Consider the following 52,057-nt stretch of genomic DNA (forward strand, 5'->3'; position numbering starts at 1 on the left):
GCCGGTTCGTCGACGATCAGCACGCGCGGGCGGCTCGCGAGCGCGCGCACCAGCGCGAGCACCTGCTGTTCGCCGCCGGACAGCCGCCCGGCCTTCACGTCCGCGCGCGCGGCCAGCAGCGGAAAGCGGGCGAACAACCGATTGAGCGCGGTGCGTTCGGCCTCGCCGCGTGCCCCGCGCAGCCCGAGCCGCAGGTTGTCGCGCACGCTCAGCAGCGGAAACACGTCGCGGCTTTCGGCGACGTAGGCCACGCCGCGCCGCGCGATCTCGAACGTGCGGGCGCCCGCGCATTCGATTCCGGCGATGCGCACCGAGCCCGCGGTACGCACGAGCCCCATCACGGCCTTCGCGAGCGTCGAGCGGCCCGAGCCATTGCGGCCGAGCAGCGCGAGCGTCTCGCCCGGCGCGAGTATGAGCTCGACGCCGTCGAGCACGGGCTGCATCCCGTACCACGCGCGCAGTCCGCGAATGTCGAGCAGCACGCTCATGCGCCCTCGCCCAGATAGGCGGCGCGCACGGCAGGATCGGCGCGGATCGCGTCGGGCGTACCGGTCGCGACCACCGTGCCGCGCACGAGCACCGTGATGCGCTCGGCGAAGCCGAACACCGCATCCATGTCGTGCTCGATCATCAGCACCGTGCGGCCCTGCGTCGTCGCGCGCATCAGCGCGATCATCCGCGCCGCCTGGTCGCGGTTCATGCCGGCCGTCGGTTCGTCGAGCAACAGCGTGCGGGCGCCGCTCGCGAGCGCGATGCCGAGATCGAGCGCGCGCTGTTCCGCATAGCCGAGCTCGCCGGCCGGCGCATCGCGCCGCGGGTCGAGGCCGATGTCGTGCAGCACGCGGGCGGCCACGCGATCGACCGACGCCGACTCGCGCAGCCGGTTCCACCAGCGGCGCCGCTCGTCCGGCGCGTGCAACGCCGCGCAGCGCAGGTTGTCGAATACGCTCAGCCGCGCGAACGCGCTGGTCTGCTGGAAACTGCGGCCGATACCGAGCCGGCTCGCGACGACCGGCCCGCGCCCGCGCAACTCGACGCCGTGCAGCACGACGCGTCCGCGCGTCGGCCGCGTCGCGCCGGCAATCACGCCGAACAGCGTCGACTTGCCCGCGCCGTTCGGTCCGATCAGCGCATGGCGCTCGCCGGCCGATACGCTCAGGTCGATACCGTCGAGCACCGTTTGCGCACCGAAGCGCTGCACGATCCCGTGGAGCGCGATCGCGTTGCCGTTCATCGCCCGTCCTCCCGCTTGCCGTGCCCGTGGTTCATCAACCGCGCGCGCCAGCCCCACAGCAGCGTGCCGATGCCGGCCGCCGAGCACGCGACGGCCCAGCCGGCCGGCGCATCGGCGTCGATGCCCCACGCGCCGAACGCGATCCCCGCGCCATCGTCCTGCGCGAAACGCCACGCATAGCCGAGCTCGGCCGCGCAGACGATCGCGACGCCCCAGAACACGCACGCGCCGACGCCGCACAGCATGCGCCAGCGCTCGGCGGCCGGCGCGTCGCGGCGCAACGCGTGCGCGAGCGCCGGTACGATGCCCGCGATCCCGCGCGGCGCGGCGACCACGACCGCCACGAACAGCACGCCGAGATACAGCGCCCAGGCACGCGACACGCCCGCGACGATCACGCTCAGCGCGGTCAGCACCACCGCACCGGCCGCCGGCCCGAAGAACGTGCCGGTGCCGCCGATCACCGCGGCGATCAGCACGGTCGCCGAACGCGCCATCGACACGCTGTCGGGCGTCGCGATCTCGACGTCGATCAGCGTCAGCGTGCCGGCGATGCCCGCGAAGAACGACGCGCAGGTGACCATTGCGAGCCGCACGCGGCGCGGCTCGGTGCCCAGCGCGGCAACGCGCGCGGGGTTGTCGCGCACCGCGTTCGCGAGCCGCGCGAGCGGCGTGCGCGTCAGCGCGTGCATCGCGAGCGCCGACACGATGCACCATGCGGCGATCACCGTGTAAGCCTGGGTCTGCGCACCGAACTGCCAGGCGCCCCATGGCGTGCCGCTCGCGCGGTCGATCGGCACGCCGCCGAGACCGCCGAACCATGCGGGCACGCTCCACGCGGCCGCCGCGACGCACTCGCCGAGACCCAGCGTGATCATCGCGAACACGGTGCCCGCACGACGGGTCGCGAGCAGGCCGGCGACGCACCCGAAGCCCGCGCCGGCCGCGCCGCCGACGAGCGGCAACAGCGGCAACGGACCGCCGACGCGATTGAACCAGTGCGCGGCGGCGAACGCGCCGAGGCCCGCGAACGCGGCATGGCCGAACGACAGCAGCCCGGTCGTGCCGAGCTGGAGGTTGTACGACAGCGCGAGCACGACGAGCGCGGCCGTCTGCGCGAGATAGCCGAGCACCGCGCCATGCGGCCACAGCCACGCGGGCAACGCCAGGCACGCGGCGAACAGCCCCCAGCGCAGCGCGCCGGTCAGCCAGCCGGCCGGTGCGCGGTTATCCATCGACACGCTCGCCGAACAGCCCGCGCGGACGAACGACCAGCACCGCGACGAGCAGCAGGTACGGAACCAGCGGGGCGAGCTGCGCGATCGACACGGCCGCAACGCTGTCGGGCAGCGCGATGCCGGCCCATTGCACGATGTCGTGCAGCGACGTGTCGCTGGCGGCCGCGAAGGTCTGTGCGAAGCCGACCGCGAGCGACGCGACGAACGCGCCGCCGAGCGAACCGAGCCCGCCGATCACGACGACCGCGAACACCACCGACCCGACCGTCTCGGCCAGCGCCGGCTCGATCACCGCGAGCGGCGCGCCGATCACGCCGGCCAGCGCCGCGAGCGCGGTGCCCGCGCCGAACAGGCCCGTCATCATGCGCGGCACGTCGTAGCCGAGCGCCTCGACGGCCGCGCGATGCGTGAGCGCGGCACGCACGACGAGCCCGATGCGCGACACCCGCAGCAGCGCGCCGAGCGCGACCAGCATCGCCGTGGACATCGCCATCATGAACAGGCGATAGCGCGGCAGCGCGAGGCCGAACACGGTCACGGGCGCGCCGTCGAACAGCGGCGGCATCGGTGCCGGCAGCGGCGCGAGGCCCCACAGGAGTTTCGCGCCCTCGCCGATCAGGTACGCAAGGCCGAAGGTCAACAGCAGTTCGCTCGTGTGGCCGCCGCGCGCCTGCACGCGGCGCAGCAGCCAGCGCTCGCAGCCGGCACCGAGCAGCCCGACCGCGAGCGGCGCGAGCACGAGCGCGGCCCAGAACCCGGCGCGGGCTGCAATGCTGTAGCCGACGTACGCGCCGAGCATGTAGAAACTCGCATGCGCGAAGTTGAGCACGCCCTGCACGCTGAAGATCAGCGTGAGGCCGGCCGACAGCATGAACAGCAGCAACCCGTAGCTGAGGCCGTTGAACGCCTGGAGCGCGAACGCGTGCACCGCCGCGCGCCCGTCAGCCGGCGAGCGGTTCGAGCGCCGCGCGCAGCGCGTCCGGCAGCGCGACCGGGCGGCGCGTGCCGCGATCGACGTACACGTGCACGAAGTGCCCCTGCGCGGCCGGCGCGGCTTCCCCGGCCGCGAACAGGCCGATCTCGTAGCGCACGCTCGACGTGCCGAGCGTCGCGACGCGCAGCCCGGCATCGACCGACTGCGGAAACACGAGCGGCGCGAAGTAGTTGCACTGCGTCTCGACCACGAGCCCGATCGTCTGCCCGTGCTCGACGTCGAGCACGCCCGCGCGGATCAGGTACGCGTTCACGACGGTGTCGAAGTAGCTGTAGTAGACGACGTTGTTCACGTGCCCGTAGACGTCGTTGTCCATCCAGCGGGTCGTGATCGGCAGGAAGTGGCGATAGGCGTCGCGCGGACGCGGCTGCGGCTTGTCGGACATGGCGATGGTGCTCAGGACGGTCGGAACGATGGGGACGGCGCGGGGCCGCCGTGCGGGACGGCAGGCCGGCACACGGTGGCCGGTCGCGTCGCGCTCGGGCGCGGCGCAGCGGACGACATGGCGGAAGCGGCGCGGCCCGTCACTGCCCCGCTCGATCGACGAATTCGAAATCGAGGCCGCGCGCGCGCATCCAGTCGGCCAGCGCGTAGCCGGTGCCGGCGCGCCACGGGCGCAGCAGCGGCGGATCGACGAGCCGGTATTCGAGCAGCTCCGGCGACAGCACGACGGTGCCCGATGCGCGCACGTGGTACGCGATGATCAGCTCGTTCTTGCGCATGAATTCATAGACGCCGACGAGCGTGACCTGCTCGGCCTTCAGCGCGGTTTCCTCGAACACCTCGCGCGCGATGCCGTCCTCGGGCGTCTCGCCGTTCTCGAGGAAGCCGGTGATCAGCGCGAACATCCCCTCCGGCCAGGCCGCGTTGCGCGCGAGCAGGATCTTGCCGTCGAGCTCGACGATCGCGGCGACCACCGGCAGCGGGTTGTTCCAGTGCACGTAGCCGCACACGTCGTCCGGGCAGGCCTGGCGCACGCGGCCGCCCTCGTGTTCGGGATCGGCGCGCTCGGTCAGCGGACGCGCGCAGCGCGGGCAAAAACGATAGTCGGCGGTGGTCATCGATGGGGATCTGGCGAGCGCCCGGCACGCAGCCGGCCGCCGCGTCGCGCGCCCGCTCGGCGCGGGAAAGGCTTCATTCTAGCGAGTTTGCCCGCGCCGCAGACGATCCGGCCCCGATGATGTCAGGGTTGCGCGCGGGGTGGCGTGCGCCCGCGTGCCGCGGTCGCCGCGAAGCCGGCGGCACCGGCGAGCAACGCGCCCGCCGCGACCCACAGCGCCGGCGAGAACGACCCGAAGCGCGCGGTCAGCGGCGCCGCGACGAGCGGGCCGAGAATCTGCCCGACCCCGTACGACGCGGTCGCATAGCCCATCAGCCCGGCCGCGCGATCGCCGTGCAGGCGCCGCGCCTCGCGCATCGCAAACAGCGTGATCGCGGTGAACGGCAGGCCGAGCAGCGCGCTGCCGGCCGAGAAGCCGGCCGCGTTCGGCCACACGATCCCCGCCGCGATGCCGAGCGCCTGCGTCGCGCAGCCGGCGGCGAGCAGCCGCCGGTTGTCCCAGTGGCCGGGCAGCCGCGAGGCCGCGATCGCGCCGACGATCAGCGCCGCGCCGAACATCGGCCAGAACAGGTCCGGCCACGGCGAGCCGGCCGGCAGCGCGGCACGCGCGATCACTGGCAGGAACGTCGCGGTGATGATGTAGCCGAAACCCGGCATCCCGTACAGCACGACGAGCCACGCAGCGTCGGCCCGACGGCGCCGCGCGTCGGGCGGCGCGGCGGACGACGCCGCATGCCGGGCGGGCGCGGCCGGCGACGCGACTGCCGGCGCCGGCACGGAACCGAACGTGCGCCAGATCGCGACCGACAGCACCGCCGACAACGCCGCAAACCCGAGCCAGCCGGGCGCCGCGCGATGGCCGGCCAGCGCGCTGCCGATCAGCCCCGTCAGCACGATGCCGACACCCGGCCCCGCGTAAATCACCCCGCTCCACTCGGGCGCGTGCAGTTCGGTGAGCCGCCGCAGCCCCCATTGCGACACGAACACGAAGGTCCAGGCACTGACGACGCCCGCGACGAACCGCACCACGAGCCACACGGACAGCAGATGGCCGACGCCCATCGCAGCGGTCAGCAACACGGTGGCGGCCAGCCCGAAGCGCACCATCCGCGCGGGCGCGACCCGCAGCGCCGCACAGCTGACCGCGCCGACGAAATAGCCCGCGTAGTTCGCCGACGCGAGCCAGCTGCCGGCCTTCAGGCCGATCGAGCCGTCGCCGAGCATCAGCGGCAGCAGCGGCGTAAACGCGAAGCGGCCGACGCCGAGCGCGACCGCGAGCCCGATCATGCAGGCGAGCGCGGCCGCGCGGGCACGGCGGTCGCCGTCATCGGCGGACAGGTGCGCATCGGCGGCGGCGCTGGGGGCATCGGAACGGGACATGGCGGCATGGGCCGCGCGCGGTGCGCGCCGGCCGGAACGGAAATCGGAATGTCGGTATCGTAGCTTGACCAAACATTCTCGAAAAATGAATAATTGAGAATCCATCCATCGCATGGAGAGAATCATGGATCTGGCGGCGCTGGCGATTTTCCGGGCGGTCGTGCGCGAGAACGGCGTGACGCGCGCGGCGGCGAAGCTCAATCGCGTGCAGTCGAACGTGACGACGCGCATCAAGCAGCTCGAGGAGGAACTCGGCGCGGCGCTGTTCGTGCGTGACGGGCGCCGGCTCGTGCTCACGCCGGCCGGGCATACGCTGCTGCCGTACGCGGAGCGGCTGCTCGCGCTCGCCGACGAGGCGCGCGACGCGGTGCGCGAGGACACCCCGCGCGGGCGGCTGCGGCTCGGCACGATGGAGAGCACGGCCGCGAGCCGGCTGCCGACCGTGCTCGCGCGCTATCACCATGCGTGGCCCGACGTGTCGCTGGAACTCGTGACCGGCACGACCGGCTGGCTGATCGACAAGGTGCGCGACTTCGAGATCGACGCGGCGCTGTTCGCGCGCCCGCCCGCGCCGGACACGCTGCCCGACACGTTCGAAACGGTGCCGGTCTTCCGCGAGGAACTGGTGCTGCTGACGCCGCGCGGCCATCCGCCGGTGCGCACGCCGCGCGACGTGATCCTGCCGACGCTGATCGCGTTCGAGCGCGGCTGCACGTACCGGAAGTACGTCGAGCAATGGTATGCGGCGCACGGGATGAAACCCGCGCGCGTGCTGGAACTCGGCTCGTATCACGCGATCGTCGCGTGCGTCGCGGCCGGCGCGGGCATCGCGGTCGCGCCGCGTTCGGTGCTCGAGCTGCAGCCCGAGACCGGCAACGTCACGGCCCACACGATCGCAGAGCTCGACGGGATCGACACGCTGCTCGCGTGGCGGCACGGTTACGCGTCGGCGGCGCTCGCCGCGTTGCGCGATGCGCTCGGCGAGGCCGCGCGGGAACCGGGCGATGCGGCGAAGGCCGCGGCGGTGCCGGTGTCGGCCTGAATCCGGATCGGCGGCTCGGGCGGCCGCCGGCAGCCGTTCCTCCTTCGCACCGGCGAAAACAAAACGACCCGACCGGCACACCTGCCGATCGGGTCGTTGTTGGATGCGAGGCGATACGGTCGGTGCAACCGCATCGCGTCAACCGTGACGATCAAAGACGCGCTTCGACCCAGCCCTTGACGCCTGCCAGCGCGCCCGGCAGGTTCGCCGGCTCCGTGCCGCCTGCCTGCGCCATGTCCGGACGGCCGCCGCCCTTGCCGCCGACTTGCTGCGCGACGAAGTTCACGAGCTCGCCGGCCTTGACCTTCTTGCTCGCGTCCGGCGTGACGCCCGCGATCAGGCTGACCTTGCCGCCTTCGACGGCCGCCAGCACGATCGCCGCGCTCTTCAGCTTGTCCTTCAGCTTGTCGACCGTTTCGCGCAGCGTCTTCGCGTCCGCGCCGTCGAGCGTCGCGGCCAGCACGTACACGCCGGCGATCTCGACGGCCTGCTGCGCGAGCTCGTCGCCCTGGCTCGACGCCAGCTTCGACTTCAGCGCGCCCAGTTCCTTCTCGAGCGACTTCACCTGGTCCTGCACCTGCGCGATACGCTGCGTGAGCTCCGACGGCTGCGCCTTCAGCGCGGCTGCCGCTTCGTTCACGCGCGCGTCGAGCGCTTGCACGTAGCGCACCGCGTTGTCGCCGGTGATCGCCTCGACCCGGCGGATGCCGGCCGCGACGCCGCCTTCGACGACGATCTTGAACAAGCCGATGTCACCGGTGCGGTGCACGTGCGTGCCGCCGCACAGTTCGCGCGAGAAGCCGAGATCGAGCACGCGGACTTCATCGCCATACTTCTCGCCGAACAGCGCCATCGCGCCGCCCTTCACCGCTTCGTCGTACGGCAGCACGCGCACGATGCCCGGCGCGTTGGCCAGAATCTCGTTGTTGACGATCTGCTCGACGCGACGGATTTCGTCGTCGGTCATCGGCGCGTTGTGCGCGAAGTCGAAGCGGGTCTTCTCCGCGTCGACGAGCGAACCCTTCTGCTGCACGTGTGCGCCGAGCACTTCACGCAGCGCCTTGTGCATCAGGTGGGTGGCCGAGTGGTTGCGCTGCGTGCGGGCGCGGCGGTGCGCGTCGATTTCCGCGCGCAGCACGTCGCCGACCTTCAGCGTGCCTTGTTCAAGCGTGCCGTGATGGCCGATCACGTCGGCCTGCACCTTCAGCGTGTCGGCCACCGCGAAGCGCGTCGCGGCGTTCGCGAGCACGCCCTGGTCACCGACCTGGCCGCCCGATTCCGCGTAGAACGGCGTGTGGTCGAGCACGACGACCGCATCCTGGCCGTGCTTCACTTCGTTGACCGATGCGCCGTCGACGTACAGCGCGACGACCTTCGCATCGTCGAACGCGATTTCTTCATAGCCGTGGAACGTGGTCTTCGCGCCCGAGTATTCGAGGCCCTGCGCGGCCTTGAACTTGCCGGCCGCGCGCGCCTGCTCGCGCTGGCGCGCCATCGCATCGTCGAATGCCGGTTCGTCGACCGTCATCCCGCGCTCGCGGCACACGTCGGCCGTCAGATCCAGCGGGAAGCCGTAGGTGTCGTGCAGCTTGAACGCGAGTTCGCCGTCGAGCACCTTGCCGCCCTTCGCGTCGACGTCGGCGAGTGCCGCTTCGAGGATCGACATCCCGTGCTCGATCGTCTCGAAGAAGCGCTCTTCTTCCTGACGCAGCACATCGGTCACGCGCTGCTCGGCTTCCTTCAGCTCCGGATAGGCTGCGCCCATCTCGGCGACGAGGTCGGCCACCAGCTTGTGGAAGAACGCGCCCTTGCGGCCGAGCTTGTAGCCGTGGCGGATCGCGCGGCGCACGATGCGGCGCAGCACGTAGCCGCGGCCTTCGTTGCCGGGGATCACGCCGTCGACGATCAGGAACGCGCATGCGCGGATGTGATCGGCGATCACCTTCAGCGAGTTGTTCGTGAGGTCGCTGATCTCGGTCACGCGCGCGGCGGCCTTGATCAGGTTCTGGAACAGGTCGATCTCGTAGTTGCTGTGCACGTGCTGCAGCACCGCGGCGAGACGCTCGAGACCCATCCCGGTATCGACCGACTGCTTCGGCAGGCGCGTCATGTTGCCCTGCGCGTCGCGGTTGAACTGCATGAACACGAGGTTCCAGATCTCGATGTAGCGATCGCCGTCTTCTTCAGGCGACCCCGGCGGGCCACCCCACACGTCCGGGCCGTGGTCGTAGAAGATTTCGGTACACGGGCCGCACGGGCCGGTGTCGCCCATCGTCCAGAAGTTGTCCGACGCGTAGCGCGCGCCCTTGTTGTCGCCGATCCGGATGATCCGCTCGGTCGGCACGCCGACTTCCTTCGCCCAGATGTCGTACGCTTCGTCGTCTTCCTGGTAGACGGTGACCCACAGCTTGTCCTTCGGCAGCTGGTAGACCGTGGTCAGCAGCTCCCACGCGAAGCGGATCGCGTCGTGCTTGAAGTAGTCGCCGAACGAGAAGTTGCCGAGCATCTCGAAGAACGTGTGGTGACGCGCCGTGTAGCCGACGTTCTCGAGGTCGTTGTGCTTGCCGCCCGCGCGCACGCTGCGCTGCGCCGTCGTGGCGCGCGTGTACGGACGCGGGTCCGTGCCGAGGAACACGTCCTTGAACTGGACCATGCCCGAGTTCGTGAACATCAGCGTGGGGTCGTTACCGGGCACGAGGCTCGACGAGCGGACGATCGTGTGGCCCTTCGATTCGAAGAATTTGAGGAATTTCTCGCGGATTTCGGCAGCTTTCATGGCGTGCGGGGAATGTCTGGCTGAGACGGCTTCAAACGCCGGCCGTCCTCGCGGACGCACGGCGGGCAAATATCGTAAACGGTCGATTATACGATACAGATCGTCGGCCCAGACCGCAGCGGCCCGCCGCGCCGGACGACCGGCCTGGGCCACTCGCGCGGCCGATTCGCCTTAAGATGCTCGGCATGCCAATTCGCCTTGCCCCGGCGCGGCGAGCCATGAAAGGAGACGATTCGACGATGGGTGCCCTGAGCCATATCCGCGTGCTGGACCTGACCCGCGTGCTCGCGGGCCCGTGGTGCGCGCAGACGCTTGCCGACTTCGGCGCGGACGTGATCAAGGTCGAGCGCCCCGGCGCCGGCGACGACACGCGCCACTGGGGGCCGCCGTACCTGAAGGACGCGGCCGGCGCCGATACGGCCGAGGCCGCGTACTACCTCGCGGCGAACCGCAACAAGCGCTCGGTGACGATCGATATCGCGACGCCCGAAGGCCAGCAGATCGTGCGCGAGCTGGCCGCGCAGAGCGACGTCGTGCTCGAGAACTACAAGGTCGGGCAGTTGAAGAAATACGGGCTCGATTACGACTCGCTGCGCGCGGTGAAGCCCGATCTCGTCTACTGCTCGGTCACGGGCTTCGGCCAGACCGGCCCGTATGCGCACCGCGCGGGCTACGACTTCATCGTCCAGGGGATCGGCGGCTTCATGAGCATCACCGGCGAGCGCGACAGCGAGCCGGGCGGCGGCCCGCAGAAGGCCGGCGTCGCGATCGCCGATCTCGCGACGGGCCTCTATTCGACGATCGCGGTGCTCGCCGCGCTCGCGCACCGCGACCGCACGGGCGAAGGCCAGTACATCGACATGGCGCTGCTCGACGTGCAGGTCGCGCTGCTCGCGAACATGAACACCAACTTCCTCGCGAGCGGCAAGCCGCCGGTGCGCTGGGGCAACGCGCACCCGAACATCGTGCCGTACCAGACGTTCCAGACGCGCGACGGCTGGATCATCGTCGCGGTCGGCAACGACGGGCAGTTCCGCAAGTTCGTCGAGGCCGGCGGCCGGCCCGAGCTGGCTGACGACGAACGGTTCGCGACCAACCCGGCGCGCGTGCGCCAGCGCGACACGCTGGTGCCGATCCTGGCCGAGATGGTGAAGGCACGCGACAAGGCCGACTGGATCGGCGCGCTGGAAGCGGCCGGCGTCCCGTGCGGGCCGATCAACGAACTCGACGAGGTGTTCGACAACGAGCAGGTGGTCGCGCGCGGGATGCAGGTGTCGCTGCCGCATCCGTGCGGCGCGGACGTAAAGCTCGTGCGCAATCCGATCCGGATGAGCGCGACGCCGCCCGATGCGCGCACCGCCCCGCCGCAGCTCGGCGCGCAGACGGAAGACGTGCTGCGCGACATGCTCGGCTACGACGCTGCGCGCATCGCGGCGCTGAAGGAGAAGCAGGCGATCTGAGCGGGTCGGGACGGGCGCGCGGCGGCCGGTACGGGACGCGGGCGTCGCGGTCGCATGCGCCGGCGTGCGCGCCCGCCGGCGCCAGGAACGCGCGGATCCGCGCGGGTCTCGTGGCGAGCGGCTAACGGCTAACGCGCCAGCGCATCGAGCCAGCCGCGCGCCTGCGGCCAGTCGCCGAGCCCGCTGTCCGCATTGATGTGGCCGCGCGGGCCGATGTCATGGAATGCACTGCCCCACGCGTTTGCGCAACCGCGCGCGAATGCGATCGAGCCATAGGGATCGTCGGTGCTTGCGACCACGCCGGTCGGAAACGGCAGCCGTTCGCGCGGCACCGGCCCGAAGCCATGCGCGTCGGCCGGAAACGCCGGCCCGACCGGATCGGGCAACGCGACCAGCAGCGCGCCGCGCACCTTCGCCAGCGCGGCCGGCCGCGCGTAGCGGGTCGCCCACCACGCGGTGGTCAGGGTGCCGAGACTGTGCGCGGCGATCGTCACGGGGCCGGGCGCGGCTTCGACCGCGCGGTCGAGCGCGAGACACCAGCCGTTGCGGAACGCACGGTCCCAGTCGGGCATCGCAATGCGCACGAAACGCGCGTCGGCGCGCTCCCAGCGGCTTTGCCAGTGGAACGGACCGGAGTTGCCGTAGCCCGGCAGCACGAAAACGGGAGAGTCGCTCATGGAAGATTCGTCGACGCATGATGTCGTTATGTGACGCCGACGAAGTGTCGCACACCCGCTCCTCCCTGAGGCTGCCTGTCGAATGAATCGCGGAATGGATGTGCGGAGGATGAGCGGGTCGTGACGTGCACACATGCCGTCACGACCGCCGGCCGGCGCTCAGGCGCGCCGGCTTCGATCAGCGCACGCCGGCGCCGACCAGGCCGCCTGCCGCCGCGCCGGCCACCGTGCCGACCGGGCCGCCCGTGATCAGGTAGCCGAGCGCGCCGCCCGCGGCCGCGCCGATCCCGGCATTACGCTGCGTATGCGTCATCGCGCATGCGCCGAGTTGCGACAGGGCCGCGACGATTACCGCGGTACGAACGAGAAAAGTCGTCTTCTTCATCATGATTGTTGGCTTCCTCCCGCCAGGCAAAAAGTGCACGTGGCGGCATTGAATCGGTAAAGCCATCATAGGAAAACCCGAACGCGCCGGGCAATCCGATTTACGTCGTGTTACAGCCGACACACACTCGAGATATTGCGGTACGCATCGCGAACCGGCCGGCGCCGCGCCGCAACCCGCGCGGGACGGACCCCGGTCAGGTAGAATTACAGGATTAAACCGGCGCGACGCGCCGACGACACAACCTGACGCCAACCGCATGAGCACCGAACGCAACGACGCCCCCGCGGCTTCCAACTTCATCCGCAACATCATCGACGACGACAACCGCACCGGCAAATGGAGCGGCCGCGTCGAGACGCGCTTCCCGCCCGAGCCGAACGGTTATCTGCACATCGGCCATGCGAAGAGCATCTGCCTGAACTTCAGCGTCGCGCGCGACTACGGCGGCGTGTGCCACCTGCGCTTCGACGACACGAACCCGGAAAAGGAAAGCGTCGAGTACGTCGACTCGATCGTCGACGCGGTGCGCTGGCTCGGCTTCGACTGGCGCAAGGACGCGGTCGATCACCAGTATTTCGCGAGCGACTACTACGACAAGCTGTACGAATTCGCCGAGCTGCTGATCCAGCGCGGCAAGGCCTACGTCGACAGCCAGAGCGCCGATGAAATGCGCGCGAACCGCGGCTCGCTGACCGAAGGCGGCAAGGCGTCGCCGTTCCGCGCGCGTTCGCCCGAGGAAAACCTCGACCTGTTCCGCCGGATGAAGGCCGGCGAGTTCAAGGAAGGCGAGCACGTGCTGCGCGCGAAGATCGACATGGCGTCGCCGAACATGAACATGCGCGACCCGGTGATCTACCGGATCCGCTATGCGCATCACTACCGCACCGGCGACACCTGGTGCGTGTATCCGATGTACGACTACACGCACTGCATCTCGGATGCGCTTGAAGGCATCACGCACTCGCTGTGCACGCTCGAGTTCGAGGATCACCGCCCGCTGTACGACTGGGTGCTGAACGAACTCGCGGAAGCCGGCATGTTCACGCGCCCGCTGCCGCAACAGATCGAATTCTCGCGCCTGAACCTCACGTACGCGATCACCAGCAAGCGCAAGCTGCTGCAGCTCGTGACCGAAGGCCACGTCGAGGGCTGGGACGATCCGCGGATGCCGACGATCGTCGGCATCCGCCGCCGCGGCTTCACGCCGGAGAGCATTCACCTGTTCTGCGAGCGCATCGGCGTGACCAAGGTCGATTCGTGGATCGACATGAGCGTGTTCGAAGGCGCGCTGCGCGACGACCTCGACGACAAGGCGCCGCGCTCGGTCGCCGTGCTCGATCCGCTGAAGCTCGTGATCGACAACTATCCGGAAGACCTCGAGGAAGCATGCACGGCCCCCGTGCATCCGCATCATCCGGAGCGCGGCGTGCGCACGTTCCCGATCTCGCGCGAGTTGTGGATCGAGCGCGAGGACTTCGTCGAGAACCCGCCGAAGGGTTATTTCCGCCTGTTCCCGGGCAACAAGGTGCGCCTGCGCTACGGCTACGTGATCGAATGCACGGGCTTCGACAAGGATGCCGACGGCAACGTGACGGCCGTGCACTGCAATTACTTCCCGGACAGCAAGTCGGGCACCGAAGGCGCGAACACCTACAAGGTCAAGGGCAACATCCACTGGGTCAGCGCGAAGCATGCGCAGGCGGCCGAAGTGCGGATCTACGACCGGCTGTTCAAGGAGCCGCACCCGGACGCGGGCGGCGCGAACTTCCTCGAGGCGCTGAACCCGGACTCGAAGAAGATCACGCAGGCCTATGTCGAACCGGGCGCCGGCGACGTCGCGCCGGAAACGCGCCTGCAGTTCGAGCGTCACGGCTACTTCGTCGCAGACCGTGTCGATTCGAAGCCGGGCAAGCCGGTGTTCAACCGGATCGTCGGGCTGCGCGACAGCTGGGGCAAGCCGGCCTGACGGCCTGCTCCGCGTGCGACGCGGCCGCCGCGAGGCTGCCGCCGCGCGATGAAAAAAAACCGACCCGGCGGGTCGGTTTTTTATTGCACGGGCGGAATCGAGGCGGGCCGCGCAGGCCGACCGCGCTCACTCACCCGTCAACCGCCGATGCAGATCCGCGAGCGACAGCGTCGTGCGAAACAGCCGCGCGAGACTGCGGCTCGCATACGCGTCGACGTCGCCGGGCGCGGTCCAGCGGTACGCGTCCATTTCGGGAATCAGCGAGCCGTCGCGACGGCTCGGGAACAGCGACGTGCACGTGCAGTGCGCGGGATCGATCTCGTCGTCCGCGACCCGCACCGCGAACAGGTGCAGGTCCTTGTCGTGACGGTACGCGAAGCGGCCGAGATCGACGAGCCGCGCGGGTGCGAACGCGATGCCGGTTTCCTCGCGCAACTCCCGCAGCGCCGCGTCGGCCGGCGTCTCGCCGGGCTCGCCCTGCCCCTTCGGGATGTCCCAGTGCGTGGTGTCGGTCGCGTGCGCGAGGAACACGCGGCCGGCGCCGTCGAGAATCACGACGCCGCACGATACCGTGCGCGGCACCCCGCTGCGCTTCATTGCACGCGCGCTCAGCGCTTCTGCAGCTGCCATTTGCCCGCGGCGGTCTTGCAGAAGACCGGCTTGAGCGTCAGCGTCTGGCCCTTCGCGGCGATCTCGGTGGCGATCTCGCGGCAGGTCTTGCCGTCGCTCTCGGACGTCGACGGCGTGAGCTTCGCATCGATCTGCGTACCGCGGCCGCTGCTCTGCCACGTCGTGGTCTCGCCGTCCTTGCCTTCGTCGCGCACTTGCGCGACGGCCTTGGTCAGCGACGCGCGGTCGGTCTTGCTGAAGTAGCTCAGCGGCGTGTCGTTCAGGAAGCCCAGGTTGCTCTGGGCATGGGCGGGCAGCATCGCGGCTGCGCACGCGGCACCGGCCAGCACGCGCGTGACGAGGGAAAGGGATGCACGCATCGACATGTGTTGTTCTCCTTGGATGTTCGATCGAACGGCGTGGCGGCGGAGCCGGCGAACCGGAGGCCGGCCATCCGGCACGCGCCACGCCCGTCAGCGAGCGAGCATAGCATGCGTGCCGCAGGCCACGCCTGCTAGCGGGCCGCCGACGCGCTCGCCGGTTGATATCCGTCGGTCAGCGTGTTCAGGAACGCGATCACGTCCTTGATCTCGGCCGCGTTCAGCGCGGGGGCATCGCCGCGCTTGCGGTCGAACGGCGGCTCGCGGTTGATGTTCGGCCAGTAGCGCTTCGGCAAATCGTCGTAGGCCTGCACCTTGCCGTGCACGACCGGATAGAACTTCTCCGGATGGATGTCGCGCTCGACGTAGAAGCGCATCACGTCCTCGAGCGAGTGATACACGCCATTGTGGAAGAACGTCTTGCGCAGCGCGACGTTGCGCAGCGACGGCGTGCGGAACAGCCCGCAGAACGCATCGCGGCCCTTCAGGTCGGTGCGCTCGGGGCCGCACGCGCCGAGATCGTAAAAGCGCGGATCGCGATTGACCGGCAGCGCGCGGTTGCGCGGCACCGCGATCGCGATCAGGCCGAAATCGCTGAACTGCGGCGGCGTGCCGTCGCGCGCGCGCTGGCTGATGTGGCAACTCGCGCAATTGCCCTTCTTCTCGTCGTTGAACAGCTGCAGCCCGTGCAATTCGGCCGGCGTGAGCGGGGTCTTGCCGGCGAGGTACGCGTCGTACTTGCTCGAATACGGCGAGAACAGCGCCGGGCTCTGCTCGAACGTCTCGAGCGCGCGCAACACGGCCTTGAACGCGGCCGCGTCGTCGTCGAGCACCTGCACGCCGAACACCGCGCGGAATTCGTTCGCATACGGCGCGGCCTTCACCGCCTGTGCGACCTTCGCCGGCGAGCTGTTCATCTCGAACGGCGACGTGAGCGGAATGCGCGCCTGCTCGGCGCCCGTGTCGACACGGCCGTCCCACGTGAGGCCGCCGGTCGGGCCCGCGTCCACGCTTTCATCGCCTTCGTCGTCGGAATCGTGGAAATGCTCGGTGAATGGCGGCACGCCCTGCAGATACTTGAGCGACGGCACCGCGCGGAAACCCGGGCGCTTCATGTCGTCGCCGCCGAACTGCACGGCCAGCGCATTCGGCGGGCCGAACGCGTGCTCGGGGCTGTGGCACGACGCGCACGCCAGCTTGCCGGAACCTGACAGCGTAGGGTCGAAGAAAAGTTGCTTGCCGAGCGCCGTCATCCGGCGCACGCCTTCGTAAACTTGCGCACGGGTCTGCGGCTGGTTCGCGGCGACCACCGGGCCGCTCGCGGCATTCGTTGCGGACACAACTGGTTGCATGGCGCCCGACGCAGACGACGTGCCCGCGGCCTGCGCGGCCGGCGTGCCGGCACCGGGCTGTCCGTCACAGCCGGCAAGGGTTGCAAGCGCTGCGGCCAGCGCGAGCGCGCCGGTCAGATGCAGCCACGAGCGCGCGAACGCGCCGGCTGCCGGTTGGCGAGGCTTCATCGATTCGTCGGAAAGTAGGTTCATGAGCGGCCGGAGTTTATGTCAGCCGCATGACCATTCCATGACGCCAAGCCGACAGCCAATCGAAAGGACGCCTACACCTTGCTGTCAAATCGCGCCCTCAAAATGCTGACACCCGGACACGCGACGGTCACCTTCGAGAACCGGCCGCAGACGGATGCTCCGGTCCCCCACGCGACAAGAGAGAGATGAGAGTAGAACGCATGAAGACCCACGCCTGGATTCGCTTTACACCGATCGCCGTTGCCGCGGCGGCCGCCCTCACCGCCTGCGGCGGCGACGACGTGCAGCAGCAAGGCCTGTCGACGGTGAAGAACGTCGTCGTGATCTACGCGGAAAACCGCAGCTTCGACAACCTGTACGGCAACTTCCCGGGCGCGAACGGCCTGCAGAACGTGACGGCAGCGAGCGCGCAGCAGAAGGACCGCAACGGCCAGCCGCTCGCGACGCTGCCGAAGGCCTGGGGCGGCCTGACCGCGAAGGGCGTGACGCCGGCCGTCACCGAAGCGATGACGGCCGACCTGCCGAACGCGCCGTTCGCGATCGACGACCCGAACGGTTTCAACACGTCGATGAGCGTGACGACGCGCGACCTGTATCACCGCTTCTACGAGAACCAGATGCAGATCAACGGCGGCAAGAACGACATGTTCGCCGCGTGGGCCGACTCCGGCGGCCTCGTGATGGGCCACTACACGCCCGACGCGACGAAGCTGCCGCTGTGGAAGATCGCGCAGCAGTTCACGCTCGCCGACAACTTCTTCATGGGCGCGTTCGGCGGCTCGTTCCTGAACCACCAGTACCTGATCTGCGCGTGCGCACCGTTCTACGCGAATGCGGACAAGAGCCCGGCGGCCGGTTCGATCTCGGCGGTCGCGGCCGACGGCAAGTCGCTGCAGCTCGCGGGCAACTCGCCGGCCTCCGCGCTCGACGGCGCGCCGAAGTTCGTGAACTCGGGCAACCTGACGCCGGACTTCTTCGCGATCAACACGATGCAGCCGCCGTACCAGCCGAGCGGCAACAAGGCCGCGGCGGGCGGCGACCCGAACCTCGCGGATCCGTCGGCCGCGACGACGCTGCCGGCCCAGACGCAGCAGAACATCGGCGACCTGATGACCCAGGCCGGCGTGTCGTGGGCGTGGTACGGCGGCGCCTGGAACCAGGCGCTGCAGGCCGCGCAGAGCGGCACCGCGAACGTGATCTACGGCCCGAACATGACGGCGCCGAACTTCCAGCCGCACCACCAGCCGTTCAACTACTACGCGAACCAGGCACCGGGCAGCACGAGCCGCGCGCAGCACCTGCTCGACGGCGGCACCGACGGCAGCGAGTTCATCAAGGCGATCGATGCCGGCACGCTGCCGCAAGTCGCGTTCTACAAGCCGCAGGGCAACCTGAACGAACACCCCGGCTACACGGACGTCGCGAGCGGCGACCAGCACATCGCGAACGTGCTCGCGCACCTGCAGGCCAGCCCGCAGTGGAAGAACATGGTCGTGGTCGTCACGTACGACGAAAACGGCGGCTTCTGGGATCACGTGTCGCCGCCGAAGGGCGATCGCTGGGGCCCGGGCACGCGGATTCCGGCGCTGATCGTGTCGCCGTTCGCGAAGAAGGGTTTCGTCGACCACACGCAGTACGACACCGCGTCGATCCTGCGCTTCATCACGCGCCGCTTCTCGCTGCCGCGCCTCGCGGGCCTGCAGCAACGCGACGACGCGCTGAAGGCGAACGGCGCGCAGCCGATGGGCGACCTGACGAACGCGCTCGCGCTGTCGCCGAACCTGTAACGGCATCGCGATCACCGCGAACGGGCCGGCCACGCCGCCAGCCCTGACGAACGAAGGGCGGCTCCGCGGAGCCGCCCTTTTTCATGCCGCGCGCGCGTTGCCGCGCGGCGCCATCACCAGCCGTACTTCATCTCGACGCCGACGTAGTCCGCGTTGCGGCCGCCCGCCTGCCGGATCGAGTCGCCGACCTGGAAGTGCACGGCCTCGACCGAGCCGATCAGGTTCGCGGCGATCGTCCAGTCGGCGCGCAGCTGCACGTACATGCCCGTCCACAGGCTGCCTTTGCCCGCCGTGCCCGGAACCGGTATGTTCGGCTGCTGATAGACGGCGTCGCGGGTCGTCTCGCGCCACTGGAAGCCCAGCGCGCCGAGCAGCGTCAGGTTCGTCGACGGCTTCAGCGTCACGGACGGCTTCACGTGAATCAGGTTCGCGTAACTCGTATAGCCTGCCAGCGTGAAGTAATAGCCGTTCGGAAACAGCGGGTTGAAGGTGCCGACGCGGCCGTCGCCCGGGTTCCGGTCACCCGATGCCGCATCGACCTGCAACCCGATGTGCGGCGACCACGGCGCATCGAGCTTGTAGCCCACGATCGAGCCGACGGCCCACGCGCGGATCGTGTCGTTGCCCACCGTCCCCGTCTGCAGCATCGTCTCGAGATCCCAGTCGAAGCGGCCCTGCGTGCCCGAGTAGCGCACATCCCACACGTCGCGCCGCTCGCGGCCGCTCGCACCGAGATAGCGTGCGTTGCTGCGGTTGTAGCGCGACCAGTAGCCGGACAGGTCGCCCGGCCCGACCGACTGCCGCTCGAAGCGCACGCCGCTGAACGTGAGATCGCGATTCGACACGTCGTCGAAATCGGACGCGTTGCGGTTCTGCACCGGCTGGGTCGCATAGCCGATGAAGCGCCACTTCTGGTATTCGTAATCGGCCCAGACCGCATCGAACGCCTGCCGCACGTTCGGGCCGTCGCGCGCGGCGATGAAGCGCTGCAAGTCGAACGCCATCTCCTGCCGGCCGACGCGGAACTTGAACGTGCCGCCGCCGAGCGCGCCAGTGTAGGTCGCGAACGCCTGCTCGAGATCGAGCGGATTCCTGTCGACCGGCGACACCGCGTTCTTGCCGAACGCGCGGGCGTCCTCCAGTTGCGCGAAGAACTGCCAGTGCTGGCCGAGATGCGCATCGGCATGCACTTCGATGCGCTGGATCACGTAGGTATCCGATTTCCCGGAGCCGATCCCGAACAGCGGCGCGTCGTTGGTCTCCAGCCGCTCGCGCAGGTTCACGCCGAGCGACAAATAGGAGGCCGGATCGTTGCCGAGCGGAATGTATTTCAGCCCGTCGAGCGGCGCGCGCGGCACGCACGGGTTCGCGAGCACCGACCAGTCTTCCTGCCAGCGGTTGAACAGCACCGCCGGCCGCTTGGCGGTGCACGTCGATGCGGTGGTGGCCGCGGGTGTCGGCGTCGATGTCGTTGTCGATGTCGACGATGCGGCCGAAGCCGGCGACGCAGCCGAAGCCGGTACCGTTTCCGCAAACGCCGCGTCGGCACCCGCGAACAGCAGCCCCGCGGCGATCGTCACGCGCGCGGCCCGCTCGAATGGGTGGCTGTGGTGTCTCCTCCGTCCCCGCTCGGTCATGCGCGCTCCTGTGTGGTTGTACCGGCCGTTTGCGCCGCACACAGGGCCAGCGTCGCGAGCGCGCCAACCGGCGCGAGCAGCGCGAGGAACCCGACGTAGCGGAACCCGAGCGCACCGCACGCCGCGCCAAGCGCGAACGCGATGATCGCCGGCAGCATCTTGCCGAAGCGCGTCCGTGCGGTCGCGCGAACGCTGTCGGCCGTGCCGGCCGACAGCAGGTCGACGGCGTCCAGCACCGCCTGGGTCACGTTGCCGGTCATCACCGTATTCGGCACGCCGCCGGCGCGCGGGATCACGCGCGGATGCGCGTTCTGCACGCCCATCGCGAACGCGCCGACGAGGCCGGCCACGAGCGCCGGCAGGCTGTCGGGCTGCGTGACGGGCGTGGCCCACACGCCGGCCGCGCAAAAGCCGATCAGCAGCACGGCCTGCACCGCGTGCAGCGCACGCGTGCCCTGCCAGGCGGGCCGCGCGGACATCGACCGCGCGATCAGGCTGCTCGCGACCACGCCGCACACGAACGCGGGAAACACGCTGAGCTTCAGCACCACGCCCTCGCCAAAGCCCGCGATGCCCGCGCCGATCAGCACGAAGTTGCCCGTCACGTGCGCGGTGAACAATCCGAACAGCGAGACGAAGCTCAGCGTGTCGACGAAGCCGGCCACCGCGGCAAGGATGGTGTCCTCGTGCTTCATTGCGCGGTGCTCGCGTGGATCTCGGCGACGTAGCCGCCCGGGAACTGCACGAGCGCCGCCTCGCGGCCGTCCGATGCGAACGGCGGCACGAGCACGGTCACGCCCGCGGCTTCGGCCTTCTTCAGCGTCGCGGCGAGGTCAGGCACTTCGTAGCCCGTCAGCTCGCGCCCGAACGGGTACGGCAGATGGCCATCCGTCACGAGCACGGTCATCTTGCCGAAACCCGATTCGATCCTGATCCGGCGGTACGTGTCGTTCGGCCGGCCGATTTCGACGCCCGGCGCCTTCAGGTTGTCGGACACCACCTTGCCCTTCGAGAACTTGACGAAATCGTGCACGAACTTGCGGACGCTTTGCGACGACACGTAGACGCGATTCTCGGGGATGGTCTGCAACGTGTCGTAGTGCGGCGCCTGGTTATGCCAGTAGAGCTGCATCTTCACGCCGCCCGTCCACGCGACGATCGCGTCGCGGCCGATCGGATCGGGGAACGTGTCGACGATCACGTCGGCCCCGTGCTCGCGCGCCGACTTCACGGCGACGTCCATGTCGGTCACGAGATAGCCGGTACGCTCCGAACAGAACGGATACGGGATCGGCGTCTTGAAGCCGAACACCGAGATCGTCCCGACCGGCGTCAGCACGAGCTGCGACATCGTCTGGCTCGGCGTCGGCGTGACCTGGAACACGCCCTGCTTCGACTTGGTGCCGCCGAAGGTCGCGACGACACTGTCGGTGAAGCGGTCGAAGTCGTCGGGTGCCACGCACACGTGCGTCGTGTCGTACTGCGGACCAACGGCCACCGTCGGCGTCACCGCCGCCGGCACCGGCGGTTTCGCGAACGCCACCGGCGCGGCGGCGAGACCGCCCGCGAACATCGCGGCGAGCAGCACGGAACGAATGGATTTCATCACGGGATTTCCTGGTTGTTGCATTGTCATCGAATGGAGCGGCCATCATCGGCCGGTTGCCGTGCATCGTCGAGCACGGTCGCGAGCACGAGGGCCGCGATCAGCCCAAGATGCTCGAAAAAGCTGTTGAGCGCCATGAAATGTTCGGTGCCCGAACGGTTCCAGAAATCGTTCGCCACGACCATCGCGACCAGCGTCAGCATACCGAGACTGCCGGCGCCGAGCCACGTGAAGCGGCGAAACACCACGCACAGCGAGCCGGCGATCTCGACCGCGATCGCCAGTGCCGCCCACAGCGCGGCCGGATGCAGGCCGAAATGTGCCTGCTCGGCGACCGCGCCGTCGAAGTCGAGCGCCTTCGCGACGCCGCCGAGCAGATAGGCGGACACCAGCGCGAGACGCACGAGCGGCAGGACCCACGGCTGCGACAGCAGCGCGCGGACCCACGCCGGATTGCCGTAGACGGTGCGCGCCATCATGTCAGACCGCCCAGCACGAACAGCCGAACGCGCCCCAGAAGCCCTTCGCGTCCGAGGTCGGCAACGCGCGGCCCCATGCACTCGCATGCGCATGGCCGTGCATGCCGCATGCGGTCGAACACCCGCACGCGGCAGCGGCCGCTGCCGCACGCTGCAGCGGCGCGCCCTCGCGCTGCGTCGCGCCCCAGCCGCCATAGCCGCCGTACGCACGCACCGGCGACCAGTCCGGCATCGCGGGCGGGATCGGCGCGTCGAGCGACGTGAACGGCCCGGCGCCCCACACGATGCGCCCGCCGACCACCGTCAGCAATGCCGTCGTGTCGACGATATCGTCCTCCGCGCAGGTGAAGAAATCGCGATCCGGAACCATCAGGTCGGCGAGCTGCCCGACCGCGATCCGGCCTTTCTTGCCTTCCTCGTTCGAGAACCACGTCACGTACTCGGTCCACATCCGCAGCGCGGTTTCGCGATCGAGCAGATTGCGCTGCGGATACAGGCGCATCCCGCCAACCGTCTTGCCGGTCACCAGCCATGCGAGCGACACCCACGGGTTGTACGACGCGACGCGCGTCGCGTCGGTGCCGGCCGAGACCTTGAGCCCCTTGCCGAGCATCTTCGCGACCGGCGGCGTCGCTTCGGCCGCCTGCGCGCCGTAGCGCTCGACGAAATACTCGCCCTGGTACGCCATCCGGTGCTGCACCGCAACGCCGCCGCCGAGCGCGGCGATCCGGTCCATCGACTGCTCCGAGATGGTTTCCGCGTGATCGAAGAACCAGTTCAGCCCTTCAAGCGGGATGTCCTTGTTCACCTTCTCGAACACGTCGAGCGCGCGGCTGATGGTTTCGTCGTAGGTCGCGTGCATGCGCCACGGCCAGCGGTTCTGCGCGAGCACGCGCACGACGCCTTCGAGATCGTCTTCCATCTGCGCGGGCAAGTCCGGACGCGCGACGCGAAAGTCCTCGAAGTCGGCCGCCGAGAACACCAGCATCTCGCCGGCGCCGTTGTGACGGAAATAATCGGTACCGTCGTGGTACTTGCTACTCTTCGTCCAGTTGACGAAGTCTTCCTTCTCCGCGTTCGGCTTCTGCGTGAACAGGTTGTATGCGATCCGGATCGTCATCTCGCCCGCGTCGTGCAGCTTGCGGATCACTTCGTAATCGTCGGGATAATTCTGCGAGCCGCCGCCCGCGTCGATCACGCCGGTCACGCCGAGCCGGTTCAGCTCGCGCATGAAATGACGCGTCGAGTTGTACTGATAGTCGAACGGCAGCTTCGGCCCCTTCGCGAGCGTCGCGTAAAGGATCGTCGCGTTCGGATTCGCGAGCAGCAGGCCGGTCGGATTGCCCGCGGCGTCGCGCAGGATCGTGCCGCCCGGCGGCTCCGGCGTGTCCTTCGTATAGCCGACGACGCGCAGCGCGGCCGCGTTCAGCAGCGCGCGATCGTACAGGTGCAGGATGAACACCGGCGTATCGGGCGCGACCGCATTGAGCTCGTCGATCGTCGGCAGGCGCTTCTCCGCGAACTGGTGCTCGGTAAAGCCGCCGACCACGCGCACCCACTGCGGCGCCGGCGTGATCGCGACCTGCTGCTTGAGCATCTCCATCGCGACGGCGAGCGAGCGCACGCCGTCCCAGCGCAGCTCGAGGTTGTAGTTCAGGCCACCGCGAATCACGTGCGTGTGGTTGTCCGTCAGGCCCGGCAGCACCGTGCGGCAGTCGAGGTCGACCACCTTGGTCGCACGGCCCGCCAGCGGCATGACTTCCGCGTCGCTGCCGACCGCAACGAAGCGGCCGTCCTTGATCGCGACCGCGGTCGCGACGGGGTTCGCACGATCGAGCGTCGTGATGCGCCCGTTGTGCAGGATCAGATCCGGTTGATTATCGGTTGCGCTCATTAATATGTCCTCGATGCAGTCAGAAGCCGAGCCAGTGCCGGATGGAGCCGATGGCCTGCGAGCCGATCAGCATGCCGGCGAGGCCGATCAACGCGATGAGCGGCGGCGCCGGCGAGCGCACCTTGATCACGCTGTACACGACGCCGATCAGCACGCCGGCCGATAGCGACAATAGATAAGATTCCATAACGATTTTTTCTCCCGGCCGGATTAGAATGAGCCGCTTCGCGCCGGTCGCATGCTGCGCCGCCGCATCCACTTCGCTCTCCTGCCACTCTGTCCGACCATGCAACACCTTCCTGATCTCGAAGCCTGGGCCGTCTTCGCGCGCGTCGCGGAGACGGGTTCGTTCGCCAAAGCCGCGGAACTGCTCGGCGTGTCGCAACCGACCGTATCGAAGGCAATCGCGCGCCTCGAAAAGCGCCTCGGCGCGATGCTGCTGTACCGCACGTCGCGCAAGCTGTCGCTCACGCCGACCGGCGAACTGCTGCGCGACCGCGCGATCCGCCTGCTCGCCGATGCGGAACTGATCGAGAGCGAGGCCTCCGCGCAAGCGCTGGAACCGCACGGCCTCGTGCGCGTGAACGCGCCGATGTCGTTCGGGCTGCGCCACCTGTCGCCGCTGCTGCCCGCGTTCCTCGAACGCTATCCGCACGTCGACATCGACCTCGTGCTCACCGACCACATCGTCGACATCGTGTCCGGCGGCTTCGACGTCGCGATCCGGATCGCCGAGCTCAGCGATTCGTCGCTGCGCTCGCGCCGGCTGTGCGCCGTGCGACGGCCGCTCGTCGCCGCGCCCGCCTACCTCGACCGGCATGGCCGGCCCACGCATCCGCGCGATATCGAACAGCACGTGTGCCTCACCTACACGAACCTGCCGACGCCCGAGTACTGGCGCTTTCGCCACCCGGCATCGGGCGACGAGTTCGGCGTGAACGTGCACGGACGCATCCGCACCAACAACGCCGACGTGATCGTCCCGGCGCTCGTCGAGGGCCACGGCCTCGCGCTTCAGCCCGAGTTCCTGGTGTGGGACGAACTGCAGCGCGGCGTGCTCGAGGAGGTGATGTTCGACTGGAGGATCGCCGACGTCCACGTCAACCTCGTCACGCCGCCCGGCATGCTGCGCGCGGCGCGCGTGACGGTGCTGCTCGATTTCCTCGCCGAACACTTCTCGCACGCGCCGTGGGCGCTGCACGTGGCCTGAGAGCGCGCGGCGGCCGGCGGTTCCCCGCTGGCCGCCGCTTGCGTCGCTCGCGCCCGGTCGCCCGCAGCCGGTCGCCCGCAGCCGGTCGCCCGCGCCGGTCGCCCGTTACTTCGCCGGAACGGCCGGGATCGACTCGTGCGGCGTTGCGGTGCGCTGCGCAGCCTTGTGAACCATGGTGTATGCGTAGTCGACACCCATCCCGTACGCACCCGAGTGCTCGCGCACGACCGCCATCACGGCGTCGTACGTGTCGCGGCGCGCCCAGTCACGCTGCCACTCGAGAATGACCTGCTGCCAGGTCACCGGCACTGCACCGGCCTGCACCATCCGCTGCATCGCGAAGTCGTGCGCGGCCTGCGACGTGCCGCCCGATGCGTCGGCCACCATGTAGATCTCGTAATCGCCTTCGAGCATCGCGCACAGCGCGAACGTCGTGTTGCAGACTTCGGTCCAGAGGCCCGACACGATCACCTTCTTGCGGCCGTTCGCGGCCAGTGCGTCGCGCACCTTCTGGTCGTCCCACGAGTTCATCGACGTGCGTTCGAGCGTCTTCGCGTTCGGGAACACGTCGAGCAGTTCGGGATAGGTGTGACCGGAGAAAGCCTCGGTCTCGACGGTCGTGATCGTGGTCGGGATGTTGAACGCCTTCGCAGCCTTCGCGAGGCCGACGACGTTGTTCTTCAGCGTCTGGCGATCGATCGACTGCACGCCGAACGCCATCTGCGGCTGCTGGTCGATGAAGATCAGCTGGCTGTTCTGCGGAGTAAGTACTTCAAGCTTCGGGTTGCGCATGGCGTGATCATCCTTTGAACGGAAAGGGAGTCTTGCCTCGCCGCGATAGCGGGAGGATTCGATTGGGTACTACGCCGGATCGGCTTCGTCCGTCTCGATTCATTAAAACCGCAATCCTCCGGCACGAACATCCAAAAAATGGAATCACTCGGATTCCAGAATAGGGGGTCGTCCAAGGGCATTCCGCTCTTTTTTTCCTCGTGTAAACCCGATACGCTTCCAGGGCCTCGACGCTGCACGCGTCGCCCCTCATCGTACGATCACGACATCACGAGACGCCCATCATGAAAGCCTATGTCCTGTCGCTGCTCGCCGGCGCCCTCGCCGGCGCCATCTACGGCACGATCGGCGTGAATTCGCCCGCGCCGCCGATCATCGCACTCACCGGCCTGCTCGGCATGCTCGCCGGCGAACAGATCCTGCCGGTCGCACGGCGCATGCTCTCCGGCCATCGGCTGAACACCGCATGGCGCGACGCGAAGTGCAGCCAGCACATGTTCGGCGCGCTGCCGGGCGGCAGCACGAACGACCGCAAGCCATCGTGATGCGGACGCCCCGCCTGCGCCGCGCATGAGCAATGTCGAGCTGTTTCATTACCTGCTGTTGTTGATCTGCGGCGCGGGCGCGCTCACGTGGCTCGCGGAGCGGGTCTCGATTCCGCCCGCCGTCGTGCTGCTGCTCGGCGGCTGCCTGGTGGCCGTCGCGGGGCGGCGCGTGCCCGACATGGACCCGGCACTGCTGCTCGCGGCCGTGCTGCCGCCGCTCCTGATGTCGAGCGGCTTCTATACCGCGTGGAAGGAATTCCGCCAGGAGCTCGGGTCGATCGCATCGCTCGCGCTCGGCGCGGTCGCGTTCACGACCGTCGCGGTCGCGCTTGCCGTGCATGCGGCGAATCCGGCGCTGCCGTGGGCCGCGTGCTTCACGCTCGGCGCGATCGTGTCGCCGCCCGACGCGGTCGCCGCGAAGGCGATCCTGCAGCGCCATCCGCTGCCCGCGCGGCTCGTCGCGGTGCTCGAGGGCGAAAGTCTCGTCAACGATGCGTCCGGCCTGTTGCTGTACCAGATGGCTGTCTCGGCCGCGCTGGCCGTCACGATCACGACCGCGAGCGCCACCGGCCTGTTCTTCTCGCTCACGCTGATCGGCATCGCGGTCGGCCTCGCGTGCGGTCATGCGATGTGCTGGGTGCTGCAGCGCCTGCGCGAGCCGATGCTCGGGATCGTCGTGACCTTCGCGATGGCATGGGGCAGCTACGGGATCGCGGAAGCGGTGCACGGCTCCGGCGTGCTGGCGGTCGTGACCTGCGGCCTCGTGCTCGGGGTGCGCCAGCATCGCGTGTTCGGCGCCGACATGCGGATCAAGGCAAAGGCGACCTGGGAAGCGATCGTGTTCGTGCTCGACGCGCTCGTGTTCATCCTGATCGGCCTCGCGCTGCACGCGATTCTCGTGGGCGTGAACCACGAAGGCGCGGTGCTGATGGCCGGCCTGCGGGTCGCGCTGCCGGCCACCGCCGCCGCGATCGCCGCACGCGTCGCATGGGTGTTCGTCGCGATGTGGCTGCCGGGCCGCCTGCGCGCGCCGCGCGCGGGCCGGGCCCCGTGGTCGTGGCGCGAGGCCGTCGTGCTCGGCTGGTCCGGCATGCGCGGCGTGGTGAGCCTCGCGGCCGCGATCGCGCTGCCGAGCGCGTTTCCGGGACGCGACCTGATCCTGTTCAGCACCTTCCTGCTGATCATCGCGACGCTGGTCGTGCAAGGCGGCACGCTCGCGCCGCTGATCCGCGTGCTGAAGCTGCGTCCGGCCGCCCGGCACACGATGTCCGAGCACGCGGTGCGCGCGCATACGTTCGGTGCGGCGCTCGCCGAGCTCGATGCGCGCGAGCAGCGCGGCTCGAGCCTCGAACGCGCGTCGCTCGACCGGCTGCTGACCGAATACCGGGGCCGCGTCGCGCTCAACGATCGCGCCCACCGCGACGGCGCGGAGCCCGCGGGCATGCGCGCGCGGATGCTGCGCGTCGAACTCGAACTGGTCGGCGTGTCGCGCGACGCGCTGCTCGACCTGCATCGCGACGGCCGGGTCGACGACGCCGTGCTGCACCGCATAGAATCCGAGCTGGATTTCGAGGAGCTGCGGCTGCAGCGGCTGCTCGAACCCTGACGTCCGGCGACGCGTGGCCGGGCGCCGGCCCATCCCCTTTTCCCCACATGGAACTGCCATGAGCGAACTGTCCGTCGAAGCGAGCATCGGCTCGGTCGATTACCTGGTCCATTTCACCGACGGCGTCCATCAGTGGCGCGCCGACGAACCGGCGTCGCTCGGCGGCGGCGACACCGCACCGACGCCCGTCGCGCTGCTGCTGTCGAGCCTCGGCGCCTGCACCGCGATCACGCTGAAGATGTACGCGCAGCGCAAGGGCTGGCCGCTCGCCGAAGTTCACGTGAAGCTCGCGCACGAATCGGGCAGCGCGGGCAGCACGATCATGCGCCGCATCACGCTCGACGGCGACCTGTCGGACGAGCAGCGCGAGCGCCTGCTGCAGATCGCGAACGCATGCCCGGTGCACAAGATCCTGTCGAACCCGATCACGATCGACACGGCGATCGCCTGACGCATCGCCCCTCAACACGAGAGTCTCACCATGTCCGCATCGATCAAGACCCTGCTCACGCCGCGCGAGAGCGACATCGGCAACCTCGTCGTGCGCCGCGTGCTGCCGGCGCGCGCCGCGCGCCTCGTCGGCCCGTTCATCTTCTTCGACGAGATGGGGCCGGCCGTGCTGCCGGCGGGCAGCGGCATCGACGTGCTGCCGCATCCGCACATCGGCCTCGCGACCGTCACCTACCTGTTCGACGGCACGCTGATGCATCACGACAGCCTCGGCTTCCGGCAGAAGATCGTGCCCGGCGACGTGAACTGGATGACGGCCGGGCGCGGCATCGTGCACTCGGAGCGTTCGCCCGACGAGGATCGCCCGCGTGACCAGCCGGTGCACGGGATCCAGACCTGGGTCGCGCTGCCCGTCGAGCACGAGGACACCACGCCCGCGTTCGTGCATCACGCGGCCGACACGCTGCCGTCGTTCACGCGCGACGGCGCGCACGTGCGCGTGATCGCGGGCACCGCGTTCGGCCTCACGTCGCCGGTCGCGGTGTTCTCGCCGACGCTCTACGCGTATGCGGAATTCGCGGCGGGCGGGCAACTCGCGCTCGATGCGGAACACGACGAGCGCGGCGTGTATCTCGTCGACGGCGACCTCACGATCGACGGCACACCGCTCGCAGCCGCGACGATGGCGGTGCTCGAACCCGGTGCGCACGTCGCGCTTGCCAGCGCGAACGGCGCGCGCGTGATGCTGCTCGGCGGCGCGCACCTGCCGGGCGAGCGGTTCATCGAATGGAATTTCGTGTCGAGCGAGCGCGCGAAGATCGAGGCGGCCCGCAACGCGTGGGCCGCGCAGACCTTCGGCAAGGTGCCGGGCGAGGAAAACGAGTGGACGCGCCAGCCGGAGCGCCGCGCGCAGTAAGCCGGCATCGATCGTTCCCGCCACGCACGGCGGCCGGCATTCACGCCGGCCGCCGTGCGTTTACCGCGTCAATCCCATCAGCTTCGCCAGCACCGGCCAGCGCTCGAGCGATTCGACGAACGCGCGCCGCGCCTGCTCGTCGACATAGCGGGCCGGGTCGAGCGCGGGCAGGTGCCGCGCGAGGCCGAGCACGTCGTTCGGTTGCGACAGACGATCGTCGTCGCCTTCGCCGATGTTTACTGTTCGTCGATCCATACGCCGTCCGGAGTCTTGACCGCGTAGCCTGCGGCCGTCTGCATCGTCACCGTGCCCTCGTTCTCGCCGACCATCCGCGTGCGTGGCAGGTCAGCCGCGTATTGCGCGAGCGTCACGCCGGGCTTGAACGGGCTGTTCGACACGAGGTTCGACAGCAACTGCGCGAGCGCGAGGAAGCTGGTCGGCTGGTCGATCACGGTCGCGGCGCCGTGACTGCCGGCGAAGCCGACGAGCCGCACGCCGACCGGCCCGTGAACGATGCGCGGCGTCGGGATCTCGCGCAGCCCCGCGACCTGGTTCTTGTCGCCGCGCAGCGCGGCGCCGTGCTCGGGCACGAACACGATCACCGCGCGCCGCCCCGACTGCGCGATCAGGTCGGCAAGGCGGTCGAAGTCGTTCATCAGCTTCGTCGCGCGCTGCGGATACGAATCGATGCTGGTCAGCGAACTGCCGACCACGCGGTTGCCGTCGTGCAGGCTGATCGTGTTGTAGTACAGCGCGACCGGGCCCGGCACCGACGCGCGCTGCGCGTACCAGTTCGCGAGCGTGCCGTAATCGTCCTTGATCGCCGAGCCGTCGAACGCATGCATCGCGACCGGCGCGGCCGCGTTCGAGATCATCGGCGCGTCGGGCACGCCGATGTTGTCGTGAACGACCTGCAGGAAATTGTCGAAATGGCCGTCGTGGTTCAGCAGCGACTGCACGGTGTAGCCGGCGGACGCGAGTTGCGAGAACAGGTGGCACTGCTGCGGCGCGGGCTTGTACAGGTCCGCATGGGCCTCCTGCCCGCAGCTCGCGCGCAGCACGCGGATCGCGGCCGGGCCGCTGTAGCTCGCGGCCGTGCTGAAATGGGTGAACAGGTAGTCGAAGTGGCTCAGCATCGGATGGTTGCGCACCTTCGCCGCATCGAGGTCGTCCCACGACAGCGAGCAGACGTGCAGCACGATCACGTCGAACTGCGCGGCCGGGTCGTTGCTCAGGTGGCCGAACGCGACCTGGCGCTGCGACTCCTGCGCGCGGAACGTCGCGAGCGCCGCGTTGTGGTCCTCGGGCTGGTTCGAGCGCGCGCCGGCCGCATCGGTCTGCCGCGGGAGCGGCGCGACGACGCGCGCCATCAGCCCGTTGCCCGCCTGCCACAGCGGCATCACGATCAGCACGGCGAGCACGAAGGTCGCGACGCGCACCCAGCGATTGACGATGAAATAGACGATCAGCACGCCGACCACCGTCAGCACCAGCACCGGCGGCAACAAGCGCGGCAGCAGCTCCATCCAGTAGTCGAGGCGGAACGTGCTGACCTCGTGCGCGGCTTCGGCAAGGCGCGCGAGCGGCGGCGCATGCAGCTCGCGCGCGAGGAGCGGCACCGCGATCGCGATCGCCGCGATCTGCCGGACGACGCGCCACACGCGCCGGCGGACCGGCGCGCTGGCCGCGAGCGCCAGCGCGAATGCGAGGTTCGCGAGCCACAGCGGCTGCAGGTGGCCCGTCGCGAACAGCGCGAACTTCAGGATGAAATACAGATTCCAGAACGTCATCTAAACCACTCCGTAGCGGCGCCGCGTCAGTCGCGCGCCCGATCGAGCTTCGGCGCCAGCATCGACTGCACGCCGCGCGCCGCGCCCTTCCACATCCGTACATAACCGTCCACGCCGACGCGCAGCACTTTCCTGAGCCCGCGCAGCGGCGTGTCGGTGCGCGTCCCCGCATGCCAGTCGAGCCACGCGTCCGCGCGGCCGAACGTGCACTGCACGAGCTGGCGCTCCTGCTCGAGCGTCAGCGCGTCGAAGCTCACGCCGACGTGGGTCGGCGTCACGCGGCTCACGCGCACCGGGAACGGGAACGCCCGGTCGCCGCGCGTCACGCACACCGTCAGCGTATCGCCGACCGCGAGCGGCAATCCCGGCACCGCTTCGAGACCGAGGCCGCCGGTCGAGTAGTCGCTCGTGAAGCAGGCGGCCGTCGAGCCGTCGACGAGCAGCAGCGTCGCCGGCACGCGCATCGCGATCCGGTGCGTGACACGCACCTGCTTGGTCTCGCGCGCCACCGCCAGCGCCGCGCCGAGCATCGCGAGGTTGTAGACGGTCCAGCCGAGCGTGATCAGGATCGTCGACGCCTCGTCGCCCTGCTCGGCCACGAGCCGCCAGACGCCGGCGACGATCGCGAGCACGTTCAGCGCGAACAGCACGAGGTACGGCTTCGACGTCGACCAGTCGACGTAGCCTTCGTCGATCTTGCCGCCCTTGTCGGTCACGTTGAACTTGCCGTGCCGCGGGCTGAAGAACGCGACGGTGGTCGGCAGCGCGATGTACCACGCGAGCACCGACTCGTAGACCTCGGCCCAGAACGAATGGCGGTAGCGCCCCTGCATCCGCGAGTTCGCGACGTTCGCGAGCACCAGGTACGGAATCACGTAGCTCGCGAGCGCGAGCGACGAGGCGTTGATGAAGTACAGGTGAAAGAACAGGTACGCGAGCGGAATCGTCAGGAACACGAGCCGCGGGATCCCGTAGAAGAAATGCAGCATCGCGTTGCCGTAGCAGATCCGCTGGATGAAGCCGAGCCCGCGGCCGAGGAACGGATTGTCGATGCGGAAGATCTGCGCCATCCCGCGCGCCCAGCGCGTGCGCTGCTTCACGTGGCCGGCCAGGCTTTCGGTCGCGAGCCCGGCCGCCTGCACGGTCGGCAGGTACGCCGACGTGTAGCCGCGGCGATGCAGCTTGAGCGCGGTGTGCGCGTCCTCGGTCACGGTCTCGACCGCGACGCCGCCCACCTCCTCCAGCGCGCTGCGCTTGAGCACCGCGCACGATCCGCAGAAGAACGTCGCGTTCCACAGGTCGTTGCCCGACTGCACGAGCCCGTAGAACAGGTTGCCCTCGTTCGGAATCTCGCGGAACGTGCCGAGGTTGCGCTCGAACGGATCGGGCGAGAAGAAATGATGCGGCGTCTGCACCAGCGCGCATTTCGGGTCGCGCAGGAACACGCCCATCGTGGTCTGCAGGAACGAGCGCGTCGGCACGTGATCGCAGTCGAAGATCGCGATGTATTCGCCGTGCGTCTTCGGCAGCGCGCGGTTGATGTTGCCGGCCTTCGCGTGGCGGTTGTCGTCGCGCGTCAGGTAGCCGATGCCGGCCTCGCGCGCGAACGCCTCGAACTCGGGGCGCCGGCCGTCGTCGAGCAGATAGACGCGCAGCTTGTCGGTCGGCCAGTCGATGCTCTGCGACGCGAACACGGTCGGCTTCACGACCGACAGCGGCTCGTTGTAGGTCGGGATGTAGAGGTCGACGCTCGGCCAGCTGTCGGGATCCTCGGGCAGCGGCACGATCGGCCGGTCGAGCGGCCACGCGGTCTGCACGAAGCCGAGCAGCAGGATCATCCACGTATAGGCTTCGGCGCCGTACAGCAGATAGCCGGCGACTGCCTCGACGGGGCTGCGGAAATCGAGCGTCTGGGTCGTGCGCCACCACACATAGCGCACCGCCGCGAGCAGCGCGAGCGACGCGAGCGCGAGGGTCGGCAGATGGCCCGGCAGGCGTCGCAGCGCGAGCGCCAGCACCGCGACGATCGCGAAGAACGCGAACTGCGCGCCGGGCATCAGCGGCGACATCCCGGCCGCGGCCCACATCAGCGCGCCGACGATCAGCAGCAGCGGCGCGAGCCAGCGATGCCGGCCGACGCCGTGCGCGCGCGCGTCGAGCCAGCCACCCCAGCGCGCCCACGGCAGACGCTCGAGCTGCGCGTTGACGCGGGCGCCGAGCGCGCGCACCGCGACGTAGACCGGTACGACGAACGTGTCGAACCATGCAAGCGGATCGCGCGCGGGCTGGCCGTCGGGCGCGCGCGGCGCACGCACGATCGAACGCCACAGCCATTCGCGCGGGCTCAGCGGCTGCAGCACGCCCCACTGCCGCGCGAGCCGTAGAAATGCCATGCGCGCCCCGTTGCGGACGAAGTCGGGCCGGCCTTGCGGCGGCGCATGGAAGAACAGCCGCACGAGCCAGTCGAGCAGCGTGCGTTGCGCCGGCAGCCCGATCCCGCGCGCGCACCAGTCGATCACGCGGCGGCGCGCGGCCCGGCAACGCGACGCGAACGCGGCCTTCATCGCGCGGCTCCCGCGCGCCCGGCCGCGGCCGCCGCGAGCCACGCATCGACCCAGTTCGCCACGCCGTTCAGGTCATGCGACGCCTGTGAATACGGCGCGTCGTCGAAGATCCAGCTGCCGCGCGCGAGCGTTTCGGGCACGGCCGCGTCGACGTGGATCCGCTGCTCGAGCAGCGACGCCGGCCCCACGACGGCGCGCAGCATGCCGAGCGCGTCGCGCTGCATGTCGCGCGCCGGATTCAGCCGGTTCACGACGATCTGCAGGTCGCCGCCGCCGGCGCGCAGCGCGTCGAGACGCGCGGCGACGGTCGCGCACGCGGCCGGTTCGGGCGGCACGACGACGAGCGTCAGGTCGGCGCGGCGAATCGCCTGCTCGGCCTGCGGCGACGGATAGCGCGCGGTGTCGATCAGCACGGCGCCGTCGGCCGGCAGCGCGATCTCGTCGAGCGCGCGCGACAACCAGGCCGGATCGGCGGCGAGCCGTGCGTCGCACGCGGCGGCGCCGGCCGCATCGACCTGCCCGTACGGGACGAACAGCACGCCGTCGGCACTGCGCCACGTATGCGTGTGCCACGGCGTGGCATCGCGCTGGTCATCGAGCAGGCTGTGCGCGAGCCCGTGCTCGGCGAGCGTATCGAGGCCGAGCGTCGCGCCCATCAGGTTCTGCGCGTCGAACTCGACCGCGACGACCGGCCGCCCGCGCCGTGCGAGCAGCACCGCGAGCGCGGCGGTGAGCGTCGTGCGGCCCGCGCCGCCCGTCGTCGACGTGATGGCGATCGTCTTCATCGCGGCGCCTCGCCGGTGCGTGCGGCCTCGGGCAGCAAGCGCCCGCGCAGTGCGACCGGCACCAGCTCGCACGGCACCGCGTCGCGCCGGTGCAGCCCGCGCGGCGCCTGAAAGCCGCGGCCGATGCCCAGGTGCTGCGCGACGATCCACACCGGCACCGCGATCGCGATGCCGACGATGAAACCGATGACGAGTTCGGCGATCATGCGCCCTCCTGCTTGCGCAACGGCATCGCGCTGCGGATGGCGCCGCGCGCATGCGCGGCGGGAACGACGGGAATCGGCGCCGGCGCGGCGTCGGCCGGCGCGACGCCGTCGGCGTGTGCGGGCGGCCGTGGCGCATCGGCATGCCCGTGGGTCACGGTGGCCGGTGCGCTTGCGGCGCCCGGCTCGGCAAGCGCCGCGACATCCACCGCACCGCCGGCCGGTGCGCGCGCCGCACCCGTCTGCCGTGCGGTCGCGAACAGGTCGCTGTAATCGGCGATCGGCGCACGCCGGTTCTCGGCCTTCAGCCCATCGAGCTCCGTATCGATGCTGCCCTGCCCGAGACACACGACGCGATCGGACAGCGTATCGACCGGCACGTCGAAGATCCGCGCGAGCGCATCGTCGGCATCGGCCGGCTCGCATGCGAACAGGAACACGTACAGGTGGCCGGCATCGGCCGTCACCACGTCGCCCGAGCGACGCGGCCGGCAGTGCCGCAGCGCATCGACGTGCGACACGCCCGGCAGCAGCGCGATCTTCGCGAGCGTGTGCGGCAGCGCGAGCACGGCGCCGCGATCGAGCACCGCGCGAATCCGCAGGCAGAACGCGCCGACCGGCAGGTAGCCGAGCACCGAATCGCCGAGCGCGGCCGCGAGCGCCGCGCGATAGTCGGATGCGACGGGCCGCGCATAGAGCTGGCCGCGCAGCGCGTTCACGGCGGCCTGCATCCGCGACACCGGCAGGTCGCGTGCGACGACGCGATTCGCGCCGACGCTCAGCACCAGCATCTCGAACTGCTGGCGCAGCACCTCGCCACGCTCGACGACGGCGATCTTCAGCGCGCCGCCGCACTGCCGGCGCAGCGCGTGGACCGCCGCGCACAGCGCCTCGAGCTGCGCGCGCGAGCGGAACGCCAGCACCGCGGTCGCGGCCTGCGCATGCGTGCACGCGGCAACGACCGCCGCGTTGTCGTCGACGATTTCCCAGCCGGCGGGCACGCGGGCGCCTTCCTCGAGCACCGCGCGGCTGACGACGACGCGATCCTCGTCGGTCGCGAGCTTCATCCGGCGCGCGGGTTCGGTCGCGCCGCCGTCGACGATCGCCGCGAGCCGGCCGCCGGGCGAGAAGCGCAGCGGCCGCACTTCGCCGGCCGCGAGCGTGTCGCCCGCGCGCCAGAAATCGACGACCCACAGCAGCTCGCCGTGCGTGCGCTGCAACTGCGCGACGCCGGCGCACACGCCGTGAAAGCCGGCGCGCGGCGCGCGATCGGCATCGCGCACGAACGGCGGATCGTCGGTGCGCAGGTCGGTACCGGCGCGGGCGACTTCAGGATCGAGCAGCAGCACCAGCGCGATCCGGCGCGTGCGGCACCAGTCGACGAGCGCATGCCCTTCTTCCGCGAGCGCGACCGGGTCGTCCCAGCTGAACCAGCGCTGCGCGCCTTCGATGAAATACACCGAACGCGCACGAAAGCCGTAGCGCTTCATCGCGCGCAGGCCGCCCGTGAGCCGCGCGAACGCACCGGGCGCCGCGCGGTGCGGCGCATCGGGCGGCGGCGCGGCATCGCCGCCGGCCGCAGCCGCAGCCGTTGCCGGCGGCATCGCCAGCACGTTCAGGTTGCGCGGCCAGCCGGCCGGCTGGGCGCCGTCGGCGAAGCCGCGCGTCTGCATCTGTGCGGCAACGCGCGCCGCGTCGCGCGACAGCACGACCGTCACGTCGCGCGTGCGCGACTGGCGCGCGCTTTCCCAGACGAGCGCATCGCATGCCGGCGTGCCCGTGGCCGCATAGACGGCGTACAGGCCGCCCGCTTCCAGTTGCGTCCACGTATCGGGCAGCCCGTCGATCGCGAGCCGGCTCAGCGCGCCGGCGCGGCCGCCGGCCGGACCCGTGCGCAGCAGCGCGCGCAGGCGGCCCAGCAGGCCGGCGGCGCCGAGCGCGGGACGGGTGGCGTCGAGTTCCGTATTCACGCGTTTCCCCTAGTAATCCGAATAAAGCCGCACCGGCGTCGGCGTGACGAGCCAGCTGCGCGCCGCGCGCGCGTCGAACGCATAGCGCAGGTAGACGAGCGCCGAACTCGGCGCATAGTCGTGCGACCGGTCGACGTGCAGTTGCGCGCCGACGCTCAGGTGCGGATTCACGCGATACTCGACGATGCCGTTCACGCCGTACGAGAACGACACGCCGGCCGTCGAACTGCCCGCGTAGACGAGCCCGGCCGCTTCCTGTGCGGCGCGCTGGTTCGCGAAGGTCGGATAGAACAGCGAGTCCTTCTCGTAGCTGTTCGAGATCCCGGCCGTGACGGTCAGGTCCCACGACAGCGCGTCGCGGCGCCCCGCCCATTCGATCGGCACGCCGAGCGACAGGTAACGCTGCGGGCTGTAGTAGCCGCCCTGCCCGTACGTGAAGTAGCGCAGGTTCTGCGCGTAGTGCCACGCATTGCCGACGAGCCCGGTGCTGACCTTCATCGTCGCGCGTTCGTACACGGGCACCGTGAAGCCCGAGCGCAACGTGACTTCCGCGTTGCGCTCGACGTTGCGGCCCGACAGCACGCCCGCGCCGAGTTCGGCGAACAGGTTCACGCGGCCGACGTCGACCGCCGCGCGCAGGTTCACGCCATCGCGGCGCACGCCGCCCCATACCGCCCCCGTCCACGGATCGCGCATCCCCGCATACGACAGCACGCTGCTCGTTTCCGGCCGGCGCGACGCGTTCACGGTGAAGCTCGCCGGCCCCGCGTCGAAGCGATAGCGCACGCCGCCGACCAGGTAATGCACGGGGAAGCCGAGCGGCGATGTGCCGAGATCGACGCGCCATGCATCCGTGCGATACCCGGCGCCGAGCGCGACACCCGTCATCGGCTGGTGCAGGTCGCCCTGCGGATGCGCGATCAATGCCGCGGCCGACGGATTCGGTGCGAACGGCGCAGGCAGCCCGATCGGCGTGTTGAGCGCCGCATAGGTGCCGAACGTTTTCAGCGAATACGCGTTCGGGTCGCTCGTATCGAGCGTGCCGGCGTCCAGATGCACGGTGTCGAGCTGCAGGAACGCGTGCCCGTCATAGCGCACCGGCATCTGCATGTAGATCGGCACCTGTTGCGCGCGGTATGCGGAAACCCCTTCGTCGCCCGACTTGTACGCGGGCAGCCAGCCGATCTCGATCTCCGGGTCGCGCCGCTGTTCGAGATCCGCGAAGGCGGCCTGTGCCGGCGTGCGGCCGTCGCGGCCCGGGCTCACGCCGCTCGTGCGCTCCTGCGACCGCGACAGCCGGTACAGCGACGCGGCATCGTCGTAGCGCCCCTGCGCCTCGGCCACGCGGCCGGCCGCGACCGTCACGTCGGCACGCGCCGGATACGCGGCCTGCAGCGGGTCGACCACCTGCGCGGCTTCGTCCGGGCGGCGCAGCGCGTTCAGGCGGCGCACGACCGACAATCGCGTATCGACGGCGTCGTCCGGCGTGCGCGCGAGCACGGCCTGCACGCGTGCGAGTGCCGCCGCGCGATGGCCGCTGTCCTCGTCGATCCGGGCCAGCGCGAGCTGCGCGTCGGCGTCGTCCGGCGTGCGCGCGACGACCGGCGCGAGCGCGTCGCGCGCCGCGTCGTAGTGCCCTTGCGCGCGTTCGAGATCGGCCCGTTCGAGTGCGTAGCGCGGGTCCGCGCGGCCGGCCGGGCTCGCGCGATCGAGCAGCGTGCGAGCCCGCGCGTCATCCTGCCGCGCGATCGCGTCGTCCGTCTGCCGCAGCACGAGCCGCAGCGACTGGTCCTCGATGCGGGCGGTCTGGGCCGGCGTCAGCGCCGGTTCGCGGCGCAGCGTGTCGAGCCACGCAGCGAGCGCGTCGTCGCGCCCCGCGCTGCCGAGCAGGTCGCCGTAGCGCAGCCGCACGTCGGTGTCGGCGTCGTGCGGGTGCGCTGCGATCCAGTCGCGCAGCGGCGCGAGCCCGCGCTCGGGTTCGCCCGCGTCGATCCACTGCGCGCCGGTTGCGGCCAGCATGTCGGGATCGTCCGGCGCGCTCGCCTGTGCATGCGCGAGCGACGCTTCGAAGGCCGCGCGATCGCCGCGGCCGAGCGCGCCGCGCGCGTCGATCAGCGCGCGCTCCGCGTCGAGCTTGGGGGCCAGCGCGCGCATGCCGTCCGAACGATGCGCATCGTCGACACCCGCGAGCACGGCCTGCGCGCCGGCGACGTCGTCGACCGAATTGCGATACAGCGCGCTCGCGTAGCGCATCTCGGGCGTATCGCTCAGTGCGAGCCCTTCATCCATCACCGTGCGGCCGAATTGCGGCAGGCCCATGTCGCGATACAGCCGCGCGAGCGCGAAACGCGTCCACGGCGCATCGGGCGCCGCGCGCACGGCCGCTTCGTAGCGTTGCGCGGCTGGCCCGCGTTCGCCCTTGTCCGCGAGCGCGCGCGCCTGGCTCGCGAGCAGGTCGGCGCGCAGGCCATTGAGCGTGCGGCGGTCGTCGCGGCCCGTCACGCGCCCTTGCAGCGCGTCGAGCAGCGGGCCGATGCGGCCCGCGCGGCCGGTGTTTTCGTACAGCAGCGCCGTGTCGCGCACGGCCGACAGGTTCGGCGAACGCGCGGCCAGCAAGCCGCGCAGCAACGGCTCCGCGCGCGCCCAGTCGCGCTGCGCGAGCAGCGCATCGGCGAGTTGCAGCGTCGCGTCCGGGCTGTCGGGCTGCATCGCGAGCGCGGCACGCGCCGCGCGCTCGGCCTCCTGCGGCCGCCCGGCCGACGCCGCCGCGCGGCCTTGCGCGAGCAGCCCCCAGAACTGCGCGGTGCGCGCAAGGCCCTGCCACTTGCCGCGCTGGTCGGTCGACACGGCCGCGGCGCGCGTGAACAGCGCACGCGCTTCGTCATGCCGGCCTTCGCGCAGGCGCAGCAGGCCGAGTCCGCCGAGCGCGTCGGCATCGTCGGCGCGTGCCCGCGCGGCGCGTGCGAGCAACGGATCGGCGCCGGCCAGGTCGCCGCGCGCGAGCGCCTGCAAGCCGCGCTGCTGCGCGATGTAATCGGGATCGCGTTCGAGCCGGCGCTGCGCGTCGCGCTGCCGGTCGAGTTCGGCGACGCGATCGCGGAATTCGGTGTCGTCCGGCACGAGCGCGAGATACGCATGCAGCGCGTCGAGATACGCGGGGTCGCTGCCGGCGGACTGCAGCACGCGCCGCCACACGGCCATCGCTTCCGTATGGTCGGTGTCGGCCCGCTGCGCGAGCGACCACGCGATCCGGTTCGCGTCCGCGCGCGTGTCGGCGCGCTGATTCAGGAGCCGCGCGAGCGCCAGCGCCGCGCTCGTATCCTGCGGATCGGCCGCGATCGCGCGGCGCAACGCGGCGATCGCCGGTTCCCGGCCGCCCGGCGCATTCGCGACGATCTGGTAGTACTCGGCGCCGAGCGCACCGGACGGCGCGCCGTTCGGAAACAGCGCGACGATCCGCCGGGCCGCTTCGTCGGCGTGACCGCTGCGCGCGAGCAGCCGGATCTGCGCCATCTCGCCGCGTCCGCTCGTCGCGACGCGGTATTCGTCGGCCGCGCGGTGCGTGTCGGGCGACGCGGGCGCGCGGGCCTGCAGGCGGGCCAGCGCGGCCTGCGCGCCTTGCGCGTCGCCGAGCCGCAGCAGCACGCGCAGCTGTTCGGCGAGCAGTTCGGGATCGTCCGGCGCGATCAAGAGCCCCTTGCGCAACGCGTCGCGCGCAAGGTCGTCGCGATGCTTCGCGCCCCACATGCGGGCGGTCGCGAGCTGGCGCCGTGCGTCGGACAGATCGGCCGTGGCCGGCACCGCGGCCGATGTGGCCTTCGGCGCGACGGCTTTCGGCAGCGCGGGCGCCGCCACGGCGACGGCGGCCGCAGCCGGCGCCGCCGCACAGACCGACGACGCGAGCCACGCGAACCCCGCGACGCGCGGCGCGCTACGTTTCATCGGGCCGCGCATGAACGGCCCTCCCAGCGCGCGTCGAGCGACCCGTCCGCGCCGAACCGGTAGCGGCCGTCGCGCCAGCCGAGACCGAACAGCGTCAGCACGCTCGTGTAGTAGCCGGGTGCCGACTGGCGCGCGAGCGTATCGACCCGGGCCGCCTGCGCATCGGCGAGCGCAGGCTGGCCACGCGCCTCGAGGAACGGCACGGCCGCGGCGGAGAATCCGCCGTTGCCGTCGTTCGGCCCGGCGACGCCGGTCGTCGTGTCGACCTTCTCCGGCGGCGCGCCATGCGCGGCGATCATGTCGGCGAACGGCGCGAAGCGCGCGAGCAGCGGCGCGGCGAGCGGATCGGCACGATCGAGCATGCCGGCCCAGAGATACACGCGGATCGCGTTGTACGCGCTTTCGGCATGGGTCTGCGGATCGGGCCCGAAGCCGGTGCCCGCGCGATACAGCGCCCAGTCCGGCGAAAAGCCCTTCGGCGCGGTGTCGAGCAGCACGCGGCCGGTGCTGGCCGCGAGCGCGGCCCAGCGGCGATCGTCGGGCAGGCGCGCGGCGAGCCCGCGGATCACCTGCGGCGGCGAATAGCTCGGGTTCACGCGATACACGCCACCGGCCAGCCTGAAGCCGGTCGGCCCCGGCAGCAGCGTCAGGCCGAGGCCCGGCACGCTGGCCGTTTCGTCGTCGAGCACGCGCTTCGCGAGCAGCGCGCCGCGCGCGGCGTAGCTGCGCTCGTGCCACAGCCGGCCGGCTTCGACCAGCGTGTACGCGATCCACAGGTCGGCATCCGACGCCGCGTTCGCGTCGAGCACGCGCCATGCGCCGTCCGGCGCGCGGCCCCACAGCCACGCCGGCAAGCGGGCGCTCAGGTCGCCCTGCGCGAGGTTGTTCTCGGTCCATGCGAGGATCGTGTCGAACGTGCGCCGGTCGTTCGCGACGAGCGCGAAGAACAGTCCATACGCCTGCCCCTCCGATACCGTGCGCGAATCGGCCGAGCCGACGTCGATCACCCGGCCGTCGGCCGACACGAAATCGCGCTTGAACGCGTCCCAGCGCGGCCACGCCGCACCGCACTGCGCCTGGGCCGCGCCGCCTTGCGCGGCCTGTGCGCGCGCGGCCGTCCCGGCCGCCGCGCACGCCGCCGCAACCGCCAGCACGAGCGTCGTGCCGGCGCGACGCGCCGGCCGCGTTGCCGGTCGCCTTGCCAATGCCCACGCCATCCGTTACATCCCCCGTCGGCGCGCGGCGATTCTCTGCAGCACGCTGAACATGCCGAGCGCGAGCAGCAGCCCCGCGACGACGCCGATCACGCCGAGCGCGACCGGGTGCCGCGCCGCGTGCGTCCAGACGCGCGCATACCACGGCACGAAACCGACCACGTACGGCTCGCCGACGCGCAGGCTGTCGACCTGCCCCGGCCGCACCAGCGCGAGGTCGCCCTGCAGCTGCGACACGAGGCCGGGTTTCTCGAACACGTCGAGCAGGTCGCCCAGGCGCGCCGGGTCGGTCGCCATCAGCGCGACGACGCTGCGGCCGTGGCTGCCCGGCAGCTCGAACCCGGCGAGCGCGGCGAGCGAACCCGTCTGCTCGAGGTGTGCGTCGCCGTCGGCCACGCCGACGCCGTTGCGCCAGCGCTCCTTCACCGAGAACGCGACGCGCGTCGCGCCCGTGCCGGTCCGCGGGTCGATCGTCAGCGGCAGCGCCGCGCGCCAGCGCGACAGCAGCGGCGACGCGGGCGAGCCGTCGATCACGAGCAGGTCCTTGCGGCCCGCGAGCGCGGCGACGTCGCCGGGCCGCGCGACCTGCACGCGCAGCGCCGGGAAGCCGGTCCACTGCCCCATGTGGCCGAGCATCGTCAGGTAGGCTTCGAGCGCCTGCGGCGACGGCCGGTCGGGCACCACGACGGCCGTCTGCGACAGGTCGGCGAAGCGCGTGAACGGGAAGCCGCTGTTCGCGAAGAACGCGAGGTTCGGCAGTTGCGCGTAGTGGACGAAGTGCGAGAAGTCGATCGTCGAATCGGGATCGATCGCCGCGCGCTGCGGTTCGGTCGCGGTGCTCGAGCAGAGCCCCGTCTTCTGCGAGTCCAGCGTGAAGCGGAACTGCAGCTGGTTGCCGCTGCCGACGCGGAATGCGGGGATGTCGACATCGCTCGTCACGCGCCCTTCCGGCACCGACAGCAGCGGCAGCTGCATGCGCCCGCGCGCGTCCTCGGCATGGGCCGGCCCGAGCCGGTACGACTTCACGAGCTGGTCGTTGATCTCGACGGCGAGCGTCGAGTTGTCCTGCACGGTCGGCGCCGTGTAGCGGTAGCGCAGCGTGATCGGCACGCCCGAGCCGTTCCACGAATGGAGATCGGCCGGCACGCGCAGGTTCAGCCGGATCGCGTCGGGCGACGTGCCGCGCGCTTCGAGCTCGCGCGGGTCCGACACGAGCTCGCGGAACGTGATCGGCCGGTTCACCGGCAGCCAGCGCGGCGCGTCGTACGGCTTGCGCGGCGCGCCCAGATCGACGTGCGCGACCGTCGCCGCCGGGCCCGACAGCGCCGCGCGGCCGAGCACGAGCGTGGCGACCGCGTCGTCGACCTCGGCCGCCGTGCGGCCCGTCACGACGAGCAGCTTGCGGCCGGGCGCGGCCGGATTGTCGGCGACCGCGAGCAGCGGACCGTTCACCGACGGCAGCGCGAGGCCGGCCGGCAGCGTCGCGGCCGTGCCGATCACCACGGCCTGGCCGTCGGCCGGCAGCGTCGCCGCGACCGGGAAGCGCGCCTGCCGATAGTCGGCCTGCGCGCCGAACCACGACGCGAGCACGCCCGCGCTGCGCAGCGTCGCCGAGTCGGGCGATGCCGGCAGCACGAACGGCAGCCGCAGCAGCCCGTTGTCGCGCCGGTCGAAGAACGGCGCGGGCAGGAGGGCGAGATCGTTCGGCAGCCGCACCGGCGATTCGTCGAGGATCAGCTCGCTGGTCGGACTCACGTCGGCCCACAGCGCCGAGTTCGACGGATCCTCGCAGTGATCGAGCGAGTAATGCGCGATCAGGCGCAGGCCGATCTGGTTGAAATCGGAGAAGTAGCGCGGATCGATCGGGATGTCCTGCGTGACCGTGCGGCCCGCGCGCGCGGCGTCGAACGGGACGGTCGCGACCACCTCGCCGTTCATCGACACCTTCAGGTGCGACATCGGGAACACGAGCGACGGCGAATACGCGTAGGTCAGGCGCAGCCGCGCGCCGGTCACCACGCGGTCGAGCCGCACGCCCGCATTGATCGTGCGCGCATCGTCGGCGCCGCGCAGGTGCACCGGATCGAACGCGCCGAGCGACGCGAACGGCAGGCGCACGGTCGTCGCCGGCAGGCCGGCGGACACCGCGCTGGCGGCGGCCGGCACCGCGGCGGCGAGCGGCGCGTTCGTGCCGCCGGCGAGCGCCGGTGCGCCCGGACTGCCTGCCGGCACGGCCAGCGGCGCCGCCAGGATCGGCGCGGCCGACAACGCAGCCGCATGGAGCGCGCCGAACGTGGCGACGGACAGCGCGAACAGCGACATGGCCGGCTTCATGCGCGGCTCCGCATCGTTGCGATCATCCGGTCATCAAGCGCGCCGCGACCGGCGCGCGCAAAGCAGCTATGCCCGTGAGTGCACATCCCCACTGCTTCCCCTCAAATGTCTGGCCTGAATACAGTTATCGACACGACGCGGCGGTTTCTTCTGCTGCCCGTTCGTCGTACTGCGCGCGCCTGGCACCGGCGCACGCCCATTCGTCACACTATCTCAAAAACAGGACGAATCTCACCCGGATTCGCGCTGACGAAGCGAAAAACAACTCGACTCGGTCGAAAATGCTGCGCGCCACGATTGAATGGCAAGAATGACGCCGTTGCCGCCTGCCGGACCGGCCGGCATACTGCCGGCGCTGCCGGCCCGGCCGTCCCAAGCCCCGGCAACCGGCCGGAAGCCGCCTGCGGCCCATTGCGGGCCGCCCGGAACGCGCTGCCGCGTAAGCGGCGCGTATGCTACCGCATGCCCGCGCCGCGCGCCGCGCTTTTTCATCGAAAACTGACATGGATCAAATCGTCGACACCGCCACCCCGTCCCCCGACACGCTGCTGCGCATCATCGCCGCGCAGACCGAGATCGCGAAACTCGGTCTCGATCTCGGCAGCGTGATGGCTTACGTGACCGAACAGGTGCCGCAACTCACGGGCGCGAGCGGCGCCGCGGTCGAGTTCGCCGAAGGCGACGATATGGTGTACCGCGCCGCGTCGGGCTCCGCGGCCGGGATGCTCGGCCTGCGGCTACGCCGCTCGGGCAGCCTGTCGGGCCTGTGCGTGACGCGCGGCCAGTTGCTGCACTGCACGGATTCGGAAGCCGACCCGCGCGTCGATCGCGACGCGTGCCGCCGCGTCGGGCTGCGCTCGATGCTGGTGATGCCGCTCGCCCATGCCGACACGACGGTCGGCGTGCTGAAGGTGATGTCGCCGGACGTCGACGGCTTTTCGGCCGCCGACGCCGGCACGCTACGGCTCACCGCCGACCTGATCGCCGCCGCGATGTTTCACGCGGCGCGCAACGAGGCCAACGAGCTGTACCTGCGCGCGACGCACGACGCCCTCACCGGCCTGCCGAACCGCGCGCTGTTCTACGACCGCCTGCGCCAGTCGATGCATGCGGCGCTGCGCGCGAACGGCCGGCTCGGCATCCTCAACATCGACATGGACGGCCTCAAGCCCATCAACGACGGCTACGGCCACCGCGCGGGCGACGCCGCGCTGCGCGAGATCGCCGCGCGGATGGTCGGCGCCGTCCGGCGCTCGGATACGGTCGCGCGGATCGGCGGCGACGAGTTCGCGGTGATCTTGCCGAACGTCGGCAACCGCGACGCCGTGGACGCGCAACGCGCGCGGCTCGCGCAGCAGGTCAGCGAGCCGTTCGAATTCGACGGGCATCCGCTGCGGCTCGGCGTCAGTGTCGGCGTCGCGATGCTGCCCGACGACGGCACCGACATGAACACGCTGATCGAGCATGCGGACCAGGCGATGTACGAGGTGAAGCGCACGCGGTCGCAGCGCGCCGGCCACGCATGACGCGCAACGCGGCTGGCCGTCAGCCGCCCGCTTCCGCGATGCCGGCCTGCACGCGGCGAACCGCCGTCACGATCGACAGCACGATCAGCAAACGCCACAACCATGCGGCGATGCTGCCGACCGGCAAGCCGAAGCCGATCCACAGCGCGAACGCGCCGAGCGCGAGCGCGCGGTCGCTCTTGCCGAACGGGCCGTCGTAGCGGCGCGTCGCACCGGCGAGCGGGCCGATCAGGCCCGCGCATTCGACGATCACCGCGGTCAGCGCGAACAGCCAGACGTCTGCCGCGGCGAATGCGGGAATCGCGAGGAACGGCAGCACGAGCGCGATGTCGGAGACCACGTCGCCGAGCTCGTTCAGGTACGCGCCGAGGGTGCTCTTCTGCCCGTGCTCGCGGGCGAGCATCCCGTCGATCGCGTTGAGCGCCATCCGCGCGAACAACCAGATCGGAATCAGCAGGAACAGCACGCGGGCGAACAGGCCGAGCCCCGCGAGCGCGCCGACGACGATCGATCCGCCGGCCGCGAACAGCGTGACCTCGTTGGCGGTGACGCCGCGTGCGGCAAGCGAATCCGCGAACGGACGCAGACGGTTCTGGAATTTTGGTTTGAGTGCGTAGAGGCTCATCGTCGTATGGGTTCGGCACGTTCGGACACGTTTCCAGCCGCCATGCCCCGGGCGGCGCGACTGCCGACGGCGGCCGACAGGTGGCCGTCATCGTCGCCGAGCGGCCCCGATGCGTCAAGCCGCGGCCCGCTTCCGGCGGCGCGGCAATCTGGCATTTTCGGTGGAAACTCGCGATAATCCGCTGGCCCGTGAGTGCAGCAATAGCACTGCAATCGATTCGAACTGCAAACGGGTGCTCGTGCAACAGCCGATTATCACGCCGCCAACCGGCGCATTCACCGCGACGCACCGCACGCGGCGAGTCGTCCGGTCAGCGCGGCCCTGCGACAGGCAGCCACGAATTTGAAAAAACTTGAACAATGGCCGTCCGGCGCGCAACCTGCCGCGCCGGCATTCCGGGATTCCGCCTGCCGCGCATGCGCGGCGGCGCGGGCATGCACGCGGGGGGCGCGCCGCCGATGAACCTGCTGAACATCTGGCAGCGCGATTTCCTGCTGTCCATCGTGCGACTCGTCGCCGGTGCGTATCCGGTCTGGCATCAGGCGCCGCCGTCCCCGACGCAGAAGATCTACTTCTCGAACCACACGAGCCACATCGACACGCTCGCGATCCTCGCCGCGCTGCCGCGCGACGTGCGCGCGGTCGTGCGGCCCGTCGCGGCGCGCGACTACTGGGACAGCAGCGACCTGAAGCGCCACATCGCGCAGAAGCTGCTGAACGTCGTGCTGATCGACCGTCATCGCGAATCTGGCGGCGATCCTCGGGGCGGCCACCCGCTCGATCCGGTGCGCGACGCGCTACGGCAAGGCCACTCGATCATCATCTTCCCGGAAGGCACGCGCGGCGCCGACGTGTTGCCGCAGCCGTTCAAGAGCGGCCTGTTCCATCTCGCGACCGAGTTCCCGGGCGTCGCGCTCGCGCCGGTCTATCTCGAGAACCTGCAGCGCATCATGCCGAAGGGCGCGATCTGGCCCGTGCCGCTGATCTGCAAGGTGCATTTCGGCGCGAACGACGCGCTCGGCGCCGGCGAAGACAAGCCGGCCTTCCTCGCCCGCATGCGCGACGCGATCGTCGCGCTCGCGCCGCCGCAGCGGCCGGCCGGCTGAACGCGGCGCCCTCCTCTTCCTTTTCCGGACCTCTTCATGCGAACGCTCTTCTGGGAACTGGTCGCGGGCGTCACCGGCGTGCTGATGCTCGCGACCGTGATCGGCGCGATCCTCGGCGCGCGCAGCGGCGGCACGAGCGCGACCATCGTCAACCTGAACCAGCGCATCCGCGCGTGGTGGGCGATGATCGCGATCATGGTCATCGCGATCGGCCTCGGCAACAACGTCACGTATCTCGTGTTCGCGTTGCTGTCCTACCTGACGCTGCGCGAATTCATCACGCTCACGCCGACCACCGCGAGCGACCATACGACGCTCTTCATCGCGTTTTTCGTTGCGATTCCGGTGCAGTACCTGCTGCTTGGCATCAACTGGTACGGGATGTACTCGATCTTCGTGCCGGTGCACCTGTTCTTCGCGATGTCGCTGGTGTCGGCGCTCACGCAGGACACGCGCGAATTCCTGAGCCGCAACGCGAAGATCAACTGGGCGCTGATGGTGTGCGTGTACGGGCTGAGCCACGCGCCGGCCGTGCTGATCCTCGACATTCCGCGCTACACGGGGCAGAACGCGCTGCTGCTGTTCTTCTTCCTGTTCGTCGTGCAGATCAGCGACGTGCTGCAGTACGTGGTCGGCAAGCTGTTCGGACGCCGCAAGATCGCGCCGCGCCTGTCGCCGTCGAAGACGCTCGAAGGCTTCGTCGGCGGCGGCCTGCTCGCGACGCTGTGCGGCGCGTCGCTGTATCGCGTGACGCCGTTCAGCTTCGGCGCGGCGTTCGGCATCTCGCTCGCGATCGTGATCGCGGGCTTCGTCGGCGGCCTCGTGCTGTCGGCCGTGAAGCGCTCGCTCGGCACCAAGGACTGGGGTTCGATGATCGCCGGCCACGGCGGGATGCTCGATCGCGTCGACTCGATCTGCTTCGCCGCGCCGGTATTCTTTCACCTCGTGCGCTATCTGTACGTGTGACGTGCGGGCGGCGCGACGCCGCCCGGTTTCGCCGGTCCGCGCGCGGACCGCTCAATACCCGTCGCGCACGGCCTTCGGCGCGAGCCGCGTCACACCGGCGCCGTATCGGCCGCTTGCGGACGCGCCAGCTTGAATTCGCCGACCGTTTGCGCGAGCTGCGCCGCCTGCTCGCGCAGCAACGCCGCGGCCGCGGCCGACTCCTCGACGAGCGCCGCGTTCTGCTGCGTCGAGTGATCGAGCTGCGACACCGCCTGGTTCACCTGTGCGAGGCCGGTACTCTGTTCGTTCGCCGCAACCGTCATTTCCGCGATCACGCTCGTGATGCCGCGCACCCCCTCGACGATCTCGTCCATCGTGGCGCCCGCCGTGTGCACGAGCCCCGAGCCGCCCTCGATCTTGTCGACGGACGCCTGGATCAGCTGCTTGATTTCCTTGGCCGCCTGCGCGCTGCGTTGCGCGAGCGTGCGCACCTCGCCCGCGACGACCGCGAAGCCGCGCCCGTGCTCGTTCGCGCGCGCCGCCTCGACGGCCGCATTCAACGCGAGGATGTTGGTCTGGAACGCGATGCCGTCGATCACGCCGATGATGTTCGAGATCTCGTTCGAGGCCGCCGTGATCTCGCCCATCGTCGCGACCACCTGGCTCACCACCTCGCCGCCGCGCATCGCGACGCCCGACGCCGATTCCGCGAGCCGGTTCACCTGCGTCGCCGCATCGGCCGAATTGCGCGCCGTGCCGGCGATTTCCTCGAGCGCGGCCGCGGTTTCCTGCAGGCTCGACGCCGCATGCTCGGTCCGGCTCGACAGGTCCTGGTTGCCCTGTGCGATCTCCGCGCTCGCGACGCTCACGGATTCGCTGAACCCGCGGATCTGCAGCAGGATCGCCGAAATCTTTTCCGCGAACAGATTGAACGCGCGCGCGATCTGCGCGGCCTCGTCGTTGCCGTCCGCCCGCAACCGCTTCGTCAGGTCGCCGCTGCCGCTCGCGACGTCGGTCAACGCATCGCGCACCAGCAGCACGCGCTTGAACGCCGCGTTCGTCAGCGCGCCGACGAGCGCGGCCGCGATACAGGCCACGATGACGATGGCGACGAGCGTCGTCGTCGCGACGGCCCGCATGCCGGCCGTCACGTCCGACCGGTCGAGCGCGATCACGAGCGACCAGTCCGTCCCGGCGATCGGTTGCGCGCGGAGCAGCTTGGCCGCGCCGTCCACCACGATCGCCACCGGCTCGGTCGCGCTCTGCAGGCCGGCGAGGCGATCGGGCGTCAGCTCCGGTGACAGCTGCGTGGCCGGTTTCATGATCAGGTCGGTCTTGGCGCCCGCGATGAGGCGCCCGCTGCGGTCGACGAGAAACGCGAAACTCGCCGGCGTCGGATGCATCGACGCGACGATCGCGCTCGCGCGTTCCATATAGAGACTCGCCGCCAGCACGCCCTTCAGCGCGCCGCCGCGCATGACCGGCACGGCGAATGCGAAAGCCGGCTTGCCGGTCGACGCGTCCTGGTACAGCGCGGTGACGACGAGCCGGCCGGCCTCGACCGCCTGCTTGTACCACGGACGCGCGGTCGGATCGTAACCGGACGCAAGCGGGATATTCGAGAACGCCGTGCGGTCCGGCAGGCCGAGCGTCAGCACCTGGAATCCACCCGACTTGCCGAGCAGCGTCAATGCCGGCAGCGGATCGCCTTCGCCGATCGCCAGCGTATCCGCCAGCGCCTGGGTCTGCTGGGCACGGCTCGCCACCCACTCGTCGAGCGCCAGCGCGTGGCCGGCCAGCACCGACCGCAGGTTCTGGTCGATGGTTTGGTCGTTGTGTTGCTTGACGACCTCGTACACGAGGCCACCGGTGACGGCAAGCGCCGTGACGACGATGGCGACGCAGGTGGCCACGATCCGAGCGCGAATTGATGACAGCATGATGACGGCGATCTCCGGTTGCGCGTTGTTATCGAACAGTCAAATGAGTACGCAAACGGATTTAACGACCGGTCGCGATGCAACTTGAGGTTCGACTGGTCAGACCATTGAAAAAAAACGGAATGCCGCGGCTGCGGCCGTGCGGATCGATACCGCCGAAGGGCTGATGCGCCGACGGGACGGGAACCCGCGGCTGCGGGGCGCATACCGGGGCTACCGCAAGACCCACCTGTCAGATTTCTCCTTCGATACTCCTTTCATCAACGATGAAAGGAAATTCCATATTGACTGGCAGTTCCAGTTCCAGAATATTCCGACCAGCGCCACGCTCGACGGCCTACTCCTAACCGATCTAACCGGGCGGTTTCGAGAGTCAAGTGCAACGTTTTGCTAACCCCTCGGCTGCCAGTTCCATGGCCATGGCTTCCTCGGGCGTTTTCCAACCGAGCGTCTGGCGAGGACGTCCATTGAGCAGCTTGGCGATATCGTTCAATTGCGTCTGCGTGACGCCCGAGAGGTCCATGCCCTTTGGCAAGAACTGGCGTAGCAGGCCGTTTGTGTTCTCGTTGCTGCCGCGCTGCCACGGAGCGTATGGATCCGCGAACCAGATATCGAGGTTCAGTCGCTCGGCAAGCTCGACATGACAGGTCATCTCCGATCCACGGTCGTACGTCAGGCTCTCACGCAGGAAGGCCGGCACCTTCTTCATCTGGCGCGTGAAGCCCTCGAGTGCGTCTTGGGCGGTACAGCCGTCCATGCGGCACAGCACGACGAACCGTGTTTTACGCTCGACCAGCGTTCCAACGCAGGATCGATTGAACGCGCCTTTGACGAGGTCGCCCTCCCAATGTCCCGGCCATTGCCGCGTTTCAATCTGCTCAGGCCGATGAATGATGCGCAATTCATCCGGCACGAAGCTCTTGCGCGCAAGGGTTCGACGGGTGGTGCCGCGCGCAGGCTTCTCTTGGCGAAGCGCCTCGATCATCGCCTGCTTGAGTCCACCTCGGGGATGGGTATAGATCGCGGCGTAAATCGTTTCGTGGCTGACGCGCTGGTCAGGATTGTCTGGATGCATGTCGCGGAGTCTGGCAGCAATTTGCTGCGGCGACCAGCGTCGATAGACCAGTTGATGATGCACATGCCAGTACAGCGTACTGCCTTCGCTCAACTTACGACGCCGTACGCAGCGCCGACGGCGAAGCCGATAGGACGAGGCCGCCTGGGTTGCTTCGTAGCGCGGCGTTGCCGCATTCCGATTACGAGCCAGTTCGCGAGAAACCGTCGAAGCGCTGCGCCCCAATCGCCGTGCGATCTCTCGCATGCTGGTTCCCCGCTGACGTTCGATCATGATTGCCGCGCGGTCCTCCGCGCTCAGATGCTGGTACTTCTTCATCACAACACCTTACTTGATTCAAGGTGTTGCACTTGGAACTAGAGATTAAG

General features: G+C 69.9%; 44 protein-coding genes (1 of these 44 running past the window's edge). 12 read left to right on the forward strand and 32 right to left on the reverse strand.

From position 1 onward, the window contains the following. The 7 genes from ACTJKF_RS22605 to ACTJKF_RS22635 form a co-directional block, all read right to left on the reverse strand. On the reverse strand, positions 1-488 hold the 5' portion of the coding sequence (locus ACTJKF_RS22605; protein ID WP_440626270.1) for an ABC transporter ATP-binding protein. Its footprint begins 217 nt before the window's first position; the window shows 488 of its 705 coding nt (coding positions 1-488); its start codon is at positions 486-488; the stop codon falls past the left edge of the window. Continuing rightward, complete coding sequence (locus tag ACTJKF_RS22610; RefSeq protein WP_440626272.1) at positions 485-1,234, reverse strand: ABC transporter ATP-binding protein; 750 nt, start codon at positions 1,232-1,234, stop codon at positions 485-487. The genes ACTJKF_RS22605 and ACTJKF_RS22610 overlap by 4 nt, the downstream gene beginning before the upstream one ends. Further along, entirely contained in the window at positions 1,231-2,469 is a 1,239-nt protein-coding gene (locus tag ACTJKF_RS22615) for a branched-chain amino acid ABC transporter permease (protein WP_440626274.1), read from the reverse strand. The genes ACTJKF_RS22610 and ACTJKF_RS22615 overlap by 4 nt, the downstream gene beginning before the upstream one ends. Further along, positions 2,462-3,400: a branched-chain amino acid ABC transporter permease gene (locus ACTJKF_RS22620; RefSeq protein WP_440626276.1), complete on the reverse strand. Its 939-nt coding sequence runs from the start codon at positions 3,398-3,400 to the stop codon at positions 2,462-2,464. The genes ACTJKF_RS22615 and ACTJKF_RS22620 overlap by 8 nt, the downstream gene beginning before the upstream one ends. Positions 3,401-3,413: 13 nt before the next feature. Then, the gene (locus ACTJKF_RS22625) at positions 3,414-3,851 is read right to left on the reverse strand and encodes an acyl-CoA thioesterase (RefSeq protein ID WP_440626278.1); all 438 of its coding nucleotides are present in this window, start codon (positions 3,849-3,851) and stop codon (positions 3,414-3,416) included. 139 nt (positions 3,852-3,990) lie between these two features. After that, positions 3,991-4,527, reverse strand: a complete 537-nt coding sequence (locus ACTJKF_RS22630) for an NUDIX domain-containing protein (protein ID WP_440626280.1) — start codon at positions 4,525-4,527, stop codon at positions 3,991-3,993. Between the two features lie 122 nt (positions 4,528-4,649). After that, on the reverse strand, positions 4,650-5,906 hold the full coding sequence (locus ACTJKF_RS22635; protein ID WP_440626282.1) for a YbfB/YjiJ family MFS transporter: 1,257 nt from the start codon (positions 5,904-5,906) through the stop codon (positions 4,650-4,652). Between the two features lie 124 nt (positions 5,907-6,030). Here ACTJKF_RS22635 and ACTJKF_RS22640 point away from each other — a divergent pair, with 124 nt between their 5' ends. Then, the gene (locus ACTJKF_RS22640) at positions 6,031-6,948 is read left to right on the forward strand and encodes a LysR family transcriptional regulator (RefSeq protein WP_440626284.1); all 918 of its coding nucleotides are present in this window, start codon (positions 6,031-6,033) and stop codon (positions 6,946-6,948) included. Between the two features lie 151 nt (positions 6,949-7,099). Here the strand turns inward: ACTJKF_RS22640 and alaS are convergent, their stop codons facing one another. Continuing rightward, positions 7,100-9,724 (reverse strand): alanine--tRNA ligase, encoded by a 2,625-nt coding sequence (gene alaS, locus ACTJKF_RS22645; RefSeq protein WP_440626286.1) that lies wholly within the window; start codon positions 9,722-9,724, stop codon positions 7,100-7,102. A gap of 239 nt (positions 9,725-9,963) precedes the next feature. Here alaS and ACTJKF_RS22650 point away from each other — a divergent pair, with 239 nt between their 5' ends. Continuing rightward, positions 9,964-11,184, forward strand: coding sequence for a CaiB/BaiF CoA transferase family protein (locus ACTJKF_RS22650; protein WP_440626288.1), 1,221 nt, complete (start codon positions 9,964-9,966; stop codon positions 11,182-11,184). A 128-nt stretch (positions 11,185-11,312) separates the two neighbouring features. On the opposite strand, the gene ACTJKF_RS22655 is transcribed toward ACTJKF_RS22650, so the two are convergent. Further along, a complete protein-coding gene (locus ACTJKF_RS22655; protein WP_440626289.1) occupies positions 11,313-11,861 on the reverse strand; it encodes an RBBP9/YdeN family alpha/beta hydrolase in 549 nt (182 codons plus the stop codon). A gap of 178 nt (positions 11,862-12,039) precedes the next feature. Further along, on the reverse strand, positions 12,040-12,249 hold the full coding sequence (locus ACTJKF_RS22660; protein ID WP_006497729.1) for an ornithine acetyltransferase: 210 nt from the start codon (positions 12,247-12,249) through the stop codon (positions 12,040-12,042). 256 nt (positions 12,250-12,505) lie between these two features. Here ACTJKF_RS22660 and ACTJKF_RS22665 point away from each other — a divergent pair, with 256 nt between their 5' ends. Further along, positions 12,506-14,215, forward strand: coding sequence for a glutamine--tRNA ligase/YqeY domain fusion protein (locus tag ACTJKF_RS22665; protein WP_440626292.1), 1,710 nt, complete (start codon positions 12,506-12,508; stop codon positions 14,213-14,215). Between the two features lie 126 nt (positions 14,216-14,341). Here the strand turns inward: ACTJKF_RS22665 and ACTJKF_RS22670 are convergent, their stop codons facing one another. The 3 genes from ACTJKF_RS22670 to ACTJKF_RS22680 form a co-directional block, all read right to left on the reverse strand. Then, on the reverse strand, positions 14,342-14,812 hold the full coding sequence (locus ACTJKF_RS22670; RefSeq protein ID WP_440626344.1) for an NUDIX hydrolase: 471 nt from the start codon (positions 14,810-14,812) through the stop codon (positions 14,342-14,344). A gap of 11 nt (positions 14,813-14,823) precedes the next feature. After that, positions 14,824-15,210 carry a hypothetical protein gene (locus tag ACTJKF_RS22675; RefSeq protein WP_440626294.1) on the reverse strand — a complete coding sequence of 129 codons (387 nt, stop codon included), beginning with the start codon at positions 15,208-15,210 and terminating at the stop codon, positions 14,824-14,826. A 128-nt stretch (positions 15,211-15,338) separates the two neighbouring features. After that, the gene (locus tag ACTJKF_RS22680; protein ID WP_440626296.1) at positions 15,339-16,724 is read right to left on the reverse strand and encodes a cytochrome-c peroxidase; all 1,386 of its coding nucleotides are present in this window, start codon (positions 16,722-16,724) and stop codon (positions 15,339-15,341) included. 209 nt (positions 16,725-16,933) lie between these two features. Between ACTJKF_RS22680 and ACTJKF_RS22685 the strand changes: the two genes are divergently transcribed. Beyond that, entirely contained in the window at positions 16,934-18,535 is a 1,602-nt protein-coding gene (locus tag ACTJKF_RS22685; RefSeq protein WP_440626298.1) for an acid phosphatase, read from the forward strand. 113 nt (positions 18,536-18,648) lie between these two features. On the opposite strand, the gene ACTJKF_RS22690 is transcribed toward ACTJKF_RS22685, so the two are convergent. The 6 genes from ACTJKF_RS22690 to ACTJKF_RS22715 are packed head-to-tail and all read right to left on the reverse strand — an operon-like array spanning position 18,649 to position 24,338. Next, entirely contained in the window at positions 18,649-20,172 is a 1,524-nt protein-coding gene (locus tag ACTJKF_RS22690) for an alginate export family protein (RefSeq protein ID WP_440626299.1), read from the reverse strand. Next, entirely contained in the window at positions 20,169-20,867 is a 699-nt protein-coding gene (locus ACTJKF_RS22695; RefSeq protein ID WP_440626300.1) for a YoaK family protein, read from the reverse strand. Before ACTJKF_RS22695 ends, ACTJKF_RS22690 begins: the two co-directional genes overlap by 4 nt. Then, entirely contained in the window at positions 20,864-21,778 is a 915-nt protein-coding gene (locus ACTJKF_RS22700) for a glyoxalase (protein WP_440626302.1), read from the reverse strand. Before ACTJKF_RS22700 ends, ACTJKF_RS22695 begins: the two co-directional genes overlap by 4 nt. 26 nt (positions 21,779-21,804) lie before the next feature. Then, the gene (locus ACTJKF_RS22705) at positions 21,805-22,257 is read right to left on the reverse strand and encodes a DoxX family protein (protein WP_440626304.1); all 453 of its coding nucleotides are present in this window, start codon (positions 22,255-22,257) and stop codon (positions 21,805-21,807) included. A gap of 1 nt (position 22,258) precedes the next feature. After that, a complete protein-coding gene (locus tag ACTJKF_RS22710; RefSeq protein WP_440626305.1) occupies positions 22,259-24,151 on the reverse strand; it encodes an amidohydrolase in 1,893 nt (630 codons plus the stop codon). Between the two features lie 19 nt (positions 24,152-24,170). Next, positions 24,171-24,338, reverse strand: coding sequence for a DUF1427 family protein (locus tag ACTJKF_RS22715; protein ID WP_089494639.1), 168 nt, complete (start codon positions 24,336-24,338; stop codon positions 24,171-24,173). Positions 24,339-24,437: 99 nt separating this feature from the next. Between ACTJKF_RS22715 and ACTJKF_RS22720 the strand changes: the two genes are divergently transcribed. After that, on the forward strand, positions 24,438-25,361 hold the full coding sequence (locus tag ACTJKF_RS22720; RefSeq protein ID WP_440626307.1) for a LysR family transcriptional regulator: 924 nt from the start codon (positions 24,438-24,440) through the stop codon (positions 25,359-25,361). Between the two features lie 105 nt (positions 25,362-25,466). Here the strand turns inward: ACTJKF_RS22720 and ACTJKF_RS22725 are convergent, their stop codons facing one another. Next, positions 25,467-26,153, reverse strand: coding sequence for a hydrolase (locus tag ACTJKF_RS22725; protein WP_440626310.1), 687 nt, complete (start codon positions 26,151-26,153; stop codon positions 25,467-25,469). A 284-nt stretch (positions 26,154-26,437) separates the two neighbouring features. Between ACTJKF_RS22725 and ACTJKF_RS22730 the strand changes: the two genes are divergently transcribed. Genes ACTJKF_RS22730 through ACTJKF_RS22745 form a run of 4 tightly spaced genes read left to right on the forward strand, consistent with a single transcriptional unit; the run spans position 26,438 to position 29,670 of the window. Beyond that, positions 26,438-26,698 (forward strand): XapX domain-containing protein, encoded by a 261-nt coding sequence (locus ACTJKF_RS22730; RefSeq protein WP_440626313.1) that lies wholly within the window; start codon positions 26,438-26,440, stop codon positions 26,696-26,698. 25 nt (positions 26,699-26,723) lie between these two features. Beyond that, complete coding sequence (locus tag ACTJKF_RS22735) at positions 26,724-28,304, forward strand: cation:proton antiporter (protein WP_440626316.1); 1,581 nt, start codon at positions 26,724-26,726, stop codon at positions 28,302-28,304. Between the two features lie 58 nt (positions 28,305-28,362). Continuing rightward, on the forward strand, positions 28,363-28,755 hold the full coding sequence (locus ACTJKF_RS22740) for an OsmC family protein (RefSeq protein WP_440626318.1): 393 nt from the start codon (positions 28,363-28,365) through the stop codon (positions 28,753-28,755). A 30-nt stretch (positions 28,756-28,785) separates the two neighbouring features. Then, positions 28,786-29,670, forward strand: a complete 885-nt coding sequence (locus ACTJKF_RS22745; RefSeq protein WP_440626319.1) for a pirin family protein — start codon at positions 28,786-28,788, stop codon at positions 29,668-29,670. A gap of 60 nt (positions 29,671-29,730) precedes the next feature. On the opposite strand, the gene ACTJKF_RS22750 is transcribed toward ACTJKF_RS22745, so the two are convergent. The 9 genes from ACTJKF_RS22750 to bcsB are packed head-to-tail and all read right to left on the reverse strand — an operon-like array spanning position 29,731 to position 44,472. Further along, entirely contained in the window at positions 29,731-29,925 is a 195-nt protein-coding gene (locus tag ACTJKF_RS22750) for a hypothetical protein (RefSeq protein WP_440626321.1), read from the reverse strand. After that, positions 29,907-31,460: a cellulose biosynthesis protein BcsG gene (gene bcsG / locus ACTJKF_RS22755; protein WP_440626323.1), complete on the reverse strand. Its 1,554-nt coding sequence runs from the start codon at positions 31,458-31,460 to the stop codon at positions 29,907-29,909. Before bcsG ends, ACTJKF_RS22750 begins: the two co-directional genes overlap by 19 nt. A gap of 26 nt (positions 31,461-31,486) precedes the next feature. Beyond that, a complete protein-coding gene (bcsA, locus tag ACTJKF_RS22760; protein ID WP_440626325.1) occupies positions 31,487-34,024 on the reverse strand; it encodes a UDP-forming cellulose synthase catalytic subunit in 2,538 nt (845 codons plus the stop codon). After that, a complete protein-coding gene (gene bcsQ, locus ACTJKF_RS22765; RefSeq protein ID WP_440626327.1) occupies positions 34,021-34,809 on the reverse strand; it encodes a cellulose biosynthesis protein BcsQ in 789 nt (262 codons plus the stop codon). The genes bcsA and bcsQ overlap by 4 nt, the downstream gene beginning before the upstream one ends. Then, a complete protein-coding gene (locus ACTJKF_RS22770) occupies positions 34,806-35,015 on the reverse strand; it encodes a hypothetical protein (RefSeq protein ID WP_440626328.1) in 210 nt (69 codons plus the stop codon). The genes bcsQ and ACTJKF_RS22770 overlap by 4 nt, the downstream gene beginning before the upstream one ends. Next, complete coding sequence (bcsE, locus tag ACTJKF_RS22775; protein ID WP_440626329.1) at positions 35,012-36,982, reverse strand: cellulose biosynthesis protein BcsE; 1,971 nt, start codon at positions 36,980-36,982, stop codon at positions 35,012-35,014. Before bcsE ends, ACTJKF_RS22770 begins: the two co-directional genes overlap by 4 nt. A 9-nt stretch (positions 36,983-36,991) precedes the next feature. Further along, entirely contained in the window at positions 36,992-40,936 is a 3,945-nt protein-coding gene (locus ACTJKF_RS22780) for a cellulose synthase subunit BcsC-related outer membrane protein (protein ID WP_440626331.1), read from the reverse strand. Continuing rightward, positions 40,921-42,141 (reverse strand): cellulose synthase complex periplasmic endoglucanase BcsZ, encoded by a 1,221-nt coding sequence (bcsZ, locus tag ACTJKF_RS22785; protein WP_440626333.1) that lies wholly within the window; start codon positions 42,139-42,141, stop codon positions 40,921-40,923. The genes ACTJKF_RS22780 and bcsZ overlap by 16 nt, the downstream gene beginning before the upstream one ends. Positions 42,142-42,144: 3 nt before the next feature. Then, the gene (gene bcsB / locus ACTJKF_RS22790; protein WP_440626335.1) at positions 42,145-44,472 is read right to left on the reverse strand and encodes a cellulose biosynthesis cyclic di-GMP-binding regulatory protein BcsB; all 2,328 of its coding nucleotides are present in this window, start codon (positions 44,470-44,472) and stop codon (positions 42,145-42,147) included. Between the two features lie 503 nt (positions 44,473-44,975). Between bcsB and ACTJKF_RS22795 the strand changes: the two genes are divergently transcribed. Beyond that, positions 44,976-45,998, forward strand: coding sequence for a diguanylate cyclase domain-containing protein (locus tag ACTJKF_RS22795; RefSeq protein WP_440626337.1), 1,023 nt, complete (start codon positions 44,976-44,978; stop codon positions 45,996-45,998). A 19-nt stretch (positions 45,999-46,017) separates the two neighbouring features. Here the strand turns inward: ACTJKF_RS22795 and ACTJKF_RS22800 are convergent, their stop codons facing one another. Beyond that, a complete protein-coding gene (locus ACTJKF_RS22800; RefSeq protein ID WP_440626338.1) occupies positions 46,018-46,623 on the reverse strand; it encodes a CDP-alcohol phosphatidyltransferase family protein in 606 nt (201 codons plus the stop codon). A gap of 458 nt (positions 46,624-47,081) precedes the next feature. On the opposite strand from ACTJKF_RS22800, the gene ACTJKF_RS22805 reads away from it, so the two are divergent. Beyond that, on the forward strand, positions 47,082-47,729 hold the full coding sequence (locus ACTJKF_RS22805) for a lysophospholipid acyltransferase family protein (protein ID WP_440626339.1): 648 nt from the start codon (positions 47,082-47,084) through the stop codon (positions 47,727-47,729). 36 nt (positions 47,730-47,765) lie between these two features. After that, entirely contained in the window at positions 47,766-48,695 is a 930-nt protein-coding gene (locus tag ACTJKF_RS22810; RefSeq protein ID WP_440626341.1) for a phosphatidate cytidylyltransferase, read from the forward strand. A gap of 89 nt (positions 48,696-48,784) precedes the next feature. Here ACTJKF_RS22810 and ACTJKF_RS22815 read toward each other — a convergent pair whose 3' ends face one another. Together ACTJKF_RS22815 and ACTJKF_RS22820 are read right to left on the reverse strand one after the other, a co-directional pair. Beyond that, complete coding sequence (locus ACTJKF_RS22815; protein WP_440626342.1) at positions 48,785-50,614, reverse strand: methyl-accepting chemotaxis protein; 1,830 nt, start codon at positions 50,612-50,614, stop codon at positions 48,785-48,787. 373 nt (positions 50,615-50,987) lie between these two features. Further along, positions 50,988-52,007 carry an IS30 family transposase gene (locus ACTJKF_RS22820; protein WP_440624553.1) on the reverse strand — a complete coding sequence of 340 codons (1,020 nt, stop codon included), beginning with the start codon at positions 52,005-52,007 and terminating at the stop codon, positions 50,988-50,990. Positions 52,008-52,057 lie beyond the last annotated feature (50 nt).

Origin of the sequence: Burkholderia sp. 22313, from assembly GCF_052045245.1 — a bacterium.
Classification (GTDB): Bacteria; Pseudomonadota; Gammaproteobacteria; order Burkholderiales; family Burkholderiaceae; genus Burkholderia.

Excerpts from the sequence above, each read along its gene's own strand:
- ACTJKF_RS22610 (WP_440626272.1), bottom strand. The coding sequence starts at position 1,234 with ATGAACGGCAACGCGATCGCGCTCCACGGGATCGTGCAGCGCTTCGGT.
- ACTJKF_RS22615 (WP_440626274.1), bottom strand. The coding sequence starts at position 2,469 with ATGGATAACCGCGCACCGGCCGGCTGGCTGACCGGCGCGCTGCGCTGG.
- ACTJKF_RS22625 (WP_440626278.1), bottom strand. The coding sequence starts at position 3,851 with ATGTCCGACAAGCCGCAGCCGCGTCCGCGCGACGCCTATCGCCACTTC.
- ACTJKF_RS22630 (WP_440626280.1), bottom strand. The coding sequence starts at position 4,527 with ATGACCACCGCCGACTATCGTTTTTGCCCGCGCTGCGCGCGTCCGCTG.
- ACTJKF_RS22635 (WP_440626282.1), bottom strand. The coding sequence starts at position 5,906 with ATGTCCCGTTCCGATGCCCCCAGCGCCGCCGCCGATGCGCACCTGTCC.
- ACTJKF_RS22640 (WP_440626284.1), top strand. The coding sequence starts at position 6,031 with ATGGATCTGGCGGCGCTGGCGATTTTCCGGGCGGTCGTGCGCGAGAAC.
- alaS (WP_440626286.1), bottom strand. The coding sequence starts at position 9,724 with ATGAAAGCTGCCGAAATCCGCGAGAAATTCCTCAAATTCTTCGAATCG.
- ACTJKF_RS22650 (WP_440626288.1), top strand. The coding sequence starts at position 9,964 with ATGGGTGCCCTGAGCCATATCCGCGTGCTGGACCTGACCCGCGTGCTC.
- ACTJKF_RS22655 (WP_440626289.1), bottom strand. The coding sequence starts at position 11,861 with ATGAGCGACTCTCCCGTTTTCGTGCTGCCGGGCTACGGCAACTCCGGT.
- ACTJKF_RS22660 (WP_006497729.1), bottom strand. The coding sequence starts at position 12,249 with ATGATGAAGAAGACGACTTTTCTCGTTCGTACCGCGGTAATCGTCGCG.
- ACTJKF_RS22665 (WP_440626292.1), top strand. The coding sequence starts at position 12,506 with ATGAGCACCGAACGCAACGACGCCCCCGCGGCTTCCAACTTCATCCGC.
- ACTJKF_RS22670 (WP_440626344.1), bottom strand. The coding sequence starts at position 14,812 with ATGAAGCGCAGCGGGGTGCCGCGCACGGTATCGTGCGGCGTCGTGATT.
- ACTJKF_RS22675 (WP_440626294.1), bottom strand. The coding sequence starts at position 15,210 with ATGTCGATGCGTGCATCCCTTTCCCTCGTCACGCGCGTGCTGGCCGGT.
- ACTJKF_RS22680 (WP_440626296.1), bottom strand. The coding sequence starts at position 16,724 with ATGAAGCCTCGCCAACCGGCAGCCGGCGCGTTCGCGCGCTCGTGGCTG.
- ACTJKF_RS22685 (WP_440626298.1), top strand. The coding sequence starts at position 16,934 with ATGAGAGTAGAACGCATGAAGACCCACGCCTGGATTCGCTTTACACCG.
- ACTJKF_RS22690 (WP_440626299.1), bottom strand. The coding sequence starts at position 20,172 with ATGACCGAGCGGGGACGGAGGAGACACCACAGCCACCCATTCGAGCGG.
- ACTJKF_RS22695 (WP_440626300.1), bottom strand. The coding sequence starts at position 20,867 with ATGAAGCACGAGGACACCATCCTTGCCGCGGTGGCCGGCTTCGTCGAC.
- ACTJKF_RS22700 (WP_440626302.1), bottom strand. The coding sequence starts at position 21,778 with ATGAAATCCATTCGTTCCGTGCTGCTCGCCGCGATGTTCGCGGGCGGT.
- ACTJKF_RS22705 (WP_440626304.1), bottom strand. The coding sequence starts at position 22,257 with ATGATGGCGCGCACCGTCTACGGCAATCCGGCGTGGGTCCGCGCGCTG.
- ACTJKF_RS22710 (WP_440626305.1), bottom strand. The coding sequence starts at position 24,151 with ATGAGCGCAACCGATAATCAACCGGATCTGATCCTGCACAACGGGCGC.
- ACTJKF_RS22715 (WP_089494639.1), bottom strand. The coding sequence starts at position 24,338 with ATGGAATCTTATCTATTGTCGCTATCGGCCGGCGTGCTGATCGGCGTC.
- ACTJKF_RS22720 (WP_440626307.1), top strand. The coding sequence starts at position 24,438 with ATGCAACACCTTCCTGATCTCGAAGCCTGGGCCGTCTTCGCGCGCGTC.
- ACTJKF_RS22725 (WP_440626310.1), bottom strand. The coding sequence starts at position 26,153 with ATGCGCAACCCGAAGCTTGAAGTACTTACTCCGCAGAACAGCCAGCTG.
- ACTJKF_RS22730 (WP_440626313.1), top strand. The coding sequence starts at position 26,438 with ATGAAAGCCTATGTCCTGTCGCTGCTCGCCGGCGCCCTCGCCGGCGCC.
- ACTJKF_RS22735 (WP_440626316.1), top strand. The coding sequence starts at position 26,724 with ATGAGCAATGTCGAGCTGTTTCATTACCTGCTGTTGTTGATCTGCGGC.
- ACTJKF_RS22740 (WP_440626318.1), top strand. The coding sequence starts at position 28,363 with ATGAGCGAACTGTCCGTCGAAGCGAGCATCGGCTCGGTCGATTACCTG.
- ACTJKF_RS22745 (WP_440626319.1), top strand. The coding sequence starts at position 28,786 with ATGTCCGCATCGATCAAGACCCTGCTCACGCCGCGCGAGAGCGACATC.
- ACTJKF_RS22750 (WP_440626321.1), bottom strand. The coding sequence starts at position 29,925 with ATGGATCGACGAACAGTAAACATCGGCGAAGGCGACGACGATCGTCTG.
- bcsG (WP_440626323.1), bottom strand. The coding sequence starts at position 31,460 with ATGACGTTCTGGAATCTGTATTTCATCCTGAAGTTCGCGCTGTTCGCG.
- bcsA (WP_440626325.1), bottom strand. The coding sequence starts at position 34,024 with ATGAAGGCCGCGTTCGCGTCGCGTTGCCGGGCCGCGCGCCGCCGCGTG.
- bcsQ (WP_440626327.1), bottom strand. The coding sequence starts at position 34,809 with ATGAAGACGATCGCCATCACGTCGACGACGGGCGGCGCGGGCCGCACG.
- ACTJKF_RS22770 (WP_440626328.1), bottom strand. The coding sequence starts at position 35,015 with ATGATCGCCGAACTCGTCATCGGTTTCATCGTCGGCATCGCGATCGCG.
- ACTJKF_RS22780 (WP_440626331.1), bottom strand. The coding sequence starts at position 40,936 with ATGCGCGGCCCGATGAAACGTAGCGCGCCGCGCGTCGCGGGGTTCGCG.
- bcsZ (WP_440626333.1), bottom strand. The coding sequence starts at position 42,141 with ATGGCGTGGGCATTGGCAAGGCGACCGGCAACGCGGCCGGCGCGTCGC.
- bcsB (WP_440626335.1), bottom strand. The coding sequence starts at position 44,472 with ATGAAGCCGGCCATGTCGCTGTTCGCGCTGTCCGTCGCCACGTTCGGC.
- ACTJKF_RS22795 (WP_440626337.1), top strand. The coding sequence starts at position 44,976 with ATGGATCAAATCGTCGACACCGCCACCCCGTCCCCCGACACGCTGCTG.
- ACTJKF_RS22800 (WP_440626338.1), bottom strand. The coding sequence starts at position 46,623 with ATGAGCCTCTACGCACTCAAACCAAAATTCCAGAACCGTCTGCGTCCG.
- ACTJKF_RS22805 (WP_440626339.1), top strand. The coding sequence starts at position 47,082 with ATGAACCTGCTGAACATCTGGCAGCGCGATTTCCTGCTGTCCATCGTG.
- ACTJKF_RS22810 (WP_440626341.1), top strand. The coding sequence starts at position 47,766 with ATGCGAACGCTCTTCTGGGAACTGGTCGCGGGCGTCACCGGCGTGCTG.
- ACTJKF_RS22815 (WP_440626342.1), bottom strand. The coding sequence starts at position 50,614 with ATGCTGTCATCAATTCGCGCTCGGATCGTGGCCACCTGCGTCGCCATC.
- ACTJKF_RS22820 (WP_440624553.1), bottom strand. The coding sequence starts at position 52,007 with ATGAAGAAGTACCAGCATCTGAGCGCGGAGGACCGCGCGGCAATCATG.